The sequence below is a fragment of the Saccharopolyspora sp. NFXS83 genome, from assembly GCF_026241095.1.
Classification (GTDB): Bacteria; Actinomycetota; Actinomycetes; order Mycobacteriales; family Pseudonocardiaceae; genus Saccharopolyspora_C.
In genome coordinates this window covers 114,959-172,629 of sequence record NZ_JAPFGB010000010.1, presented here as the reverse complement: position 1 = coordinate 172,629, position 57,671 = coordinate 114,959, and the positions used below count along the sequence as shown (strand labels likewise).

General features: G+C 71.5%; 47 protein-coding genes (2 of these 47 running past the window's edge). 26 read left to right on the top strand and 21 right to left on the bottom strand.

The genetic code is table 11. The features are described from left to right. The 6 genes from dnaB to OOZ19_RS13890 form a co-directional block, all read right to left on the bottom strand. A protein-coding gene (gene dnaB, locus OOZ19_RS13915) for a replicative DNA helicase (protein WP_266090503.1) crosses the window boundary here: on the bottom strand, nt 1–1,593 show its 5' portion. Its footprint begins 801 nt before the window's first position; only the first 1,593 of its 2,394 coding nucleotides appear in the window; the start codon lies at nt 1,591–1,593; the stop codon falls past the left edge of the window. A gap of 657 nt (nt 1,594–2,250) precedes the next feature. Continuing rightward, on the bottom strand, nt 2,251–2,703 hold the full coding sequence (gene rplI / locus OOZ19_RS13910; RefSeq protein ID WP_184484102.1) for a 50S ribosomal protein L9: 453 nt from the start codon (nt 2,701–2,703) through the stop codon (nt 2,251–2,253). Between the two features lie 90 nt (nt 2,704–2,793). Then, nucleotides 2,794–3,033 (bottom strand): 30S ribosomal protein S18, encoded by a 240-nt coding sequence (gene rpsR, locus OOZ19_RS13905; RefSeq protein WP_184484100.1) that lies wholly within the window; start codon nt 3,031–3,033, stop codon nt 2,794–2,796. Nucleotides 3,034–3,080: 47 nt separating this feature from the next. After that, on the bottom strand, nt 3,081–3,578 hold the full coding sequence (locus tag OOZ19_RS13900) for a single-stranded DNA-binding protein (RefSeq protein ID WP_184484098.1): 498 nt from the start codon (nt 3,576–3,578) through the stop codon (nt 3,081–3,083). A 99-nt stretch (nt 3,579–3,677) separates the two neighbouring features. Next, the gene (gene rpsF, locus OOZ19_RS13895; protein WP_266090502.1) at nt 3,678–4,043 is read right to left on the bottom strand and encodes a 30S ribosomal protein S6; all 366 of its coding nucleotides are present in this window, start codon (nt 4,041–4,043) and stop codon (nt 3,678–3,680) included. A 233-nt stretch (nt 4,044–4,276) separates the two neighbouring features. Then, entirely contained in the window at nt 4,277–5,275 is a 999-nt protein-coding gene (locus tag OOZ19_RS13890) for a hypothetical protein (RefSeq protein ID WP_266090501.1), read from the bottom strand. Between the two features lie 229 nt (nt 5,276–5,504). On the opposite strand from OOZ19_RS13890, the gene OOZ19_RS13885 reads away from it, so the two are divergent. Together OOZ19_RS13885 and OOZ19_RS13880 are read left to right on the top strand one after the other, a co-directional pair. Next, nucleotides 5,505–6,275 (top strand): deoxyribonuclease IV, encoded by a 771-nt coding sequence (locus tag OOZ19_RS13885; RefSeq protein ID WP_266090500.1) that lies wholly within the window; start codon nt 5,505–5,507, stop codon nt 6,273–6,275. A gap of 96 nt (nt 6,276–6,371) precedes the next feature. Beyond that, nucleotides 6,372–7,769, top strand: a complete 1,398-nt coding sequence (locus OOZ19_RS13880; RefSeq protein WP_266090499.1) for a glycosyltransferase family 87 protein — start codon at nt 6,372–6,374, stop codon at nt 7,767–7,769. Here the strand turns inward: OOZ19_RS13880 and OOZ19_RS13875 are convergent. The 3 genes from OOZ19_RS13875 to OOZ19_RS13865 form a co-directional block, all read right to left on the bottom strand. Beyond that, nucleotides 7,737–9,407, bottom strand: coding sequence for a glycosyltransferase family 87 protein (locus tag OOZ19_RS13875; RefSeq protein ID WP_416309430.1), 1,671 nt, complete (start codon nt 9,405–9,407; stop codon nt 7,737–7,739). The two genes, OOZ19_RS13880 and OOZ19_RS13875, sit on opposite strands and share 33 nt — an antisense overlap. A gap of 79 nt (nt 9,408–9,486) precedes the next feature. Beyond that, nucleotides 9,487–13,026, bottom strand: a complete 3,540-nt coding sequence (locus OOZ19_RS13870; RefSeq protein ID WP_266090498.1) for a transglycosylase domain-containing protein — start codon at nt 13,024–13,026, stop codon at nt 9,487–9,489. Between the two features lie 102 nt (nt 13,027–13,128). Beyond that, nucleotides 13,129–13,533, bottom strand: coding sequence for a DUF5318 domain-containing protein (locus tag OOZ19_RS13865; RefSeq protein ID WP_266090497.1), 405 nt, complete (start codon nt 13,531–13,533; stop codon nt 13,129–13,131). Between the two features lie 727 nt (nt 13,534–14,260). Between OOZ19_RS13865 and OOZ19_RS13860 the strand changes: the two genes are divergently transcribed. Continuing rightward, complete coding sequence (locus tag OOZ19_RS13860; RefSeq protein WP_266090496.1) at nt 14,261–15,349, top strand: inositol-3-phosphate synthase; 1,089 nt, start codon at nt 14,261–14,263, stop codon at nt 15,347–15,349. Between the two features lie 223 nt (nt 15,350–15,572). Here OOZ19_RS13860 and OOZ19_RS13855 read toward each other — a convergent pair whose 3' ends face one another. Then, nucleotides 15,573–16,421, bottom strand: coding sequence for a GGDEF domain-containing protein (locus OOZ19_RS13855; protein WP_243790553.1), 849 nt, complete (start codon nt 16,419–16,421; stop codon nt 15,573–15,575). A gap of 334 nt (nt 16,422–16,755) precedes the next feature. Between OOZ19_RS13855 and OOZ19_RS13850 the strand changes: the two genes are divergently transcribed. Next, entirely contained in the window at nt 16,756–18,066 is a 1,311-nt protein-coding gene (locus OOZ19_RS13850) for a glycosyltransferase 87 family protein (RefSeq protein WP_266090495.1), read from the top strand. Between the two features lie 82 nt (nt 18,067–18,148). Here the strand turns inward: OOZ19_RS13850 and OOZ19_RS13845 are convergent, their stop codons facing one another. Both OOZ19_RS13845 and OOZ19_RS13840 read right to left on the bottom strand, forming a co-directional pair. After that, nucleotides 18,149–19,387 carry a hypothetical protein gene (locus tag OOZ19_RS13845; RefSeq protein WP_266090494.1) on the bottom strand — a complete coding sequence of 413 codons (1,239 nt, stop codon included), beginning with the start codon at nt 19,385–19,387 and terminating at the stop codon, nt 18,149–18,151. Nucleotides 19,388–19,712: 325 nt separating this feature from the next. Next, nucleotides 19,713–20,768: a hypothetical protein gene (locus tag OOZ19_RS13840; RefSeq protein ID WP_266090493.1), complete on the bottom strand. Its 1,056-nt coding sequence runs from the start codon at nt 20,766–20,768 to the stop codon at nt 19,713–19,715. A gap of 250 nt (nt 20,769–21,018) precedes the next feature. Between OOZ19_RS13840 and OOZ19_RS13835 the strand changes: the two genes are divergently transcribed. Then, nucleotides 21,019–22,254, top strand: coding sequence for an AI-2E family transporter (locus OOZ19_RS13835; protein WP_266090492.1), 1,236 nt, complete (start codon nt 21,019–21,021; stop codon nt 22,252–22,254). Between the two features lie 120 nt (nt 22,255–22,374). Here OOZ19_RS13835 and OOZ19_RS13830 read toward each other — a convergent pair whose 3' ends face one another. Beyond that, nucleotides 22,375–23,571: a GGDEF domain-containing protein gene (locus OOZ19_RS13830; RefSeq protein WP_266090491.1), complete on the bottom strand. Its 1,197-nt coding sequence runs from the start codon at nt 23,569–23,571 to the stop codon at nt 22,375–22,377. A gap of 280 nt (nt 23,572–23,851) precedes the next feature. On the opposite strand from OOZ19_RS13830, the gene macS reads away from it, so the two are divergent. The 7 genes from macS (at nt 23,852) to OOZ19_RS13795 (ending at nt 29,354) form a co-directional block, all read left to right on the top strand. Continuing rightward, nucleotides 23,852–25,186, top strand: a complete 1,335-nt coding sequence (gene macS, locus OOZ19_RS13825) for a MacS family sensor histidine kinase (protein WP_266090568.1) — start codon at nt 23,852–23,854, stop codon at nt 25,184–25,186. Then, entirely contained in the window at nt 25,183–25,857 is a 675-nt protein-coding gene (locus tag OOZ19_RS13820; protein ID WP_266090490.1) for a response regulator, read from the top strand. Before macS ends, OOZ19_RS13820 begins: the two co-directional genes overlap by 4 nt. A 282-nt stretch (nt 25,858–26,139) precedes the next feature. Further along, entirely contained in the window at nt 26,140–26,328 is a 189-nt protein-coding gene (locus OOZ19_RS13815) for a hypothetical protein (RefSeq protein ID WP_266090489.1), read from the top strand. 130 nt (nt 26,329–26,458) lie between these two features. After that, nucleotides 26,459–26,644 carry a hypothetical protein gene (locus tag OOZ19_RS13810; RefSeq protein WP_266090488.1) on the top strand — a complete coding sequence of 62 codons (186 nt, stop codon included), beginning with the start codon at nt 26,459–26,461 and terminating at the stop codon, nt 26,642–26,644. 76 nt (nt 26,645–26,720) lie between these two features. Next, nucleotides 26,721–26,888: a hypothetical protein gene (locus OOZ19_RS13805; protein ID WP_184484068.1), complete on the top strand. Its 168-nt coding sequence runs from the start codon at nt 26,721–26,723 to the stop codon at nt 26,886–26,888. A 76-nt stretch (nt 26,889–26,964) separates the two neighbouring features. Beyond that, nucleotides 26,965–28,467 (top strand): hypothetical protein, encoded by a 1,503-nt coding sequence (locus OOZ19_RS13800; RefSeq protein ID WP_266090487.1) that lies wholly within the window; start codon nt 26,965–26,967, stop codon nt 28,465–28,467. A gap of 116 nt (nt 28,468–28,583) precedes the next feature. Continuing rightward, nucleotides 28,584–29,354 (top strand): AfsR/SARP family transcriptional regulator, encoded by a 771-nt coding sequence (locus OOZ19_RS13795; protein WP_266090486.1) that lies wholly within the window; start codon nt 28,584–28,586, stop codon nt 29,352–29,354. 180 nt (nt 29,355–29,534) lie between these two features. On the opposite strand, the gene ptsP is transcribed toward OOZ19_RS13795, so the two are convergent. Further along, on the bottom strand, nt 29,535–31,172 hold the full coding sequence (gene ptsP / locus OOZ19_RS13790; RefSeq protein WP_266090485.1) for a phosphoenolpyruvate--protein phosphotransferase: 1,638 nt from the start codon (nt 31,170–31,172) through the stop codon (nt 29,535–29,537). A 211-nt stretch (nt 31,173–31,383) separates the two neighbouring features. Between ptsP and OOZ19_RS13785 the strand changes: the two genes are divergently transcribed. Continuing rightward, the gene (locus OOZ19_RS13785; protein ID WP_266090484.1) at nt 31,384–33,702 is read left to right on the top strand and encodes a DUF2339 domain-containing protein; all 2,319 of its coding nucleotides are present in this window, start codon (nt 31,384–31,386) and stop codon (nt 33,700–33,702) included. Between the two features lie 353 nt (nt 33,703–34,055). Here OOZ19_RS13785 and OOZ19_RS13780 read toward each other — a convergent pair whose 3' ends face one another. Beyond that, nucleotides 34,056–34,424, bottom strand: coding sequence for a glutaredoxin domain-containing protein (locus OOZ19_RS13780; protein ID WP_266090483.1), 369 nt, complete (start codon nt 34,422–34,424; stop codon nt 34,056–34,058). 210 nt (nt 34,425–34,634) lie between these two features. On the opposite strand from OOZ19_RS13780, the gene OOZ19_RS13775 reads away from it, so the two are divergent. Both OOZ19_RS13775 and OOZ19_RS13770 read left to right on the top strand, forming a co-directional pair. Continuing rightward, nucleotides 34,635–35,372, top strand: a complete 738-nt coding sequence (locus tag OOZ19_RS13775) for a TetR/AcrR family transcriptional regulator (RefSeq protein ID WP_266090482.1) — start codon at nt 34,635–34,637, stop codon at nt 35,370–35,372. Between the two features lie 158 nt (nt 35,373–35,530). Further along, on the top strand, nt 35,531–36,031 hold the full coding sequence (locus OOZ19_RS13770; RefSeq protein WP_266090481.1) for a hypothetical protein: 501 nt from the start codon (nt 35,531–35,533) through the stop codon (nt 36,029–36,031). A gap of 179 nt (nt 36,032–36,210) precedes the next feature. Here OOZ19_RS13770 and OOZ19_RS13765 read toward each other — a convergent pair whose 3' ends face one another. The 3 genes from OOZ19_RS13765 to leuS all read right to left on the bottom strand — a co-directional run bounded on the left by OOZ19_RS13765 (nt 36,211) and on the right by leuS (nt 42,050). Continuing rightward, complete coding sequence (locus OOZ19_RS13765; protein WP_266090480.1) at nt 36,211–36,681, bottom strand: CAP domain-containing protein; 471 nt, start codon at nt 36,679–36,681, stop codon at nt 36,211–36,213. 314 nt (nt 36,682–36,995) lie between these two features. Then, entirely contained in the window at nt 36,996–38,960 is a 1,965-nt protein-coding gene (locus tag OOZ19_RS13760) for an acyl-CoA dehydrogenase family protein (RefSeq protein WP_266090479.1), read from the bottom strand. A 156-nt stretch (nt 38,961–39,116) separates the two neighbouring features. Further along, nucleotides 39,117–42,050, bottom strand: a complete 2,934-nt coding sequence (leuS, locus tag OOZ19_RS13755; protein ID WP_266090478.1) for a leucine--tRNA ligase — start codon at nt 42,048–42,050, stop codon at nt 39,117–39,119. A 308-nt stretch (nt 42,051–42,358) separates the two neighbouring features. Here leuS and OOZ19_RS13750 point away from each other — a divergent pair, with 308 nt between their 5' ends. Continuing rightward, a complete protein-coding gene (locus OOZ19_RS13750; RefSeq protein ID WP_266090477.1) occupies nt 42,359–43,012 on the top strand; it encodes a hypothetical protein in 654 nt (217 codons plus the stop codon). 4 nt (nt 43,013–43,016) lie between these two features. Here the strand turns inward: OOZ19_RS13750 and OOZ19_RS13745 are convergent, their stop codons facing one another. After that, nucleotides 43,017–44,132 (bottom strand): esterase-like activity of phytase family protein, encoded by a 1,116-nt coding sequence (locus OOZ19_RS13745; protein ID WP_266090476.1) that lies wholly within the window; start codon nt 44,130–44,132, stop codon nt 43,017–43,019. A 70-nt stretch (nt 44,133–44,202) separates the two neighbouring features. On the opposite strand from OOZ19_RS13745, the gene OOZ19_RS13740 reads away from it, so the two are divergent. Continuing rightward, entirely contained in the window at nt 44,203–44,595 is a 393-nt protein-coding gene (locus tag OOZ19_RS13740) for an SdpI family protein (RefSeq protein WP_266090567.1), read from the top strand. A gap of 76 nt (nt 44,596–44,671) precedes the next feature. On the opposite strand, the gene OOZ19_RS13735 is transcribed toward OOZ19_RS13740, so the two are convergent. Continuing rightward, nucleotides 44,672–45,244: a YqgE/AlgH family protein gene (locus OOZ19_RS13735; RefSeq protein WP_266090475.1), complete on the bottom strand. Its 573-nt coding sequence runs from the start codon at nt 45,242–45,244 to the stop codon at nt 44,672–44,674. A 290-nt stretch (nt 45,245–45,534) separates the two neighbouring features. Further along, nucleotides 45,535–47,031, bottom strand: a complete 1,497-nt coding sequence (locus tag OOZ19_RS13730; protein ID WP_266090474.1) for a CCA tRNA nucleotidyltransferase — start codon at nt 47,029–47,031, stop codon at nt 45,535–45,537. Nucleotides 47,032–47,129: 98 nt separating this feature from the next. Here OOZ19_RS13730 and OOZ19_RS13725 point away from each other — a divergent pair, with 98 nt between their 5' ends. The 9 genes from OOZ19_RS13725 to OOZ19_RS13685 all read left to right on the top strand — a co-directional run. Then, entirely contained in the window at nt 47,130–47,693 is a 564-nt protein-coding gene (locus OOZ19_RS13725; protein ID WP_266090473.1) for an NUDIX hydrolase, read from the top strand. Beyond that, complete coding sequence (locus tag OOZ19_RS13720) at nt 47,690–49,975, top strand: DUF6049 family protein (RefSeq protein WP_266090472.1); 2,286 nt, start codon at nt 47,690–47,692, stop codon at nt 49,973–49,975. Before OOZ19_RS13725 ends, OOZ19_RS13720 begins: the two co-directional genes overlap by 4 nt. 153 nt (nt 49,976–50,128) lie before the next feature. Continuing rightward, on the top strand, nt 50,129–51,991 hold the full coding sequence (gene murJ / locus OOZ19_RS13715; protein WP_266090566.1) for a murein biosynthesis integral membrane protein MurJ: 1,863 nt from the start codon (nt 50,129–50,131) through the stop codon (nt 51,989–51,991). Between the two features lie 96 nt (nt 51,992–52,087). Continuing rightward, nucleotides 52,088–53,659 (top strand): protein kinase family protein, encoded by a 1,572-nt coding sequence (locus OOZ19_RS13710; RefSeq protein ID WP_266090471.1) that lies wholly within the window; start codon nt 52,088–52,090, stop codon nt 53,657–53,659. A gap of 104 nt (nt 53,660–53,763) precedes the next feature. Beyond that, on the top strand, nt 53,764–54,372 hold the full coding sequence (gene sigM, locus OOZ19_RS13705) for an RNA polymerase sigma factor SigM (RefSeq protein WP_266090470.1): 609 nt from the start codon (nt 53,764–53,766) through the stop codon (nt 54,370–54,372). Further along, complete coding sequence (locus OOZ19_RS13700) at nt 54,369–55,172, top strand: RsmA family anti-sigma factor (protein WP_266090469.1); 804 nt, start codon at nt 54,369–54,371, stop codon at nt 55,170–55,172. Before sigM ends, OOZ19_RS13700 begins: the two co-directional genes overlap by 4 nt. A gap of 118 nt (nt 55,173–55,290) precedes the next feature. Then, nucleotides 55,291–56,292 (top strand): thioredoxin-disulfide reductase, encoded by a 1,002-nt coding sequence (trxB, locus tag OOZ19_RS13695; protein WP_266090468.1) that lies wholly within the window; start codon nt 55,291–55,293, stop codon nt 56,290–56,292. A 46-nt stretch (nt 56,293–56,338) separates the two neighbouring features. Beyond that, on the top strand, nt 56,339–56,665 hold the full coding sequence (gene trxA, locus OOZ19_RS13690) for a thioredoxin (RefSeq protein ID WP_266090467.1): 327 nt from the start codon (nt 56,339–56,341) through the stop codon (nt 56,663–56,665). A gap of 273 nt (nt 56,666–56,938) precedes the next feature. Next, nucleotides 56,939–57,671, top strand: the 5' portion of a protein-coding gene (locus OOZ19_RS13685; RefSeq protein WP_266090466.1) for an N-acetylmuramoyl-L-alanine amidase. The gene runs 425 nt beyond the window's last position; only the first 733 of its 1,158 coding nucleotides appear in the window; the start codon lies at nt 56,939–56,941; its stop codon lies off the right edge, out of view.

Below are 57,671 nucleotides of genomic sequence, written 5' to 3'. Positions count from 1 at the left end.
CAGCTCGTGGTCCTGCCGGGCCCTCTTGTGCTCGGTGTTCTTCGCGGGCAGCCGGAACACCTCGTCGGCGCCGCTGTCGAAGACGAGCGCGACCCGGTCGAAATCGCCCTGCTCGGACTCGGCGATCCGGGCTCCGCAGGTGTAGCCGAGGCTGAGCACGAGTTCCCGGACCCGCACCGACAGCGGTTCGCTGATCTCCAGGCGCAGCGCGCCGTCGGCGCTGACCGAACCGGCCGCGTCGAGCAGCCCGGCGAGCAGCGCCCGGCGCTGCTCCTCGCTGGCGCGCAGGTAGACCAGCGGCAGGTCGTGGTCGTCCCACGCGCCGAACCGGCCGAGCGCGGCGGGGATGTCGACGCCGAAGGCGGGTTTCGCCGAGTCGTCGGGCGCGGGGGAGTCGTCCGGCTCGCCGGTCTCGCCCGGGAGCTGCCCCGCCGGGAACTCGACGACGGCGCCGACGGTGGTGACCTGCGCACCTTCCGATTCCGAGGCGTGGGCCAGTCCGGCGAGCTCCAGCAGCTCCTGGTCGCCGTGCAGCACCTCACCGGAGTCGTCGCCCGCCGCGAGCCACACGCCGAGCGCGTAGGGCGCCACCGGCAGCTCCTGCTGGGGCAGCCGGAACCCGCCGTGCGGGGGCAGTTCCGGGCGAGCGCCGTCGGCCGCGAGGTCCGCGGTGGTCCGCACGGCGCCGTCGGCCAGCCGCCACTGGTGCTCGGCGTCGGCGACGATCACACCGCCGTCGGAGAACTCGATCTCGTAGCACGGGCGGTCGGCGAGCACCTCCGTCGCGCGCAGCACCCGCACCGGGCGGCCCGCGGAACCGATGAGCTCGTCGCCGACCGCGACCTCGCCCATCGTGGTCCAGCCGCCGGGGGTGGGCAGCGGCGTGTCCAGCGCGAGCGCCTTGCCGACACCGGGACGCGCCGCGACGATGATCATCTGACCGGGGTGCAGGCCGTTGGTGACCTCGTCCAGGTCGGTGAAGCCGGTGGGGATGCCCTGGGACTCGCCGCCGCGCGAGGCGATGGCGTCGATCTCGTCCATCGTGGGCTGCAGCAGGTCTTCCAGCGCCGCGTAGTCCTCGCTGGTGCGCTTCTCCGTCACGTCGTAGATGGCGGACTGGGCGCGGTCGACGACCTCTTCGATCGCGGAGCCCTCGGCACCGTGGTAGCCGAGCTGCACGATGCGGGTGCCCGCTTCGACGAGGCGGCGCAGCACGGCCTTCTCGGCGACGATCTCCGCGTAGTAGCCGGCGTTGGCGGCGGTGGGCACGCTGGCGATCAGCGTGTGCATGTAGGGGGCGCCGCCGATGCGCTGCAACTCCTGGCGGCGCTCGAGTTCGGCGGAGACGGTGATCGCGTCGGCGGGCTCACCGCGGCCGTAGAGGTCCAGGACGCAGTCGTAGATGGCCTGGTGCGCCGGGCGGTAGAAGTCGTTCGGCGTGAGCACTTCGACGACGTCGGCGATGGCGTCCTTGCTGAGCATCATGCCGCCGAGCACGGACTGCTCCGCCGCCAGGTCCTGCGGGGGCTGGCGTTCGAAGCCGTGATCCCCGTTCGACGCGGGTTGAGCGCCTCGTTCGTCTGCCAACGCCACCGGTACCCGTCACCTCCGACACCGTCGCCCGCCACCGCTGCGGGCGGCCTTACTGGTCGCGCGATCCATGCCGACGCCTTCGACCGCGCTCGCCGACGGCGTGCGGCGGCGGGCCGTCGCGCCGCGCCACCTGATCACGAACCGTCACGCGCGGGCGCGTCGGCGAAGCTAGATCGCCCGCATGGACCAAGCAAACCGAGCTGTGGACAAGCATCGGGACAACCTGTGGATCCCTGGGGACAGGTTGGGGATACCTGGGGACAACTCGGTGGAACCGATGGGGACAACCTGGGGACAACCGACCAAGATCATCCGGAAAGTGCAGGTCAGCCCATGTGGACTACTTGTGGAAAAAACTGTTGAAAAACTCCCGGCGTGTCCCGGGGAAGTTGCCTATTCGGCGTGTCGAGTTCGATGGCACACGAACCATTTCCGTGACCGTCAAGCCGACGATCAGGTGATCACCGTGGTCACGGCCGAAGCAGCCGGACACCCGCGAACCACGCGGTGGAGCGGACTCGCGGGTCGATCGCCCCGCTGCCCGCACCGCGCGGAACGCTGACCCGGCCCGCCCGGAAACCGAGGCGAACGGGTCAGCGACCGGAACCGGAAGTCCGGGCCAGCGCCCGGACTTCCGTCCACCGAATGCGTGCCAGGTCAGCTCGCGGCCGACACCTGGACGTTCACCGACGCCTTGACGTCGGGGTGCAGCCGGACTTCGACGCCGTGCTTGCCGAGGTCCTTGATGTGCCCGCGCAGGTCCACCGAACGCTTGTCCAGGTTCGGGCCACCGGCCTTGCGCACCGCGGCCACGACGTCGGCGGCGGTGATCGAGCCGAACAGCTTGCCCTGCTTGGAGACCTTCGCGGTCAGCGTGACCGCGCCGAGCTCCTGCAGCTGGGCCTTCAGCTCCTGCGCGTGCTCCAGGTTGCGAACCCGGCGCGCCTCCTGGGTGCGACGGATCGTCTCGACCTGCTTCTGCGCGCCCTTGGTGGCGACGATCGCCAGGCCGCGCGGCAGCAGCAGGTTGCGTGCGTAGCCGTCCTTGACCTCGACGATGTCACCCGACTCGCCCAGGCCGGTCACGTCAGCAGTCAGAATGATCTTCACGACGTGTCTCCTTCTAGCGTCTCTCACGAGGCCGCGGGCATCCGGATCCGCGCAGCACGTGGCGGCGCGGAGCGGATGAGCGGTCTCGAATCAGCGGGCGGTCGAGGTGTAGGGCAGCAGCGCCATCTCGCGGGCGTTCTTCACCGCGATGGCGACGTCGCGCTGGTGCTGGCTGCAGTTGCCGGTCACCCGACGGGCACGGATCTTGCCGCGGTCGGAGATGTACTTCCGCAGCAGCGTCGTGTCCTTGTAGTCGATGCTCTGCGCCGCGCGGTCCTTGCAGAACACGCAGACCTTTTTCTTCGGCTTGCGCACAGGCGCCTTGGCCATGGTCTTCCTCCTGAAAAGCTAATACGAGTCGAGTGAGCGCGCGGGCGTCAGAACGGCGGTTCGTCGCTGAATCCGCCACCGGAAGAACCGGCGGGCGGAGCCGAACCCCACGGGTCGTCGGCGGGCGGCGCGGACGCACCGCCACCACCGCCACCGAAACCACCGCCGCCGCCACCGCTGCGGCTGACCTTGTTCACCTTGGCGGTCGCGTACTTCAGGGCTGGCCCGATCTCGTCGACCTCGAGCTCGACGACGGTGCGCTTCTCGCCTTCCTTCGTGTCGAAGGAACGCTGGCGCAACCGGCCCTGCGCCACGACCCGCATGCCGCGGGTCAGCGTCTCGGCCACGTTCTCCGCGGCCTGACGCCAGATGTTGCAGCGCAGGAACAGCGCCTCGCCGTCCTTCCACTCGCCGGACTGGCGGTCGAAGGTGCGCGGGGTCGAGGCGATCGTGAAGTTCGCCACGGCCGCGCCGGAGGGCGTGAAGCGCAGTTCCGGGTCGGCGGTGAGGTTGCCGACCACCGTGATTACCGTTTCACCGGCCATCGCCTGGACTCCGTCCTTGACATGCGAGGTCTCTTGAAATGCGGGTCACCTGAGTGCGGATCGCCTGCCTGCGAACCGGAAGATTCCGGTCGCGGTCGCTCAGGCCGAGGCCTCGGAGCGGTTGGCGTGCTTGGTCGCCTTCGCCGCCGCACGGGCGACGCGGGCCGCCTTGCGCGGTTCGGCGACGCGCCGCTGCACCTTGGTGCGCAGCACCGTCTCGTTCAAGTTCAGCTGGCGGTCCAGCTCCTTGACCGAGGCCGGCTCGCTGTTGAGGTCGACCACGACGTAGATGCCCTCGGCCTGCTTCTCGATCTCGAAGGCGAGGCGACGACGGCCCCACACATCGAGCTTCTCGACGCTGCCACCGTCGTTGCGGATGACCTTGAGGAAGTTTTCCAGGGACTGAGGCACAGTGCGCTCGTCCAGGCTCGGGTCGAGGATGACCATGAGCTCGTAATGACGCATGAAGACCACTCACCTCCTGTGGACTCACGGCCACGGACTTTCCGTGGCAGGAGGGTCGTTCACGAACTCGACAAGGCTAGCAACCTGGTCCGACGACCTGGCGAGCCGGGTGCCGAACCTCCGCCGGAACGAGCGGAATCGATGAATTCGACATTTCCGCTCACGGGGATCGGAAATGCCGAATTCGATCTGCACGACTCATCGCGCGACCACGCGCGGATCGCCGCGCGGCATCAAGCGCGGCGCAGCACCCAGGTGCGCACGAGCGCGGCGGTCACGCCCGCCAGCGAGATCGCGGCGATCAGCACCGGCAGCGCCACCCGGTTGCCCTGCCCCATCGGCAGCGCCTCCGCCTTGCCCGCGGCGCGGACCTCTTCCTGCGCGGCATGCTCGGCCCGCTCGCGCTCCCGCGCCGCGGCCTGCTCGCGCAGGTCACCGACGTACGGCGTGAATCCGGGCACGGCGCCGAACTGGGCCTGCGCCCACGGCGGCAGCGCACCGGGCATGCCGGGAGCGCCGGAGGCGTAGCTCGGCGGCACGACGACGACCGGGGCGCCCGTCCCGTAGCCGGGGACGCTCGGCACGGCCGATCCCGGCGCGGTCGGCTGCACGCCCGGCGCGGTGGGCTGACCGCTGGACGGCGGCGCGGGCGGTTCGGTGGGCTCGGGCTCCGGGGACGGGGACGGGGGCGGCGGCGCGGGCTGCTCCTGCCCGGTGACCTTCGCGCCGAAGCAGCCGAGCGCGGCGAGGTTGCGGACGTGCTTGCTCACCTCGGCGCCGCGGCCCTGCAACGACGACAGGCCGTCGATCTGCGGGGTGAACGCCTGGGCCAGGTTCTTGCCGCTGAACTTCTGGGTCTCCTCGGTGACCGTGCCCAGCGAGATCGCGCCGGTCCCGGCGAACTCCTCCTTCGCCTGGTCGGCGACGTCGAAGCCGAACGGGAACACCAGCAGCGTCGCCTGGTGCACCTTGTCGTCCAGCGTGGCCGGGGAGGCCAGGATGCTCTGGCCGAACTCGGTGCTGTCGGTCGTCCCGCCGCACTTCTCGACGACGACCGAACCGGCGGCACCCGCGGTACCGGCGCCGAGCAGGCTGCTCGCGGTGACCAGAGCGCCGACGGTGCCCGCGGCGAGCACCCGGCCGAGGCCGGACCGGCTCGCGCGGCTCCTGCGGATCAACGGGTTGGCCTGGGACGACGGACCCCGATCAGGACGCATGCCTTCGTCACTCATGGTTCCTCCCCGCCTCACAACCCCGTGACACCCGTTCACTCTTCTAAGGAAAATAACGTGTGAACCATGGCAATGGTGACGGCCTGCACATGAAAACTTCGCAGAATCCGCATCTTGAGAAACCTGATCGATCGAGAAACCCGATCAGCTCACCGAGCGAAAAGCCCGTGCCGCCGCGCCCCGCACCCGCCGGACGAGGAGGCCCCGCCCCGGCGGTTAAGCTGCGGGAATGCGCATTGGGGCTCACGTTCGGGACGACGATCCGATCACCGCCGCCGCGGAGCGGGGCGCGGAGATCGTGCAGTTCTTCCTGTCCGACCCGCAGGGCTGGAAAGCCCCGAAACCGCACCCGCAGGCCGCCGAGCTGCGCGACAGCGACCTCGCGGTGTTCATCCACTCGCCGTACGTGATCAACGTGGCCTCGCTGAACAACCGGATCCGCATCCCCTCCCGCAAGGCCGTGGCGCAGCAGGCGAAGGCCGCGGCCGAGGTCGGCGCGCAGGGGCTGGTCGTGCACGGCGGGCACGTCACCAAGGACGACGACCCCGCCGAGGGCATCGCGAACTGGCGCAAGCTGTTCGAGCGCCAGGCCGAGGAGGGCGGCTTCGCGGTGCCGGTGCTGATCGAGAACACCGCGGGCGGCGCCAACGCGATGGCCCGCCGCTTCGACGTGCTCTCCCGGCTGTGGGACGCGGTCGGCGAGTTCGGCGCGGGGTTCTGCCTGGACACCTGCCACGCGCACGCCGCGGGGGAGGACCTGCCGGGCATCGCCGAGCGGGTGCGGTCGATCACCGGCCGCATCGACCTGGTGCACCTCAACGATTCGCGCGACGCGTTCGGTTCGTCCCGGGACCGGCACGCCAACATCGGCGCCGGTGAGATCGATCCGGACGTGCTGGTGGCCGTGTGCGACACGGCGGACGCGCCGGTCGTGGTGGAGACGCCCGGGGACGGCCAGGCCGACGACATCGGTTACCTCCGCGACAAGGTGCGCGGCTGATCCGCACCGGCCGCTAGGGTCGGCGGGGACGACGCGAGGCGCGGCCCCACTCGGCGCGGACGCATCGCGGACCGGACCCGGCGGGGAAGGACACCGATGCGCGAGCAGCTCCCGGCCGAACCGGCGGCCGGCGGTCCCTGGCGCGCCGGGCGGCGCCTCACCTTCGCGGCGCTGGCACTGTTATGCCTGATCACCGCGCTGACGTTGGCGGCGGGCTATGCGAACAAGGCCCGCTGCACCGGCCCCGAGTTCAACGAGTGGGGCCGTTCCGAACCGGCGTACCAGGAGCGGGCCTACACCGAGGTCTGCTACTCCGACATCCAGAACCTGTGGATCGGCCGGGACATCGACCGGCACGTCTTCCCGTACGTGCACGGCGGGATCGACGAGGACGGCTCGCTCTACGGCGGCGTCGTCGAGTACCCGGTGCTGTCCGGGCTGCTCATCTGGCTGGGCGCGGTGTTCGTGGACACCGACGCCGGGTTTCTCGCCGCGTCCGCGCTGATCATGGCTCCGTTCGGGCTGGCGGTGGCGTGGTGGCTGGGCCGGTTGAGCGGGTGGCGGGCGTTGCTGTGGGCGTTGAGCCCGCCGTTGGTGCTCTACGCGTTCCACAACTGGGACCTGCCGGTGGTGGCGTGCGCGGTCGCGGCGGTGCTCGTGGTGCACCGCGGCGGGGCGTGCCTGCGGCGCCGGGCGGTGTGGGGTGCGGTGCTGCTCGGTGCCGGGTTCGCGTTCAAGATCTACCCGGGCCTGTTCGTGCTGCCGTTGGCGCTGTTCGTGCTCACCGGTGGCCGGGACGGGGCGGCGCTGCCCGCGGGCAAGCGGGTCGACGTGCGGGGTGCGCTCGCCGTCGTGGCGGCCTCGGCGGGGACGGCGGTGCTGGCGAACCTGCCGTTCGCGCTCGCCGGGTTCCGCGGCTGGTGGGCCTCGTTCGAGTTCCAGTCCGACCGCGACGTCGACCTGAGCACGAACTCCATCTGGTACTGGGGGGCGCGCGGTTTCTCCGACGTCGACGGGTTCCAGGAGGCGATGAGCGTCATCTCCCCGGTGGCGATGCTGCTGTCGTTCGCCGCCGCGTGCCTGGCCGGGCGGTGGGTGCAGCGGCGGACCGGGACCTACCCGTGGATCCAGGTGTCGGCGGCGATGCTGTGCGGATTCCTGCTGCTGCACAAGGTGCACTCGCCGCAGTACACGTTGTGGCTGCTGCCGTTCTTCGTGCTGCTGCGGGTGCGCTGGGGTTGGATCGCCGCGTACCTGCTGGCCGATCTGGCGATGGGCATCAGCATCTTCCGGTGGCTGGGCGAGGCGGACGGGATCAGCGACGGGTTCACCGCGCAGGCCCTGATGATCGGGGTCTGGGGCCGGGCGGCGCTGCTGGTCGGCTTGTTCCCCGCGTTCCTGGGCTCGACGTCCACCGTCGACGAGGACGAGCGCTCCGCCGGCGTCACCGCCGAGCGCGGTTCAGCCGACGCGTCCCGCGCGCTGAGCACGTGAGCGGGCCGGTCCGCCGACGGTGCGCGCCCAGGCGCCGAGGCGCTGCGCCGTGCCTCGCGGCCACGGCAGCGTGACCCGGTCCGGCGCCGCGTCGAGGAAGCCGCCCGACGGGTCGTCCACCGCCGCCCGGCCGCGCGAGCCCGCGGGTTCCAGCGCGCGGCGCACCCGGTCGGTGGCCGGGTTCAGGATCTCGTGCACCACGAGCGCGCACAGCACGATCACCACGAGGTCGCGGATCAGCACGGCGCCGAGGAACCAGCCTTCGGGCAGGCCCTTGTTGCCGGTGCCCAGGTAGTAGTACATCCGCGGCGCCCACACCGCGGCGTCGACGATCATCCAGCTCAGCACCCAGCGCCAGCGCGCCACGGCCAGCACCGCCAGCGGCACCAGCCACAACGAGTACTGCGGGCTCCACACCTTGTTGGTGAGCAGGAACGCGGCCACGACCAGGAAGCACAGCTGCGCCAGCCGGGGCCGCACCGGCGCGGCCAGCGCCAGCCAGCCGATCACGGCGCAAGCCAGCGCGAACAGCGCGAGCGACACCGCGTTGAGCACCACCGGTGCCTGCCCGGCGGCGAGCGGCCCGTCGAACCCGGCCCAGCCGGTGAAGTAGGCCAGCGCGTTGTAGAGCGAGTCGGGGTCGGCGGCGCGCGAGGCGTTGAGCCGGTAGAACTCGCCCCAGCCCACGGGGTAGAGCAGCAGGATCGGCAGGTTCACGACGAGCCACGCGGCGACCGCGCCGGCGACCGCGCGCCCGCCGGCGCGCAACCGCCCGGACCGCAGGCAGAGGATCAGCAGCGGGCCGAGGAACAGCAGCGGGTACAGCTTCGCCGCGCCGCCGAGGCCGATCAGCACCCCGGCCAGCCAGGGTCGTCGTCGGGACCACGCCAGCAGGCCGCTGACGGCGAACGCGGCGGCGAGCGCGTCGAAGTTGGTGAAGGCGTGCACGAACACGAGCGGACTGAGCGCCACCAGCGCCGCGTCCCACACCCGGCGGCCGGCCAGTCCCATGACCGCCCACACGGTGACCAGCCAGGCTCCGGTGAGCCAGAAGGCGGTGACGTTGAAGTACAGGACGGTGATCATCGCCGAGGGCAGCAGGCCCATCCCGGCCAGCGTCGCCCAGCCATCGGTGATCTTCGCGTTGAGCCACTGGAAGATGCCGGTGACCACCGGGTATTCCATGTACTGCTGCTGTTGCGGCGCCGTTCCGGGGCTCTGCGTCCACGGCGTCTTGTACGGGAACACCCCGTCCGGGGCCAGATCGCCCATGCCGAAGCGGGGGATGATGTCGGAATAGCACATCGCCGTGTACTGGCGGTTCGCCCGCCAGTCCAGCTGGGTGCCCTGCGAGGTGTCGTAGGTCTGCAGGCACGGTGCCTTGAACAGCCACGCCGCGGCGAGGGTGATCATCGCCAGCAGCAGCAGCACGCGCAGCGGGGTCCAGAACCACTGCCTGCCGACTTGGGCGTGCCGTCCGAGCGCGCCTCCGAGGGGGCGGGACAACGCCGCAGCGAGGGGCTCGGTCCAGGTCGGTGCGACCCGCTCGGCCGCGTCCAGCGAGTCGCCGTCCACTGCCGCGCTCACCTTGTCGGGCTCCTCGGGCTCGGTGACGGTGTGCTCGGGCTTGGTGGACACGCCCGGATGCTACGACGTTCGAGTGGTTCGCCCACGCCCGCACCGGGTGGCTTCGCGCGCCACCCGGTGCGGGCCGGGATCATTCTCCGTCGCGTCCGCGGGTCGGGCCGACGCCGTTCGCGCCGCCCGGACCGTCGTTGCCGGGACCGTCCTCGTCGTTGCCGCTGCCGGGCGGGCAACCGAGCCAACCGCAGTCGCCGGACGGGTCGGACCCTTCCGACTCGCTTTCCGAGGTCTCGCTCTCGCTGCTGGTCGGCGGCAACGAGGGCGGCTCCGACGGCGCCGAGGTCGGCGGCGGGGGCGGCGGCGCGCTCGTCGTGGTCGGCGTCGGCGGCAGCTTCTGCTCGAACTGGCCGATCGGATCCGGCTTCGGGAACTTCTCCACCGGAAGGTTCTGGTGGTAGCTGTTCATGAATTCCTGCCAGATGTCACCGGGCAGGCCACTGCCGTAGATGATCTTGCCGCTGGCTTCCTCGACCGGCACCGGCTTGCCGTCCACGTCGGCGAGCATGCCGACCGCCGCGGACAGCTGCGGCGTGGTGCCGATCATCCACGCGTTCTGGTTCTTCTCCGTGTCGAAGTACTGGTGCGTACCGGTCTTCGACGCGACCGGCCGGTCCTTGTCCAACGGCAGCTTGGAGTGCTCGGCCACCCCGAGCATCGACTCGATGACGTTCGCCGCGAGGTTCTTGCTCTCGGAGGCGCTGTCGGCGAACGCGGGCTTCGAAGGTTCCGGCGCGAACTCCTCGGTCTTGACCGCGTTCTGGATCTTCTGCACGAACTGCGGGTGCACCTGCTTGCCCTCGTTCGCGAACGTGCCGTAAGCGGCGGCCATGTCGATGGTCCGCACCGGGTAGGCGCCGAGCGCGATACCGGCGTCGACGCCGCCGCTCTCGTTCTGCAGGGTCGGTTCGCCGTTGTACTCGGCCGGGATGCCGGCCTGGATCGCGGCGTCGCGCACCGACGGGGTCCCGAACTTCTCCGCCATGCGCACGAAGACGGTGTTCACCGACTTGTTCATGGCCTCGCGGACACCGCAGTACTTCGGGTTGTCGCACACCGAACCGGGCGCGTTGCCGAACGTGGTGCCCAGGATCTCCTGGTGGTCGCTGCCGTCGTAGTACTCGCCGATGCCGTAGTCCTTCTCCAGGCCGGCCATCACCACGAACGGCTTGAACGACGAACCCGGCGGCTGCGGCGAGTCGGCGTAGTCGAAGTACACCTCATTGCCGCCGCCGTAGTAGGCGCGGACACCGCCGGTCTTCGGATCGACCGCGACCAGCGAGGTGCGCAGGTTCGTCGGCTGACCGTTGAGCACCTTGTTGACCGCGTCCTCGGCGCTCTTCTGCGCGGCCGGATCGATGGTCGTGGTGATCGTGTAGCCGCCGAGGGTCAGCGCCTGCTCGTCGTAGCCCTCCCGCTCCAGCTCGGCGAGGACCTGCTTGCGGATGTGCAGCTGGGAGGCGTTGCCGTCGGGCTTGCTCTTCCACGCGTCGCGCTCGCGGGTCTCGGGCAGAGCCATGCCGGCGCGGACGTCCTGGGTGACGAACTTGTTCTTCAACATCTGGTCGGCGACGTAGGTCCAGCGCCACTGGCCTTGCTCCGGGTCGACCCTCGGGTCGTTGTCGGTGGGGCGCTGCACCATGCCGGCGAGCACCGCGGCCTCGCTCGGGTTCAGGTCCTTCGGCAGCTTGCCGAAGTACGCCTCCGCCGCGGCGTGGATGCCGTTGGCGCCGCGACCGTAGTAGGCGGTGTTCATGTACGCCTTGAGGATGTCGTCCTTCGACTGCTGGTTGGTCACCTTGTAGGCGACGACGACTTCCTTGACCTTACGAGTGATCGAGTACTCGTCCGCGTCGAGCGCCAGCTTCACGTACTGCTGGGTCAGCGTGGAACCACCACCGGCGCCACCGGCGATCTGGTTGTAGACCGCGACCAGGATGCCTCGGATGGAGAAGCCGGGGTTGGTGTAGAAGGTCGCGTCCTCGGCCGCGACGGTCGCGTCGCGCATCGGCTTCGAGACCTCGGCGTCGAGGTCCCGGATCATCGTCATCGAACCGCCCTCGGGCTCCACCCGGGTGAGCTCCTGGCCGTTCGCGTAGTTGATCGTGATCGTCTGCTCGGTCTTGCTGGCGATCTCCTCCGGGTTCGGCACCGGCCACATGGCGTAGCCGTAGGCGAAGGTGCCGATGCCGAGCAGCAGCATCGCCGCGGCGGCGACGTAGCAGCTGCGGCGGACGCGACGCCAGATCACCTTGCGCTTGGCCTTGCGGGCGCTCAACTCGTCGTCCGGGTCGAGCAGCTCGTCGTCGGGGCCGTACCCGTCATCACCATGCCCGCCGTCCCCGTACCGGCCGTCGTCGTACCGGCCGTCGTCGTAGCCGTCGTCGTAGTCGTCGTACCGGCCACTCTCGGAGTACGGGTCGGACGAGTAGTAGTCATAGGAGCTCTGCGTGGCCTCGTGGGTCAGCAGCTGCGGTTCGCGCGGGGTGTCTCCGCCGGAGGCACCGCTGCCCGCGCCCATGCCCGCGGCACCGGCTCCCGCAGCACCCGCGGCACCGCCTGCGGCACCCGCGGCTCCACCCGCGGCACCGCCACCGGCGGCAGCGGCGGCTCCGCCGAGCGCTGCGGCACCGGCCACCCCGCCGACGACGCCACCGGCCGCGGCGGCTCCGCGACCACGGCCGCGGCCCTGGTCCTTGCCGTCGCCGGGGGTCTGCGGGATGTTCTCCGTGGGCCGCTCGCCGGGAGGCACCGCGGCCTGCGAGGGCCTGCCGGGCGGCTGCGGGACCTGCCGAGTGCTCTGCTGGCCGGGCGGCGGCGGAGGCACCTGCCGGGTCGACTGCTGGCCGGGGCGCGGCGGCTCGAACTGCTGGGTGCTCTGCTGATCCGGCGACGCGGGCTGCTGAGCAGCACCCGACTGCTGGGCGGAACCGGGCTGTCCCTGCTGCCCGGCACCGGCCTGGCGCTGCGTGCGCTGGTCGGGTGCGGGCGGCGGCTGCTTCGTGAACGAGGTGGGCAGGTCGAGCTTGCGACCGCTCTCACCGGAGTCCGCGGCGGCGCGCTTGCCGGTGGGCGCGTCGTCCTCGTCGTCGAACGACGGGGTCCAGGCGCCGGTCTGCTCGCTCGGAGCCTCGGCGTCCTTGCCGGGTCCGCGCGGCGGCGCGCTCTCGCCGGGCCACTGCGGCTGCTCGCCGCCCTGGCGCGGCCGTCCGGGCGGAGGCTGCTGACGCGTGCCCTCGCCCGGCCGCTGCTGGGCGCCGCCCTGACCTTGGCCGGGTGGCGGACCCGCGGGCCGCTGCCCGGCGCCGCGCCCTGGCTGGTTCTGCGGCGGCGGGTTCTGCGGCGCACCGGGCGGCGGACCCTGCGGGCGCTGCTGCTGCCCACCGGGTCGCTGGCCGCCGGGCTGCTGGCCGCCTGGCGGTGCGGGGTTCGGGTTCTGCGGTCCGGGCGGCCGAGCGCCCGGCGGCGTGCCGCCCGAAGGCGGCGGCCCCTGCGAGCGCGGAGCCTGCTGCCGGGACGTGGGGGGCGTGGCCCGGTCGTCGGGGGAACCGGGGTTGCGACCTTCGGGCTGCCGGGAGTGGCGGCCACGAGCTGGGTCGTCACGCTCGTCGTTCACGAGTTGGCCTCCAGGACAGGCGTCGTACGACGCCAGGTGATGCATTCACGTCGGGGTAACCCCGCATCCTGCGGGGCGGTGCTTCTTGCGGTCACGGCCGGTTCACTCGGCCGCAGTCTTGCGCCGGGGGCGGCGATTGTTCAAGTCGCCGTTTCCGAGGACGTATGACTGCACCAGGTGGTTCCAACTGCATGTGCGGCAAACTTCGACGACATGCACGGTGAACTCCGTGAACAGGCCTGCCAGCCGTTCCAGCTCGTCAGGACCGCGGGCGGAGCCCGACGCGTGCTTGAGCTCGTCGCCGAAGATCCACGAGACCAGCGTGAGGGGTTCCTTGCGGCAGACCGGGCAGGGGACCTCGCTGGGCTGACCGTGGTACTTCGCCGCCCGCAGCAGGTACGGATTGGCATCGCAGACCTCTGTCACCCCGACTCGACCAGCGTGGACCTGCGCTAGCAGCGACCTGCGCTGCAACGCGTAATCCACCACTTGCCGTTGGGTCCGCACGAGGAACAGGGTACGTGTCCGATGCCGGTGCTCCATGCGCCGTTAGGGGCAGGGCCTGCTTCCATCGCGTGACCTGGGATGTCGTCAGCAGCGAGGTTGGTCTCGACCTGGGATTACCAGGGGAGGGCCGAAGATATACTCCTTTCTCGGGCAAGTACGGCTGGGACGGCTCGAGCGCGGGAGGTGCGGGTGCGCGAACTCGCCATGCCCGAGATCCCGCAGCACGCCCGGCCGACCGGGCCCGAACTGCGACGACGCCCTCCGGGCGACCGCGACCGCCGGGTGTCGCGCTGCAGGATGTTCTACCGGACATCGGCTCCGCACCCGCACGCCGGGTTGATCTTGAAACTCGGCAGCGGCGCAGGTTTCGGGACCAATCGGACCGGTCCCGCGCCGCGCGGAGCCCGCCGCTCCGCGCACCGCCCGGCGAACGTGACCGACGGCACGGGACGGATCGGACGATTCCGGCCGATCCCGACGAACAGCCCCCGATTTCCGGGAACAGCGCGCGACGACCGGCGGTTGTCGCAGGGGAGACCGGTGCGCGCGCCGGTCACCGAAGGGCGGCGGGAGCCCGCGGTGACCACGCGACACCGGTCAACGGCTTGCCGAGGGGAGAACGTCGACGTCGTCGCTCTCCCCTCACGACCCGCGCGCACCTCGGCGGCCCCCAGGCGCGGATGAGCGAGAAGAAGGACAACACATGATCAACAAGGAGGACCCTGCCATGAGCACAGACCGTCGCGAGGGCGCGGTTCGAGTGGCGATCGCCGGCGTGGGCAACTGCGCCGCATCCCTGGTGCAGGGCGTCCAGTACTACGCCGACGCCGACCCGGACGCCCGCGTGCCCGGCCTCATGCACGTCCAGTTCGGCAAGTACCACGTGCGCGACGTCCAGTTCGTGGCCGCGTTCGACGTGGACGCGAAGAAGGTCGGCAGGGACCTCTCCGAAGCCATCGTCGCCAGCGAGAACAACACCATCAAGATCGCCGACGTGCCGCCGCTGGGCGTGCCCGTGCAGCGCGGCCACACCCACGACGGGCTCGGCCGGTTCTACCGCGAGACGATCACCGAGTCCGACGAGTCGCCGGTCGACGTGGCGCAGGCGCTGCGCGACGCCGAGGTCGACGTGCTGGTGTCGTACCTGCCGGTGGGTTCCGACGACGCGGGCAAGTTCTACGCGCAGGCCGCGCTCGACGCCGGAGTCGCGTTCGTCAACGCGCTGCCCGTGTTCATCGCCTCCGACCCGGAATGGGCCGCGAAGTTCACCGAGGCCGGCGTGCCGATCGTCGGCGACGACATCAAGTCCCAGGTCGGCGCCACCATCACGCACCGGGTGCTCGCGAAGCTGTTCGAAGACCGCGGCGTGCACGTGGACCGCACGATGCAGCTCAACGTCGGCGGCAACATGGACTTCCTGAACATGAAGGAACTGGAGCGGCTGGAGTCGAAGAAGAAGTCCAAGACCCAGTCGGTCACCTCGCAGGTCCAGCGCGACCTCGACAAGCGCAACGTGCACATCGGGCCGTCGGACTACGTGCCGTGGCTCGACGACCGCAAGTGGGCCTACATCCGGCTGGAGGGGCGCGCGTTCGGCGACGTGCCGCTGAACCTGGAGTACAAGCTGGAGGTGTGGGACTCGCCGAACTCGGCGGGGATCATCATCGACGCGCTGCGGGCGGCGAAGATCGCGAAGGACCGGGGGATCGGTGGCCCCATCCTGTCCGCTTCGTCGTACTTCATGAAGTCGCCGCCCGAGCAGTACTCCGACTCCGAAGCCTACGAAGCGGTGGAGTCTTTTATTCGCGGGGAGTGAGTTCCAGCGGTCGTTCTGCCCGGGTGTCCGGGTAGCGGAACCTCAGTGAGCCTCTCGCTGCGGGGTCTTTTTCCCAAGTGGCGCCGCCACGAGGGAAAAGCTGTCCTCGCGAGAGGCTCACTGAGAACCCGCCGGCGAGGGCTTTTCGACGTGGGCTATGCGCTGACGCGCATACAGGCACGGCCTTCGGCCGCAAGGCAGGCTTCGCTTCGCTTGCCCGGGGTCAGTGCTGGAGTTGTTGTTCTGCTCTGGAGAGGACCGCGTGGGCCGTGGCGTTGCCGTTGGTGGTCACCCAGGAGACGCGGAGGTTGGGGCGGATCCGGGTGGAGCCGATGCGCATCGGCCAGCTCGCCATCCGGCGGGCCTGCTGGGCGATGGCTTCGCCGTTGCCGTGCGGGTGGTCGGCCACGAGCGCGAACTCGTCGCCGCCGTAGCGGGCGACGGTGTGCTCGTCGGACATGCCTTGGCGGAGCCGTCCCGCGAGGGTGCCGAGCAGTTCGTCGCCGCGGGCGAACCCGTGCTCGGTGTTGAACACCGCGAGCCGGTGCACGTCGAGCAGGACCAGCGTGGTGAGCATGCCGCGAGTGCGAGCCCGCACCAGGGACTGCTCCAGGCGGTCCAGCAGCAGCGCGCGGCCGGGCAGCCCGGTGAGCGGGTCGAGCAGGCCGCGGCTGTGGCCGACGTCGGTCTGCACGGCCTGCAGCAGGATCAGGACGCGGCGCTTCCCCTGCGCGCGCACGGCGTGGTAGTCGGCCCAGAGCCGGGTCGGGTGCCCACCGCGCTCGACGACCATCGGGGTGGACAGCGGTGAGCCCGCGCGCAGCACTTGCCCGGCCAGCTCGGACCAGTCCGGCATCGCCGCACCGGTGTCGTCGCGCACCTTCCAGCCGCTGGGACGCGCGCCGGTGAGCAGATCGGACTTCGTCAATTGCATGAGGTCCGCGGCGACGTCGTTGGTGGCGAGCACCTGGCCGCGCTCGTCCGTGAGCAGCACGCCCACGGTAAGCCCGGTGATCAGCTCGTCCCAGATCGGCGGCAGCTGGGACGGTGCGGTCACGTCGAGGACACTCATTCGGCCCCTCCTCCCCACCAAACGGAGCAGTCCACTGGACTCTCCTCTGCGGAGAGGTCTGAATTCAAGAGCATCACTACCACCCGTAATGGTGGTATTTACCGAGCGCGAATAACGCTGCGTCAGCAACTACCCGGGTCAACCACGAAGGACCACCCGATGCGGGAAACGAGCCGTCCAGAAGACGGATGATCTTCGATTGCGGACCGCCCTCCGGGCCGTTCCGGTTCCGCCGGGCTCCGGTGCGATCACGGGCTGCCTCTACGCTGGTGCGGGCCGCTCGAGATCGGCGGCACCCCCGCATCGATGACCAGGACGGTGAACCCCCGTGGCCGTGAGCGGACCGGACGACGCGACGCGACGACCCTTCGGCGACCTGATACGAGAGCTGTCCCACGAGCACCGCAGGCTGCTGATCGCGATCGGCGTCGCCGAACTGCTCGCGGTGCTCATGGTCTCCACGATCAGCCCGCACGACCACATCGACGGCGAGGTCTACCGGCTGGGAGCCCGCGCCTGGCTGCAGGGCGGGGACATGTACGGCCCGCTGCCCGCGACGGAGTCCGGGCTGAAGCTGCCGTTCATCTACCCGCCGTTCGCCGCGATCCTGTTCAGCCCGCTCGGGCTGGTCCCGAAGATCCCGGCCGTCGTGATCATCATGCTGCTCTCGCACATCGCGCTGCTGGTCACCTTGTACCTGGTGTTCAACGCGTCGACCTTCCTGCACGGGCAGCGGGACCGCGTCGTGCTGTGGACCGCGGTGGTGCTGCCGCTGGCGACGCTGTCCGAGCCGGTCATGGAGACGCTCACCTACGCGCAGATCAACCTGGTGCTGATGGCGCTGGTCGCGGTGGACTGCCTGTGGCGCACCGAACCCGGCCGCAAGCTCCCGTACCCGCGCGGACTGCTGATCGGCATCGCGGCCGGGATCAAGCTCACCCCGGCGGCGTTCCTGCTGTTCTTCCTGCTGCGCAAGGACTTCAAGCCGATCGCGACGGCGATCGCGGGCTTCCTCGGCACGGTGCTGATCGGGCTGGTGCTGGCGTTCGAGGGCACCCGGAAGTACTGGCTGCACGAGGTGATGGCCACCGGGAACGTGTCGTTCGGCCCCACCTTCACCGGCAACGCCTCGGTGTACGCGGGCAACCAGTCGGTGCGGTCGGTGCTGACCAAGCTCGGCGTCGGGCACGTGTCGATGGTGTTCGTGGTGGTGGCGCTGCTGGTGCTGGCGCTGGCGGTCGCGGCCATGGTGCACGCGCTGCGGCAGCGGGACCTGCCGATGGCGATGACCCTCAACGGGTTGCTGTCGCTGATGATCTCGCCGATCTCCTGGTCGCACCACTGGGTGTGGGCGATTCCCGGTCTGGTGCTGCTGGCGGGGGCCGCGGTGCGCCGCCAGGACTGGGGACTGCTGATGATGTCCGGGCTGGCCGCGTCGTTCTTCACCCTCGGGCCGATGTGGAAGGTGCCGCAGGGCAAGGGCCGGGAACTGCGCTGGAACGTGCTGGAACACCTGGTGGGCAACGCCTACGTGTACTTCGGGCTGGCGCTGCTGGCGTACTACGCCTACGGCCTGTGGCGCTCGCACCGCCTCGCGAGCCGCTCGTCCGAACCGGACGAACCGCAGGTCTCCGCTCCCGCCTGATCGGCGCGGAGAACCCCGCACGGCACGCGAAACGGCCGCCGGACCTGGTGTGGTCCGGCGGCCGTTTCGGTGTGCGGGTGCGTCAGATGCGCTGGAACTCGACGGTGTCGTCGAAGTTGCGCTGCGCGCTGATGCCCGGGATCGGGACGGTGTGCCCCTGGGCCGCGCTGATCGAGGGCAGCCCGCCGAGGAGCGGCAGCTCCACGCCTGCCGGTTCGGCGGCCCGCGGCTCGGGCGGCAGCGGGTGGCTGAGGATCCGCCGGCCTTCGGGCGTGGCGGCGTCGAGCTCGTCGAGGACCTCCACCCGCACCGGCACGTCCTCCGGCGTGGTGCTGAACCGGGGGATCGCGGCGAGGAACGACACCGTGGGCCGGTCGTCGGCGCGCGGCCCCACTTCGCCGAGCGCCTCGGTCAGCCGCCCGAAGGTCGGGCCGCTGAGCTGACCGCCGCCGAACGCGGAGAGCTCGCCGAGGACGGGCAGCGGCGCGTGCAGGCCGGGCTCGGCACCGTCGCGCGGAGCGGGCCCGTCGAGCACGAGCGGATCGGCCAGCGCGGGCGGCACTTCGGGGAAGTCCTGGTGCTCACCGGGCACCTGCAGCGCCACGGTCTCCGCGCGTGCGGCGGGGACGTGCGGAGCGTCGGCGAGGGCGACGGCGAGCAGCGACGGCGGCACCTGGTACAGGCGGGTGACCGGGCCCGAAAGTTCACCGGACGTGAGGTCGACGTCAGCGGAGTCGAGCAGGCCGGTGCCGGCCATGGCGGGTTCGGCCGCGTCGAACGGCGCCCGTCCCGCTTCGCCGTTCCCGAGGGCGCCGTGCCACAGGGCGACGATGCCGTCCTCGGGGTCGACCGTGGCCGGGTCCGCCAGCGGGGTGATCAGTTCGCCCGTCACCTCGGGCACCTGCGCCTCGGCGGGGTGTCCGTGGCCGTTGCGGATGATGCCGCCGATCGGACCGGCCCAGCTCAGCGAGCGGTGGAACCCCTCGGACGGGGTGCGCATCGTGTGCCGCGACGTCCCGGTGTTGCCGAACCGCAGGCTGTGCCGCCCGTCGCTCGGCGCGGGACGCGCGGTGGCGGGGTCGCCGACCCAGCCCGCGAGCTGCATGTCCGGGTGCCGCGGGGTGTGCCGGTCCAGGTCGCGCAGGACCGGGATCTCCTGGGTCATGTCGTGCTCGACGGCGGGCAGCAGGTCCCGCACCGGGTCGATCTTCCCGGTCAGGACCAGCGCCCGGTAGCGCCCGGCGTCCGCGTCGCGGTGCGCCGGGAACGCCTGTCCCAGGTGCGGCCGAGTGGTGCCGTCGGCGTCGAACGCGGGCAACACGGAATCTCCCCGTCCCGGATCTGCTGGCGACTGATCGTATCGGGTGCCCAGGCTGCCGTGGTTCCCGTTTCCGGAAGGCCGGGACGGGCCGGCGCCTTCGGCTGCCGCCATGGTCGTTCCCACGGCCAGCACACCACCGGTGACCAGCGCGGCACGAACGCCTCGCTTCGCCCAAGTCTGCATGCGGTCTCCTTCGGATATTTCCCCGTGCGAGCGGGGAAAGCAATGGTTCGAGGCGCGCCGTCATCGGATGTCGACCATGGGTCGCGGCGGCTCGGGGGCAACGTGCGGTCGTCTGCGGCGCACGCGCGCCGCACGCCGCGGATCAGTCGGGGGTGGCGCCGGGCGAAGCGGCGAAGGCGCTGCCGGGCGCGGCGATCGCGGTCCGGTCGAGCGAGCGGAGTGCCGCGAGGTGCGCGGACGCGTCCGCCATCGGCCAGGTCAGCCCGACTCCGCCGGGACCGCCGGAGCCGTCGCCCGCGTGCCCGGTGGCTCCGCCCGCGGGCAGCGGCGGGGTGGCCGCTTTGCCCGGCGTCCACGGCCGGTCCTGGCGCGGCGCGGCGGGCGCGGCGGTGACGGGGCCGTCGGTGTCGTCCGCGGTGAACGCGGCGGTCGTCGCGGCTGCGGGCGCCGGGTGGGAGATCATCTGCGCGGCCGGTCCGCCCTGCGGAGCCGGCGGGATCTCGGCGACGGGAGCGGTCTCGACGGGCACCTGGGGTGCGGTCGCAGGCGGCTCCGGGGCCGGTCGATTCCACAGTGGACTCGTCAGCTGGTGGAGTCCGTGCGCCACCGGGCGGGTCAGGCCGCCCAGCGGCGGGCCGGGGCGTTCGCCGCCCGGTTCCGCGACGAGCGCGCCGCGCACCGGTTCCAGCAGCGAACCGGCGCCGTGCACCACGGTCGTCACGGGTTCCGCCTCGGCCACCCGGCCGACGAGGTGCTGCGGCGCGAGGGAGTCGAGCGAGAACCGGCCGGGATCGGCGGACTCCGGGCTCCCGCCGTCCACTTCGGACTGAGTGGGCCCGGCTTCGGCCGCTCCTCCGTCGTCGGCGGAGCCGTCCGGAACTTCCTCGCCCCCCGCGGAATCCGGCGCGGCGGCGCGGGTCAGCGGTTCGACGATGTGGTGCACGACGGTGCCGACCGGGCGCTGGATCGGCGACGAGCCGGACGGCTCCGGCCGGTCCTCGGCGGTCCGCTCACCCGCGGAGTCGTCCGGAGCGGCGAGCACCGGTCCGGGCAGGTCGAGCACCGCGGGGTCCGCCCCGGCGTGCCCGGCGAACCAGCCCGCGGACGTCCCCGCCGCGGCGGCTCCCGCCACGACCAGAGTTCGGGCGAGCAGCCGCCAACCGCGACCACCGCCTGTTCTCCGGAGGCTGTCCGACATCTGCTGGCCCGGTTCCACTTTCCGTCGCGGATGCATTCGACGTGGCGATCGGCCGTTCGAACGGGAATGTTGAGCCGTTCGGCGGCTTGATCGACGTCCACTGCCGACGGGCACTCTGTCAGCAGCCGCGCCGCAGAGGTAGTGATCTCGCCGAACACTCCCGGATCGAGTGACAGGCGGCCGTCTCCTCGACGGCACGAGATCAGCCCGACCTCACCTGAGCGCGCTCCGACGCGGTTACGGTGGCCTGGTGAGCAACTCGAAGATCACCGCGCCGGACGACGCCGCCACCCACGTACCGCTGGTCTTGCGAGTCACCGCCGCCGTGTGCTGGCGACTGCTGGTGGTGCTCGGCATGTTGTACGTGCTCAGCGAGGCGGTCGGCAGGCTCAACGTGGTGGTCATCCCGGTGGCCATCGCACTGCTGCTGGCGGCGCTGCTGGCGCCCGCGGTGTCCTGGCTCGCGCGGCTGCGGGTGCCGAGGGCGATCTCGACCGCCGTGGTGCTCGTCGGCGGGCTGGCGCTGGTGGGCGGCGTGCTCACCTTCGTGATCAACGCGTTCGTCAACGGTTTCCCCGAGCTGCAGCGGCAGATCCTGCGCAGCCTCGGGCAGATCCGGGGCTGGCTGCTGTCGGGACCGCTGCACCTGCGCGAGGAGCAGATCGACCAGTACCTGGGGCAGGCCGCGGACTGGCTGCAGGAGAACCAGGCCGCGCTGACCAGCGGGGCGCTGTCGACCGCGTCCACCTTCGGCAACTTCCTCACCGGCCTCGTGCTGGCGCTGTTCACCTTGATCTTCTTCTTGCACGACGGCCGCCGGGTGTGGCTGTTCATGCTCGGGCTGGTGCCGTCCCACGTGCGGGACCGGGTCGACGTCGCCGGGGTGCGCGGGTTCGCCTCGCTGGTCGGCTACGTGCGGGCGACCACGCTGGTGGCGGTCGCCGACGCGGTGGGCATCGGGATCGGCCTGGCGATCATCGGAGTTCCGCTGGCGCTGCCGCTGGCGGCGCTGGTGTTCCTCGGCGGGTTCGTGCCGATCGTCGGCGCTGTGGCCTCCGGTTCGGTCGCGGTGCTGATCGCGCTGGTCACCAACGGGCCGGTGGACGCGCTGCTGGTCGTGCTCGTGGTGCTGCTGGTGCAGCAGATCGAGGGCAACGTGCTGCAGCCGCTGCTGCTGGGCCGCGCGGTGCAGGTGCACGCGCTGGCGGTGGTGCTGGCGATCAGCGCGGGCGTGGTGCTCGCGGGCATCGTCGGCGCGCTGCTGGCGGTGCCGCTGGTCGCGGTGCTGAACTCGGCGATCCGCTCGCTGGCCGCGGGGGAGGGATCGCAGACCCCGGTCGATCCGACCGATCCGCACGAGGCGGAACCACCGGCCCGCGACTCCGCCGAGGACACCGGATCCGGGGAGCCGGCGAAGTCGGGCGCGGACTCCGGCGAGGACTCCGGCCGGACCGATTCGGGTTCCGGATCGACCGCGATCGAATAGCCCCCACATTCGAAACGAGTCCGGGTCGATAAGGCGGACGCCTTCTCGGCCCGGACTCGAACTGTTTCAACGGCCGTGCATTCCGCTCGTGAGAATGTTCGTTCGCCGAGAATCTCGAACTCACGCGAACATGACCGCATTGCGCCCGGAGGCTTTCGCGGCCAGCAGCGCGGCATCCGCCGCCACCAGCAGGTCGGGCAATTCGTAGCCGAATCGCGTCGTGGTGGCCACTCCGATGCTCACCGTCAGGCCGCCGAGTTCACGCGGCGCGCCCAAGGTGTCGTGGGTCGGCACGGACAACGCCGCGGTGGACAGCCGCACCCGCTCCGCCACTGCGTGCGCCACCTCCAGGCAGGCGTTCGGGAGCAGCACGACGAACTCCTCGCCGCCGAACCTGCCGACCAGGTCCTCCTTGCGCACGCTGTCGCGCAGCATCACCCCGATCGCGGCCAGCACCGCGTCGCCCGCCAGGTGGCCCACCTCGTCGTTGACGCGCTTGAAGTGGTCGAGGTCCAGCAGCAGCACCGCCGCGCCGCGCTGGCGCGAGCGAGCCCGCCGCAGCTCCACGCGGGCGACCCGGTCCCAGTGCAGCGCGTTCGCGAGCCCCGTCTTGCCGTCGCGCTGCGCCGATCGCCGCCAGTGCGGCAGCTGGCCCGCCAGGTCGAGCAGCGCCAGCATCGGCCCGCCCAGCACGGCGACGGTCGGCTCCCGCAGCATCGCCATGCCCAGCACCCCGCCGAAGCTGGCGGCCACGGCGCCCAGCAGCACGTCGATCGGCTCCCCGAACACGTCCCCGCGCGCGGCGGTGGGCTCGCGCAACCGCAGCCCGGCGGCGACCACCAGCGCCCGCACCAGCAGCAGCGCCACGCCGCCGAGCAGCACCAGGAGCGGATTCCACGCGGGGTCGTGCCAGCCGACGATGCTTCGGCCGACGAACACCGCCAGCGTCGTCGCCGCCGTCACGAACAACCAGCGGTGCGGATCGGGCCGGGCCTCCAGCACGCCGTGCAGCGCGGGCCCCAGCAGCAGGAGGAACAGCAGGTTCGGCGGCAGGGCGAGGCCGCCCGCCGCCAGGTAGGCGATGTGCACCGTCCACGGGTCGCGCCGGATTCCGCTGCGCAGGTGGATGGACACGGAGGTGGCGACGATGACCGCGGCCGCGGTGCCGCCGAGCATCGCGAACCGGAACCACTCCTCGAGCGTGGGCGGCGAATTCAGCGACAGCACCAGGACGACCAGCCCGAAGGCCACGGCTTGGGTGAGCAGCACGTAGACGAGTGCTGGTGCCCGGAGCCGCCACAAGGGCCACGGCGCCATGATTCCTCACGTCTCTTCCTCGCCTGGACGGGCGAGCGGGCCATGATCCGGTGGCATTCCGAATGCGTGCGAATGGCGGTGTCGTACCTCAGCCAACTACCGGATCGGGTTACTTCTCCTGAGCCTGGCATAGCCCGATCTTGCTCGGAAACCCGGCTCTTGGCTCCATTTGGGTAATCCCTGTCGGTGACGACAAACACTGAGCGTGTTGATCGGTGATCGCGCCACGGAACTCGATCGATACGGCAGGATGGTCGATCGGGAAGGAGCAACCGTGGCCATGCCGAAGTCCACCTCGCCACCACAACGCCCCCGCGTCGCCGATGGACGCTCACCGTTGTGGCGCGCGCACAACTTCTTCCGCTCCGTCGGGCTCGTTTACGCGATCGTGTGGTTCGGGATGCAGGTCCCGCACTACGCGCGACCGGCGCTGGCGGCCCTCGAACTCGTGATCATGATCGGCTGGACCGTGTTCACCGTGTGGCGGTTCCGGCACCGGGAGGGCCGGACGAACGCGCTGGTGCTCGTCGACCAGGTGCTGATCTCCGCGCTGTTCCTCGGCAACGAGCTGATCATGACCGAGGAGCAGATGAACGCGCTCATCCCCTCGGTGACCACCATGTGGCAGCCGTCGATGGTGACGCTGGCGGCGGTGCAGTGGGGCTGGCTCGGCGGTGGCGTGTCCGGCGCGGTCTCGGCACTGATCAACTTCCTGATCCGGGACAGCGTCGAACCGCTGATGTTCCAGGACGCCGTGCTCTTGATCGGCTGCGGCCTGCTGTTCGGCCTGGCCGCCGACACCGCCCGCAGCTCCACCGAGCGGCTCAGCCAGGCGTTGCGCACCGAGGCGGCGACCGCCGAGCGGGAACGCCTCGCCCGCTCCATCCACGACAGCGTGCTGCAAGTGCTGGCGCGGGTGCGCAACCGCGGCGTCGAGATGGGCGGCGAGGCCGCCGAGCTCGCCCGGCTCGCCGGGGAGCAGGAGATCGCGCTGCGCTCGCTGGTGGCGGCCGGGCCGCCGGACCACGATCCGGGCGGCGAGATCGACCTGGTCGCCCGCCTCCAGGTGCTGCGCACCGGCAAGGTCCAGGTGTCGGTCCCGGCCACCGAGGTCCGGTTGCCGGAGCAGATCGGATCCGACGTGCTCTCGATCGTGCGGGAGGCGTTGGAGAACGCGGACCGGCACGCGGGACCGGATGCCCGCGCCTGGGTCTTGCTCGAAGAGCTGCCGAACGAGATCGTGATCAGTGTCCGGGACGATGGACCGGGCATCGCCGAAGGCAGGCTGGACGAGGCGGCGGCGGAGGGACGCATGGGCGTGGCCCAATCCATCCGCGGCCGGGTCGACCACCTCGGCGGCACGATCGCCCTGGACACCACTCCGGGCGAGGGCACCGAGTGGGAGATCCGGTTACCGCGCCCGAACACGCCGCCCGGCCGGGCGGCGGGCGGGCGGACGAGAACGGCGGCGAAGCGGATGTTCACCCGGCGGACGGCACCGGCCGCCCACCCGGACATCGCGGACCCGCAGCCCGAGCCACCGCCGGGATCCGAACGGACGGACCCGGAGGACCAGCGAGCCGACCCGGCACCGCGCGGAGGAGGAGAAGGATGACCGAGCCGCACGTGTCGGTGATGGTGGTCGACGACCACCCGATGTGGCGCGACGGGGTGTCGCGGGATCTCGCCGAACGCGGCTTCGAGATCCGCGCCACCAGCGGGGACGCGGTGTCCGCGCTGCGCATCGCGCGGACCGTGCGGCCCGACGTGGTGCTGATGGACCTCAACCTCGGCGACACCTCCGGGGTGGACGCCTCCCGGCAGATCACCCAGGAGATCCCCGGCACGCGGGTGCTGGTGCTGTCGGCCAGCGGCGAGCACAGCGACGTGCTGGAGGCGGTGAAGGCCGGCGCCTCCGGCTACCTGGTCAAGTCCGCTTCGGTGGACGAGCTGGTGGACGCCGTGCGCCGCACCGCCGCCGGGGACGCCGTGTTCACCGCGGGCCTCGCCGGGCTGGTGCTGGGCGAGTACCGGCGGATGGCGATCTCGCCGGGCGCGGAGTCGCAGGCGCCGCAGCTCACCGACCGGGAGACCGAGGTGCTGCGCCAAGTCGCGAAGGGCCTCACCGCGCGGCAGATCGCGAACAAGCTGGTCATCTCGCACCGGACGGTGGAGAACCACGTGCAGTCCACGCTGCGCAAGCTCCAGTTGCACAACCGCGTCGAGCTGGCGCGCTACGCCATCGAGCACGGCCTGGACGCCGACGGCGAGGCCTCCCAGGACTGACCGGCGGTCCTTCCGCAAGATCCCGCCCGATTCACCCGACCCGGCGACCACGACGGTCGCCGGGTCTGTTGTCTTCCGGCCACTCCTCACGATTTTCGCTGCACAGCGGCACATTTCACCGCAGGTGATCGAGCACTCCCTGCCGGTCGCCCACCAGAGTGCCGACCGCGCACCGTGACGGACGGGTGACGGGCCGGTGACGCCGGGTCTGGCGTACTTCGCGGCAGCGGCGAACAACGTCGCCGTTCAACAAAGTTCGTCAACTCGATGAGGAGTACGACCGTGAGCGTTTTCGAGATCTCCGAGCTGGAAGTGTCCGCCGAGCTGCTGCCGAAGCGCGAGGCCCTGGGCGGCTTCAACTTCAACGAGTACTTCGCCGTGGTGGCCGCGGAGAACAACGCCACCGCCGTGGGCATCGGCGGCGACGCCGAGGCCAACGCCCACCAGGACATCGACCTCGGCCAGGGCTGACCTGGTTCGTGACCACCGAGTCCGTGGTCCGGGCCGTGAGGTGACCTCGGGGCCCCTGCCCCGAGGCACCTTTCCCGCGGCGCCGACGCCGCGACCTGTTCTCATCATCTCTACTTCGTAGGAGCGCATCGTGAAGTTCGAGATCTCCGAACTGCAAGTCTCCGCCGAGCTGCTGCCGAAGCGCGAAGCGCTGGGCGGCCTCAACTTCAACGAGTACTTCGCCGTGGTGGCGGCGCAGAACACCGCCACCGCCGTCGCCCTCGGCGGCGACGCCGAGGCCAACGCCGACCAGCACATCGACCTCAGCCAGGACTGACCTTTCCTGACCGAGTTCCCGGCCGTGCGCCGTTGAAAACCAGCGGCGCACGGCCGGACACCACTGAGGAGGATCAATGGACCGCTTGGAGCTGGCCGCGCAACCGGCCGAGCTGCTGCCCGCCCGCGAGGCGCTCGGCGGCCTCGTCAACGTCAACGTCAACGTGCCGGTGAACATCGCCGTCGCGACCGCCGTCGGTGGTGACGCCCTCGCGCTCGCCAACCAGTACGGATACGGAAAGTAAAAGCGGATATCGGACGTGCCGGCCGGCCGGGGACGGAAGCTCTTCCGTCTCCGGCCGGTTTTCCTGGAGGGGAACCATGTCAGAAGCGCCCCAGGTCGGGCAGGCAGCACCCACCGAACCCGACCTTCCCACCGAGCCCGCTCTGCCCGTCGTGCCCGCGCAAGGCGCCGCACCCGACCGGCCGGACGCGGCCCGCACCAGCGGGGAGACCGCAGCACCGGCCGCCACCGCCGCGCCCGGAGATCCCGCTCCGCTCGCCGAGGCGGACGAGCGCTCCGTGCCGCAGCTCGCGGACGGCGTCGAGCTGTGCGGCCGGTACGAAGGCGCCGGGTACACCGATCCGCGCTTCCTCATCGGCCGCGCCGACGGGCAGATGATCCTGGTGTCCGAGCTGCTCTACCTGGTCGCCTCGCAGATCGACGGACACCGAGACCTGCGCGAGATCGCCGAACGGGTCACCGCGGCCTGCGGCTCGCAGATCTCCGCGGCCGGGGTGGGTTTCCTGATCGGCGACAAGCTGCACAAGCTGGGCGTGGCCGCGCTGGACGAACCGGTGGCGGAGGCGCCGCGGGCGGACCCGCTGATCTCGCTGGCGATGCGCGGCGTCCTGCTGCCCGCGGTCGTGGTGCGCGCGCTGGCCGCGGTGCTGGCCCCGCTGTTCCAGCCGGTCATCGTGGTCAGCGTGCTGTGCGCGATGGTCGTGGCGGACGTGGCGCTGGTGGCCTCCGGTTCGCTGGATCCGGCGTTCCAAGCGTCCGTGGGCGACCCGGCGCACCTGCTGATGCTGATCCTGCTGATCGTCACGTCCACCTTGTTCCACGAGAGCGGGCACGCCGCCGGGTGCCACTACGGCGGTGGGCGGCCCGGTGCGATCGGCTTCGGCATCCTGCTGATCTTCCCGGCGTTCTACACCAACGTCACCGACGCCTACCGGCTCGACCGGGCCGGCCGGTTGCGCACCGACCTGGGCGGGTTGTACTTCAACGCGATCTACATCCTCGTCATGGCCGGTTTGTTCTGGGCGACGGGCTTCGCACCGCTGGCGGTGTTCATCGTGCTCAGCCACATGCAGATGCTCCAGCAGCTGCTGCCGCTGATCCGGCTGGACGGCTACTACATCCTCGGTGACCTGGTGGGAGTGCCGAACCTGTTCGCGCACGTGCGGCCGTTCCTGCGCAAGCTGCTCGGCAGGCAGCAGCCCGGGGAGCAGGTCGGCGCGGGGCTGCGCCCCCAGGTCCGGTTGCTGGTCACCTGCTGGGTGGCGGTCGTGGTGCCGGTGCTGTTCCTGTCCTTGCTGACGCTGTTCGTGCGGGTGCCCCGGTACCTGGGCACGGCGCTGGAGCGCGGGCACGAGTTCTGGCTCTGGGGTCTCGCCGGATTCCAGCAGGGCCACGTGCTCATCGGGCTGGTGGCAGTCCTGTCGTTGTTCGTGCTGCTGCTGCCGTGGATGGGCGGTATCGCGTTCGTCATCCGCATCGGGAGCAAGATCGGCAAGTGGTACCGCCGCAAACACCCCCGCCACGTGCCGCGCCACCGCGCCCCGGTCACCCGCAACCGCTTCGGCCTTCGCACCTCGTGACCTGCGGATCTGTCACGGTGCGTAGGCCTGTAACGGCACACCGCCATGCCTGCGACGCCACCGGTGACAGGCTGCGCCTCGGGTGCGGCCGGTCTTTGCCGGACGAAGGGGGAACCATGAGCGAGGGACCTGCGCGCCCGATCCCGCTCCCACGGCCGCACGCCGTGGAGCGGTTGCAGCTGGCACTGCTCGGTGGGTGGTCGCTGCACTGCGACGGCGCCGGGGTGCCCGTCTCCAGCAACGGGCAGCGGCTGCTGGCGCTGCTGGCACTGCGCGGGCGGACGCAGCGGGACCTCGTCGCCGGGACGCTGTGGCCGGCCAACGACGACCAGAGCGCGCTGGCGAACCTGCGGACCACGCTGTGGCGGGTGCGCAGGCGGGTGGGGGGAGCCATCGTCGGCAACGGCGCGGAGATCGAGCTGGGGAGCCAGGTCTCGGTGGACGTGCACGAGCTGACGTCCACGGGGGAGCGGTTGCTGCGGGAGGACCCGGTGGAGCCGATCGCGGACTGGGCCGCGATCGGGCACACCCTGGCCAAGCAGGACCCGCTGCTGCCCGGCTGGTACGAGGACTGGGTGCTGGCCGAGCGGGAACGGCTCCAGCAGCTCCAGGTGCACGCGCTGGAGATCGCAGCGGAGCGGCTGGTGCAGTCCAGCCAGCTGGCGACGGCGCTGGAGGTCGCGCAGGCGGCGACCGTCGTCGAACCGTTCCGCGAGACCGCGCACTGCGCGGTGGTGGAGGTGCTGCTCAAGCAGTCGAACCCGGCGCAGGCGCTGCGCCACTACCGGCGCTACGAGCAGCTGCTGGACCGGGAGCTGGGCATCGAACCGTCGCGGCGCCTGCGGGAGCTGGTGCGGCCGATGCTCGGTGACCACGTCCGGGCCTGACGCGGATGCCTCGCGGCATCCGTGGACGACGGGCTCCGCTGGGGATGGAGCTCGCCGTCCGCCTCGTCCCGGTACTGCCCCACCGGGACGCGGCCGGTCACCGGGGGTGAGGTGCCGGGCACCTCACCCCCGGTCGCGCGGGAGGTCCGCTCCGGCGGTCACCGCTGGAGCGGCTCGCCCTCACTGGAGGGTGGCGAAGGCGGACTCCCGGGCTCGCGCCGCGTTGGGGGCGTTCTTGGCCTCTTCCGCCGCCTTCTGGTAGTCGACGAGCGTGTGCGCCGCCAGCGCCGAGCCGACGGCGGGAACGGCGGCGGCGGCCATCGACAGGCTGCTGACGCCGAGGCCGGCGAGCACTCCCGCCAGCAGCGGGTCCGACGCCGCCTCGCCGCAGACGCCGACCGGCTTGCCGAGGCGGTGCCCGGCCTGCCCGATCAGTGCCACCAGCCGCAGCAGCGCGGGCTGCCACGGGTCGTTGAGCCCGGCCAGCGCGCCCGACATGCGGTCGGCGGCGAACACGTACTGCGCGAGGTCGTTGGTGCCGACGCTGACGAAGTCGACGGCGTCGAGCAGCTCGTCAGCGGTCAGCGCCGCCGCCGGGACCTCGATCATCGCGCCCGCCCGGCCCAGCCCGGCGGCGCGGACCCGGTCGGCGAACCACGCCGCCTCGTCCGCGGTGGCGACCATCGGGGCCATCACCGACACCTTCGCGCCGGAGTCCTGCTCGGCGCCGGCGATGGCCTCCAGCTGCCGGTCGAGCACGCCGGGGCGTTCGAAGCACACCCGCAGCCCGCGCACCCCGAGCGCCGGGTTCGGTTCGGTGCCCATGTCCAGGAACGACAGCGGTTTGTCGGCGCCCGCGTCGAGGGTGCGCACGACGACGGGGCGACCGGCGAACGGGGCTAGCACCTCGGTGTAAGCGGTGCGCTGGGTGCGCACGTCCGGTTCCTCGTCGGCGCCGAGGTAGCAGAACTCGGTGCGGAACAGGCCGACGCCCTGCGCCCCGGCGTCCACGGCCAGCCGCGCGTCCGAAGCGGAACCGACGTTGGCGAGGATGGACACGGCGTGCCCGTCGGCGGTGCCGCCGGTGCCGTTCCAGTCGATCTGCGCATCGCGTTCCGCGGCCTGGGTGCGCACGGGCTCGCCGGAGGTCTCGACGCTGCCGGTGTCGCCGTCGACGAGGACGCCGACGACGGGTGCTGCGGCGAGGATGCCGCGGGCGGCGACGACGGCGGGGATGCCGAGCGCGCGCGCCAGGATCGCGGTGTGGCTGGTCGGCCCGCCTTCTTCGGTGACCAGCGCGAGCACCAGCCGCGGGTCGAGGTCGGCGGTGTCGGCGGGCGCGAGGTCGCGGGCGATCAGCACGCTCGGCCGGTCCAGGTCGGGGACGCCGGGCGGGGTGGCGCCGAGCAGCTCGGCGATGACCCGGTCCCGCACGTCGTGGATGTCGCGGACGCGTTCGGCCAGGTAGCCGCCCGCGTTGCGCAGCGCGTCGGCGAATCCGTTCGCGGCCTCGTGGACCGCGCGCGGCGCGGGCAGCGCGTTGTTGGTGACGAGTTGCTCGGCTTGGGACAGCAGCGCTGGATCCAGCGCCATGGCGGCCGTGGTCTCCAGGACGGCCTTGGCCTCACCGCCGACGGCGCCCGCCCGCTCGAACAGCCGGTTCGCGACGGCTTCGGCGGCCGGGCGGATGCGGCGCGCCTCCGCTGCGGCGTCGGCGGGCGCGGGGGCGGCGGCCGGTTCGGGTAGGGGTTCGGCGACCCTGGCGACCGGGCCGGATGCTCGGCCGGAACTCACTCCGACACCAGTGAACAGCGACATGGTCTAGACCATACCCTTCTCTTGCGGCCTCTCCTCGATCGTAGGCACCGCTCATCCGATCGGCCTGGAAACACACCGCCTGAACGGGCACGCCAGGTGAAATCGCGATCCGTTACGTACCCGTACGGACCAGCGATTCCACTAACCGATGAGTAACCGATGAGTAGCCATACGGATCCCGCCGGACCCCTTGGGCCGACAGAGTGTGCTCATGGCAACACAGCGCACAGCACGCACGATCGCAGGCCCCACTTCCGACCTCGACAAGCTCGCCGATCCGATCGACCGGATCGCCGTGATGTTCGCCGAGCTGGGGACCGAACTCGGTGTGCTCGGGGAGCAGCTTCGCGGGCCGAACGCGGAGCGCGCAACAACCAATGGGGAAAGCACGACGAACACCGAAGGTGAAACCGTGATCACTGGGGAACGCAGCATCCAGCGCGGCGGCCACGCCGCCGCACCACCCGACCGACCAGAACCACCCGGCCCGGCGCCGGGGAGCAGACGGGCGCGACCGGCCGTCCCGGACCGGATCCCGTTCCCGGAGGCGACGATCCGCACCGGATCCGCACCGGTCCCCGGAGAGCCCGTCGACACCAGTTTCGCAGAACCGACGCAGACCCCGGCCGCGCAAGCGGCCGGGGCTGCCCCGCATTCGGGGGCCGTTCCCGCCCAGCAGGACCGCGCGCACCAGGACGGCGGCGCACCGCAAGGCGCGCACGACCGTCCCGGCACCGCGCCGCACCCGCGCCGCGCCGGCTCGGAGCGACCGGCCGCGAACCTCGCCTCGGAGCACGAATTCGCGCGATACGCGGCGAGTTCGCCCGCGAGCGCCCGCGGGCAGCAGCCCGACGGCTTCCTGACCTGGCTGAACCGGCCCGTCGGCGGTGGCGAGCAGGCACCGCCGCCCGGCTGCGCGATGCCGCCCGCGCCGCCGCTGCTCCCGCCGAAGCCCCCGATGCTGGACCGGCTCGCGAACTGGACGTCCCGGCAAGGAACCCGCGTGCTCGCCTGGTCCGGCGCCGCGATCACCCTGCTCGGGGTCGTGCTGCTGATGGTGATGGCGGTGCAGAACGGGTGGATCGGCCCGCTCGGCCGGGTCGCCGGTGGCGCCGCGCTCGGCGCGGTCCTGCTCGGCAGCGCGTTCTGGGTCCGGCACCGCTCGGCCGTCGCCGGTGCCTTCGCGCTGGCCGCCACCGGGATCGCCGTGCTGTACCTGGACGTGCTCGCGGCGACCGCGCTCTACGACTTCCTGCCCGCCCCGGCCGGTCTCGCCACCGCGCTGGTGCTGGGCGTGCTCGGGCTCTGGCTCGCCGACCGCTGGCGGTCGCAGGCGCTGGCGGTCGGCGTGGTGCTCGGCTGCGCGCTGTGCGCGCCGCTGCTGTTCGGCCCGGTGCTGCGCGAGCCCCCCGCCACCGCGCTGCTGACCGCGTTCCTGGTCGTGCTGAAGATCGCCGCGACGCCGGTGCAGGTGCGCCGGGCCTGGCGCGGGCTCACCGCGGCCTCCGCCGTCCCGGCGATCCTCGCCGCCCTCGTGGGCGACGGCCACGCCCTCGTCGCGGGAACGCCGTGGCCCGCGGCGTGCGCCGCGCTCGCGGTCACCGCCGCCGGTCTCGCGCTCGCCGTGCTCACCGCGCGCCGCCGTCCCCGCGATCCGCTCGCGATCGCGCTGCTCATCACCGCCGCGACCCCGACGCTGCTGGCCGCGCCGATGCTGGGGCGCCTCCCCGCCCTGGGAGTCCTCGCGTTCGTCGCCGCGCTGCACTTCGCCGTCTGGTGCGCGGGCCGCGCAGGCAGGCTGCCCGGCCCGCTCGGGATCATCGCCGGGGGCGTCGGCGCCGCCACCGCCTTCCAGGCGACGCTGCTGGTGGCCGGTGGTTCGGGCCGTTCGCTGAGCCTGCTCGCGGAAGCGCTGCTGCTGGCGCTGCTCGCACACCGGTTGCGCGGCAAGGGACTGCTGCTGGGCTCCGCGCTGTTCGGCGCGGCCGGAGTGCTGATCGCGCTGGTGTCGGAGGTGCCGCCGACGCTGTTCCTGGCGTTCGCCGCCGAGCCGTACCTGTCGGGCGGGACCGCGGCGATGATCTCCGGGCTGGCGGCGTTCCTGCTGATCGGGGCGAGCACCACCGCCACCACCTGGTCCGCGATCCGGCTGGGCGTGCTGGCGCGCACCCCGCGGGCGGTGCTGCCCGCCGCGGTCGGCCTGCTCTACGGCGGGGGAGGGGCGGTGCTGACGCTGAGCCTGCTGGTCGCGCCGGGCGACACCGGTTTCCTGGCGGGCCACGCCCTGATCACCGTGTCGTGGATGGTGCTGGCGTTCCTGTCGCTGCTGCGCGGCATCCACTCGGTGCCGGCGCGCGTCGCCGGGTTCGTGCTGGTGGGAGTGGCGCTGGCGAAGCTGCTGGTGTTCGACCTCGGGGCGCTGTCCGGGCTGGTCCGGGTGCTGGTGTTCCTCGCGGCCGGGCTCATCCTGCTGGCCGGGGGAACCCGCTACGCGCGGTTGATCGCCGAGCGCGACGCGCGCGAGGCGTGAGGCCCGCTCGCCGACAGGTCGATGCGTCGACCTGTCGGCGAACGAACATGTCGCCATGTCGACAAATCGACTGGATCGCGCCGCGAACAGGCCGAGCTCCGCACCGGCGGCCGAGCATTCGGTGCAGCACGCACCGCCGAACACCAGCCGCCCCACCCTTTCGGGCGTAGTTCTTGACCAAGAGGCATCCACCGGGCACGCACACACGTCAGACTGGGTGAGTTGCTGCTCGCCGGTATCGCGCCACCGGCGATCGCAACCCCAGGCGCCGGCCGTGACGCCCCCCGTGCGGCCGGCCCTGGTCTACTTCACCGACGCGCACCCCGCCGAGCCCAGCGGCGGAACCGCCGGGATCAGCGCTCGTTCTGGCGCAGGCCCAAGGCGTTGAGCGCTCCGGACACGAGTCCGGGCTTGCTCTCCGGGAGCAGTTCGGGCGCGTGCTCGCGCACCGCGTCCAGCACCTGCGAGGCCGAGGGGTTGACCGCGGACCAGTCGCCCAGCACGACGGTCGGCACCGTCTCGTTGCCGTCGGCGATCGCGCGCACCGCGGCGGCGGCGCCCTGCTCCTGCCAGATGTCGATCTCCCGGAACTCCAAGTCCTGTCGCCGCAGCCCCGCGCGCAACGAGGTGCAGAACGGGCAGCCCGGCCTGGTGTAGACGATCAGCTCCGCGCCGGTCCCGCCCTCGTCGGTCCGCTCACCGTCCGGTTGCACCGCGCTCATCGACCGCACCTTCCTGTTCCGGGTGATCACCGCGGGTACACCGATGATCCACTGCCCCTCGCTCGCGCAACACCGCGGCGGACCGGGTTATTCCGGTGCAGCGGGAACGAGCCACTCCGGCGATCCGGCCGCTACGAACCGTTACGGTGCGTGCGACGTCGTCAATCCGCGCCACCCGTGCGGCGGCAGACTTGATGGAGCACACCCACGATGAGCCAGGGCACTCGGCGCGAACGCATCCGCGCGGCGACCGAAATGGAGATCCGCGAGCACGCTCGCGCGCTCCTCGTCACCAAGGGACGCGACGCCGTGACCCTGCGGGCGATCGCCCGCGAGCTCGGCATCACCGCTCCCGCGCTGTACCGCTACTACGACTCGCGGGAGGACCTGCTCCGCCAGCTGGGCGACGACATCTGCACCGACCTCGTCACCGAGCTCACCGAACGGGTGCGGGGCGTGGACGCCGTCGACTTCCGCGGCAAGCTGAACACGGTGTGCCACGGCTTCCGCCGCTGGGCGCTGGCGCACCCGAAGGAGTTCGCGCTGGTCTTCGCCACCCGCGCCGACGAGACCTCCGAGCCGGAGGGCGGGGCCGCGCACCCGGAAGGCTTCGAGGACCGGTTCGCGAGCGTGTTCATGCGCATCATCGGCCCGCTGATGGTGGAGGCCACGAACCTGGTGAACCACGAGGCCGCGCCCGCCGGCCTGCGCGGCGAACTCACGTCGAACCAGCAGGCGCTGGCGCACGCCTTCTCCGACGAAGGCATCGAGATGCCCGCGGAGGCCCTGGACACCACCGCGGTGTTCGTCCTGCTCCGCTGGTGGGTGCGGTTGTACGGGCACGTGGCGCTGGAGGTGTTCGGGCGCTTCCCGTTCACCCTGATCAACTCGGACCTGCTCTACGAGTCGCTGCTCGACGAACTGGCCAAGGAGATCGGCATCGCCTGAGCCCGGGTCGCCCGGCGGAAGCGCCGCGAGGGACGTCCGAAGCGGGGTGAGGTTGCCTCGGGGTCCGGGATCTCACTTCTTCCCGGCGGCGGACATCCCCCGGCGCCGGAGCGCGTCCTAGTGGTCACAAACAGCTACACCGACCGCTAGGAGCAACCATGGCCATCTCGTCGAAGTTCCGCCGCGCCGCCACCGCGACCGCGCTCAGCGCCCTGGTCGGCGGCGGTGCGCTGCTCACCGCCGGCGCGGCCACCGCGGCGCCCGCCGAGCCGTCCCGGTGCGTGCCGACCGATCTGAACGTCTCGGTGACCGAGGGCCACGCGCCGAACGACGGCCGGCTGTTCGCGATCACCTTCGAGGCGAAGCCGGGGGTGTCCTGCACGGTCGAGGGCGCGCCGTCCGGCCTGACCTTCTTCAACGGCGAGACGGTGCAGGGCATCGAGGTGATCTCCCCGGAGCCGGGGTCCGCACAGCCCTACACGATCGACGAGCAGCACCCCGGCGTCGCCTACGTGGCGGCGCCCGCGGAGTCGTCCGCCCCGGCCCCGGTCTCCTCGATCACGTTCGACCTGCCGTCCCGCGGCGGCATCAGCGCGGCGTGGCCGAGCGCGATCGACGGCCCGGTGCGCGTCGGGAACATCGGCCCGCAGGTGAGTTGAGCCAGGGGAGCGGGGGAGCGTGCGGCCAGGGCCCGCGAGAGGGAGCAGCGGATCCCTGGCCGCACGTGTGACACCCCTTTATTTTCCCGGCCCGACCGGGTCTTGCTTGATTCGGCGTGATTCGGCCGCATTCTTCGGGGCGATGCGGATTCCACGCCGGATCAGGTCTTTTCGGAGGTTCAGCGGCCGAAGTCCTGGGTCCAGTACCAGCCGTCGGTCTGCACTCCGACTCCGATGCTCTTGAGGGAGCAGTCCAGGATGTTGCGCTTGTGCCCGTCGGATTTCATCCAGGCGTCCATGACCTGTTCGGCGCTGGTCTGCCCGGCGGCGATGTTCTCCGCGCCGGGTGACGGGTGACCGGCGTTCTTGATCCGCTGGTCGAAGGTCGCGCCCTCGGGCGTGGTGTGCGAGAAGTAGTCGCGGGCGGACATGTCATCGCTGTGCCCGTTCGCGGCGGTGGTCAGCCGCTCGTCCTCGGTGAGCGGTTCGCAGCCGGCTCCCGCCCGAGCCTCGTTCACCAGCTCGACGACGCGCTGCTGCTGCCCGGTGTCGGCGGCGAAGGCCTGCGCCGGAATCGCGGCACCGGCTCCGAGCGCTACCGCTGCGAGCCCCGACGCGATTACGGAACGTTGCAAATTGGTCCATGCCATGGGGTCGCAAACTACCCAAGCCGAGTGAGATAGTTCCGTTATATGTGCCCCGAGACACAGATCAAGACACTATCCGTGCTCAAATCTCTGTCGATCTTTTAACCCACACGGACGAACGAACATTGCGCGAATCCGCCACGACCGGGTCTCGAATCAACGGAGCATCGGCAGCGGCCTCACCCGATTGAGAACGATCGAATTCCTCGTTCGACCGAGCGGATCGATCGGCATCGTCGTTCACCGACGAGATCGGGGAGAAGAAATGGCCCGTTCGACCGAATGAACCAGGTCGAACGGGCCATCGCGGAAAAGGATCAGGCGAGCGTCGTGTCGTGCGCGCGCTGGGCGTCCTGCCGGGTCGCCTCCGCCCCGGTCGCGATCGGAGCCGTGAGCCACTGGCGAGGCAGGCCGAACGCCTCCACCAGCTCCACCGCGTGCGGCCGGAGCCCCTGGCACAGGCCGTTCACCGCCTCCGTCACCGCCTTCGCGCGACGCGGCGTGATCCGCTCGTGCTCCAGGAACCAGCCCCGGTCCTCCTCGATCGTGGCGAGCACGTGCAGATCGCAGACCCGGTCCAGCAGCTGCGCGGTCGGGCCGTCAGAGCAGCGCTCGATGCCCGCGACGAACGCCTCCAGCACCACCCGGTCGACGTGCACCCGGGCCGCCCGCAGCACGTGGTCCTGGGCGTTGTTGAACACCTCGAACGGATCCGCGTCCTTGCCGGTGGCCCGCCGCAGCCTGCGGGCGACGCCGTCGAGGACGTGGCGCTCGCGGTCGTCGAACAGCTTGAGCTGCCAGCCGCGGTCGAACACCGCCTCCTCGTCGTCCCGCTGCGCGGCGTCGACCAAGCGCTGCACCAGCGACTTCGCGGCGGTGCGCTCGATGACCGCGCCGACGAACTGATCGGCGACGAACCGCGCCACCTCGAGGGTGCCGAGCTCGCCGAACTGGTCCTTGTAGTCGGTCAGCAGCCCCTTCGCGACCAGCTGCAGCAGGACCGTGTTGTCACCCTCGAAGGTGGTGAACACGTCGGTGTCGGCCTTCAGCTGCGGCAGCTGGTTCTCCGCCAGGTAGCCGGCACCGCCGCACGCCTCGCGGGCGGCCTGGATGGTGCTCGTCGCGTGCCAGGTGGTCAGCGCCTTGAGCCCGGCGGCCCGCGACTCCAGCTCCCGCTGCGCGCGTTCGTCTCCGGAGCCCGACACCTCGTGCAGCGTCTGCACCAGCTGTTCCTGCGCGAAGTGCAGCGCGTAGGACTTCGCCAGCGCTGGCAGCAGCTTGCGCTGGTGGCCGAGGTAGTCGAGGACGACGGTCTCCTCGGCGGTGCCCGGGCGGTCGAACTGCCTGCGCGCCGTGCCGTAGCGCAGCGCGATCTCCAAGGCGAGCTTCGCGGCGCTGCCCGCGGTGCCCGCCACCGAGATCCGGCCGCGGATGAGGGTGCCGAGCATGGTGAAGAACCGCTTGCCGGTGCTCCCGATCGGGCTGCTGTAGGTGCCGTCCGCGGCCACGTCGCCGTAGCGGTTGAGCAGCGCCTCGCGCGGGACCCGCACCTGGTCGAAGGTGATGCGCCCGTTGTCGACGCCGTTGAGCCCGGCCTTCCGGCCGCAGTCGGACAGGTGCACTCCGGGCAGGGCGGCGCCGGCCCCGTCCCGGATCGGCACCATCAGCGCGTGCACGCCGTGGCGCTCGCCGCCGGTGATGAGCTGGGCGAACACCACCGCCATCCGGCCGTCGCGGGCGGCGTTGCCGATGTACTCCTTGCGCGCCGACTCGTGCGGGGTGTGCACCACGAACTCCTCGGTCGCCGGGTCGTACTCGGCGGTGGTGCGCAGGTGCTGCACGTCGGAACCGTGCCCGGTCTCGGTCATCGCGAAGCAGCCAGGCAGCTCCAGGCTCATGATCGACGGCAGGTAGCGCTCGTGGTGGCGTTCGGTGCCCAGCGCCTGCACCGCGCCGCCGAACAGGCCCCACTGCACACCGGCCTTGACCATCAGCGACAGGTTCCCGGCCAGCATCTCCAGCGAGACGACGGAGCCGCCGACGTCGCCCTGGCCGCCCTGCGCGGCGGGGAAGCCGATCTCGGGGATCCCGCTGTCGACCAGCAGGTGCAGCTGTTCGAGCGTGTGCGCGCGGTGCGACTCGGTGTCCAGGTGGTCGCCGGGGGGCAGCTCGGTGCCGTCGAGCGCCTCGCGCACCTTGGCGCGGACCCCGGCCCAGCGCCCGTCGAGCAGGGTCGCCAGTTCGGTCGCGTCGAACCGGACCGGTGTCTTCGGGATGTCCATGCCAGCCTCCACAGGTCTGGTGCCGTCTCGATCAAGCTTAACTACTCGCCAGTAGGTTAGCCATGTGACGTCTCTCGCCACCTTTGAGGATCAACGCGAAACGGCCCGCCCACCCGGGAAACCAGGTGAGCGGGCCGTGCGCATCGGTCCGGAAGGTCAGGCGACGACGTTGACCAGGCGGCCGGGAACGACGATGACCTTGCGCGGCTCCGCGCCTTCCAACGCGGCCACCACCTTCTCGTCGGCCAGCGCCGCCGTGCGCACCTCGTCCTGGGACGCCGACGCGGGCACCACGACCCGCGACCGGACCTTGCCGTTGATCTGGATCGGGTACTCGACCGTGTCCTCGACCAGGTACTCCTGCGCCGCCACCGGGAACGGGCCGTGGGCCAAGCCGCCCTCGTTGCCCAGCCGCGACCACAGCTCCTCGGCCAGGTGCGGAGTCAGCGGGGCCACCATCAGCACCAGCGGCTCCACCACCTGGCGCGGCGTGCCCGCCGCGCCGGAGTACGTCTTGGTGACGCGGTTGTTCAGCTCGATCAGCTTCGCCACCGCGGTGTTGAAGCGCAGCGCGTCGAAGTCCTCGCGCACCCCCTCGATCGTCTTGTGCAGGGCGCGCAGCACCTCCTCGTCGGGCTGCTCGTCGGTGACGCGCAGCTCACCGGTGCTCTCGTCGACGACGTTGCGCCACAGCCGCTGCAGGAACCGGTGCGAGCCGACGACGTCCTTGGTCGCCCACGGCCGCGAAGTGTCCAGCGGGCCCATCGCCATCTCGTAGAGCCGCAGCGTGTCCGCGCCGTAGGCGTCGGCCATCTCGTCCGGGGAGACGGAGTTCTTCAGGCTCTTGCCCATCTTCCCGTACTCGCGGCGCACCTCCTCGGCACCGAAGAAGAACTTGCCGTCGCGCTCCTCGACCTCGTCCGCGGGCACGTACACGCCGCGGGAGTCGGTGTAGGCGAACGCCTGGATGTAGCCCTGGTTGTAGAGCCGCCGGTACGGCTCCTCCGAGCTCAGGAAGCCCAGGTCGAACAGCACCTTGTGCCAGAAGCGGGAGTACAGCAGGTGCAGCACCGCGTGCTCCACGCCGCCGACGTACAGGTCCAGCCCGCCCGGATCGTTCGCGCCGTGCGTCTGCGGCCGGGGCCCCATCCAGTAGCGCTCGTTGGCGGGGTCGACGAACTCGGAGTCGTTCACCGGGTCGATGTAGCGCAGCTGGTACCAGCAGGAGCCGGCCCACTGCGGCATGACGTTGGTGTCGCGGCGGTAGTCCTTGAGCCCGTCGCCCAGGTCCAGCTCCACCTCGGCCCACTCGGTGGCCTTCGCCAGCGGCGGTTCGGGACGGCTGTCGGCGTCCTCCGGGCCGAAGGTGCGCGGCGAGTAGTCCTCGACCTCCGGCAGCACCACGGGCAGCGAGCTCTCCGGAACGCCCAGCGGCTCGCCGTCCTCGCCGTAGACGATGGGGAAGGGCTCGCCCCAGTAGCGCTGCCGGGCGAACAGCCAGTCGCGCAGCTTGTACTGGACCGTGCCGGTGCCGTGGCCGCGCTCGGCGAGCCAGTCGATGACGGTGCTCTTGGCCTCGTCCAAGCCCAGGTCGTTGAGGTCCAGCCCGGCTTCCGGGTTCGCGGAGTTGATCCGCGGGCCGTCGCCGGTGAACGCGCCGTCGACGTGGTCGTCGGCGGGCTGCACGGTGCGCACCACCGGCAGCTCGAAGGCCTGCGCGAAGTCCCAGTCGCGGGTGTCCTCGCCGGGCACCGCCATGATCGCGCCGGTGCCGTAGCCCATCAGCACGTAGTCGGCGACGAAGACCGGGATCCGGCTGCCGTTGACCGGGTTGGTGGCCCAGGCGCCGGTGAACACGCCGGTCTTGTCCTTGTTCTCCTGGCGGTCCATGTCGGACTTCATCGACGCGGTGCGCCGGTAGTCCGCGACCGCCTGCACCGGGGTCGGCGCGCCACCGGTCCACCCGTCCCGGGTGCCCTCGGGCCACTCGGCGGCGGTCAGCTCGTCCACCAGCGGGTGCTCCGGAGCCAGCACCAGGTAGGTCACGCCGAACAGCGTGTCCGGCCGGGTGGTGAACACCTCGACGCGCTCGGCGGACCCGTCCAGCTCGAACGTGACGTTCGCGCCCTGCGAGCGGCCGATCCAGTTCCGCTGCATGCTCTTGACCTTGTCCGGCCAGTCCAGCCGGTCCAGGTCGTCGACCAGGCGGTCGGAGTACGCGGTGATCCGCATCATCCACTGCTTCAGGTTCCGGCGGAACACCGGGAAGTTGCCGCGTTCGGTCAGGCCGTCGGCGGTGACCTCCTCGTTCGCCACGACCGTGCCCAGGCCGGGCGCCCAGTTCACCGGCGCCTCCGACAGGTACGCCAGCCGGTAGGAGTCGACCAGCTCGCGCTGCTCGGTGCGGCTCAGCTCGCTCCACGGCCTGCCGTCCGGGGTGGCGCGCTCACCGTCGGCGAACTGCTCCTCCAGCTCGGAGATGGGCCGCGCCCGGCCCTTGCCGCCGTCGGCCTCGGTGTCGTACCAGGCGTGGAAGACCTGCAGGAAGATCCACTGCGTCCACTTGTAGAACTCGATGTCGGTGGTCGCGATCCGCCGGCGCTCGTCGTGGCCCAGGCCCAGCCTGCGGATCTGGCGCAGGTAGCGCTCGATGTTCTGCTCGGTCGTGGTGCGCGGGTGCGTGCCGGTCTGCACCGCGTACTGCTCCGCGGGCAGGCCGAACGCGTCGAAGCCCATCGTGTGCAGCACGTTGCGGCCCAACATCCGGTGGAAGCGGGCGTAGACGTCGGTGCCGATGAAGCCCAGCGGGTGCCCGACGTGCAGCCCCGAACCGGACGGGTACGGGAACATGTCCTGGATGAACAGCTTGTTGGCCGCGTCCAGGTCGGAACCGGTGCTCAGCGGACCGGCCGGGTTCGGCGCGTGGAAGGTGCCGAGCTCTTCCCACCGCTGCTGCCAGCGCTGCTCGACCTGCGCCGCCGTCTCCGCGGTGTAGCGGAACCGGGGCGTCTCCTCACTCCCGTTCGCCGAGCTCCCCGTCGACGGATCTCCCGTCGGCTCGCTCGTCACGCCTGCTGCCTGGCCGCTCATCACCTGCGTTTCCTTCCCTGCTCACCGCGCGGATCGCACACCCCCAGTGTGCCGCCCACCTCCAACCGGTTTTCCGCGGCCCGCCCCTGACCGAGGCCGGGCCGCCGGGCCGGTCGGGAACACCGCGGCCGGACGCGGATTGACAGCGCGGGCGCGGAACTCCCTAACCTGATCATCACCAGCGGGATGCAGACGCAAAACGCCCCAGGTGGCATGCGAACTGATCGCAGAGGCGAACCTGGGGCTTACGCGGCCACCTTAGCACGACTCCGGCGCATCCCGATCACTCCACGATTCGGGGGACTCCGATGTCCGGCGACCAGCCCGCCTGGATCCACAGCACGCTGTCCGCGGCTCGCTTCCAGCGGTACCTGACCGCCGCGAACGGCGAGCACGCCGACGCCCTCCGGCTCTACCAGTGGAACCTGGACGTCTCGGCAGCCTTCTACGCGCCGCTGCACTGGCTGGAGATCGGCCTGCGCAACGGGGTGCACGAGCGGCTGCGGGCGCACTTCGGCAGCGGGCAGTGGTGGGAATCCGTGCAGCTGACCGACTACGGCAGGCGAGCGGTCATGAAGGAGCACGCCAAGCTGAAGCGGCAGAAGCAGGCCGGTTGCACCGCCGACGACGTGGTGGCGAAGTTGTCGCTGGGCTTCTGGGTGTCGCTGACGAGCAAGGGGCGCGGTTACGACCGGACGCTCTGGGTGCCCGCCCTGCACGGCGCGTTCCCGCGGTTCCGCGGCCCGCGGCGGGACCTGCACGAGCGGCTGTCCGGCCTGCTGGAGCTGCGCAACCGCATCATGCACCACGAGCCGATCTTCCACTTGGATCTGCAGGCGCAGCGGGCGGAGATCTACCGGGTGCTCGACCACCTGTCGCCGACGCTGCCCGAACAGGCCCGGCGCTACGACCGCGTCCCGGAGCTCTGGGACGAGCGCCCGCGCGACCTCTCCCCGCGGTGACCGCTCACCGCAGCGCCAGCACGATGAGCTGGGTCGTCTGGGTGGGGGAGAAGTTGTTGTCGCTGACCAGGGCGAGGGTGCGCTCACCGGTGGGCAGCCGCGGGCCCCACGCGAGGCCTTCGACGTTGTCGACGGTGCCGAGGCCGAACGACGACAGGTCCGCGAGCAGCCGCTTGTGCACCGGGCGCACCGGTGCGTCGCGCAGCGACGGCACGTCCTGGACGTCGTCCGAGCCGCGCAGGTCCGCCTCGTAGATCCGGACGGAGTTGCCGACGCCTTCGACGTAGGCCCGTTCCAGCACGAGGTAGCGGTCGTCGCCCGCGGCCAGCAGGGATGCGATCCCGTTGTCGCCGGGCTCGCCGTCGGACTCGGCGAACACCGGATCGACCGGGTAGGCGTGCTGCGAGAGCACCCGCCCGCCGCGGTCCTGCACGGTGATCCGGCTGAGCGCGCCGTGCTCGGTCGTCGGCGGGTCGCCGTCCTGCAGCAGCGCGGACTCGACCGCGTCGACCACCAGCGAACCGCCCGCGGCGAACGCGAGGGACTCCAGCGACTCGTTGCGCCGCGGTCCCGAGTCCGGGCGGTGGGCCAGGTTGGGCGCAAGCGGCAGCTCGGCCCGGAACGAGCCGTCCGGGGCGGCCGAGCGGATCGACGGGTCGATCAGCAGCGGATCCCGTTCGCCTTCGCTGGTCCACCACACGTCGTGCGACCACGGGTCGAAGCGGATCTCCTCCGGGTCGACGGTGGTGCCGTCACCGGCGGAGATCGGCGGGTAGGTGGCGCCGTCGGGCCGCCGGAACGGGTGGGTCCCGGTGAGGGTCCACGCCCCGAGGCCGTCGGGCCGGACCTCGACGTCGGCGGTGTAGAAGCGCGCCGGGTCCTGCTCCGAGCGGTCGTCGCTGAGGAACACCCACCGCCCGGTGCGCGGGTCGTGGTCCACGCCGGAGAGGCCGCCGACGGCGGTGCCCTGGAACGTTGTCGCCCACGGCAGGGTCCGCTCGCCCAGCAGGCGAACCCCGTCCGGGGGAGCGGGCTTCGCGGGCGCGGCGCACGCCACCGGCGCCGCGGTCATCGCGAGCACCGCGGCGGCCAGCGCGACGGGGAACCTGTTCGAGCTCATGTGATCCAGCGAACCTCAGCCAGGTAGCGAACAGATGTCGGAAAAGCAGCGGCCGTACCCTGTCCAGGTGATGGCTGTGCAGGTGATCTTGTGCGCGCTGCTCGTTGTGCTCGGAGCGGCGCTGGTGTTCATCGGGTGGCGCGGACTGCGAAGCCAGCTGCCGCCGAACCGCTACGTGGGAGTCCGCACGCCCGCGACGCTGCGCAGCGAGGAGGCGTTCGAACTCGGCAACCGGGTCGCCGCGCCCGCGATGCTGGCCGGTGGCGCCGTGGCGATCCTCGCTGGCGTCTCCGAGCCGCTGCTGAACACCGTGACCAGCGCGGTCGTCGTCGCGGTGCTCGGCATCGCCGGCGCGTTCGCGCTGATGGTCGTCGGCGGCGTCCTGGGCAACAAGGCGGCTGAGGCCGTTCCCGCCCCGGCGACCGCCGGTTGCGGCGGCTGCCCCGGCGGCTGCTGCGGCTGACCCTCCACCGACACGAACGCCCGCGACTCCCGGTCGCGGGCGTTTCTGCTGTTCCGGGAGCTCGTCGTCCGGGCCGTCAGTTCAGCTTCACGTCGCCGGGGTGGGTGGCGAGGAAGGCCAGCGGGGTGCTCTGGCGGCGCAGCACGCGCCCCCACAGGTCCGCGCCGGGCGCGGCGATCACGTCGTCGGGGAGGGCGAGCACGATGATCCAGTCGCCGCGTTCGATCTCCCCGGCGAGCTGCTTGGCGTCCCACCCGGCGTAGCCGGCGAAGAACCGCAGCCCGCGCGCCCTCGGCACCAGGTCGTCGGGATCGCCGTCGAGGTCGACGAGCCCGACCGGGCCGCGCACCCCGACCATGCCGCTGATCTGCTTGACGTCCTCCCCGGCGCGCAGCGCGGCCAGGCAGATCGCCGTCCGCTGCTCCACGGGCCCGCCGACGTACAGCGACGGCGGCTCGCTGGCGTGCGGCGCCCACTGCGGCAGCACGTCGCTGACGGCCACCTCGCTGGGCCGGTTCAGGATGACGCCGAGAGTGCCCTCGCCCCGGTGGTGGATGATGTAGACCACCGTCCGGCGGAAGTTCATGTCGAGCAGCTGCGGAGCAGCCACCAGCAGGGTCCCCGGCTCCACCTCCGCGTCTGATTCCACCTCCGCATGATCGCAGAGCGGAGCCCCGCCTGGCGTGACCGTGCCGCGAACGCGGCGGATTTCCGCCCGGTGCAGCCGCGCGCTCGTGCCCAACCGCTCAAATCAGTGATTGGTGCGCACTCAATTGTCCATCTGAGTATTAATAGAATCTCTTGAGCGGCGAAAACGCAGCAGCGCATCCTCGGACACCACCGCTGCGCCACCGGGCGCGGCCGGGCTCCGCGATCCGGCGGAGTCGCGAACGCCACTCGGTGCCAACCGCGCGCGGCCGTCGCCGCGCGGCCCGCGGATCAGGCCTCGCCGGGGACCTCGATGCCCTGTTCGGCAGCCCAGCGGTACAGCTCCGCGACGGCCTCCTCGCGCTCCATCGGGCCGCGATCCAACCGGGCGTCCTTCAAGTGCTTCCACGCCCGGCCCACCTGCGGACCCGGCGGCACCCCGAGCAGCCGCATGATCTCGTTGCCGTCCAGGTCCGGTCGCACCCGCGCCAGATCCTCGTCCGCCGCGATCCGCGCGATCCGCTCCTCGAGGTCGTCGTAGGAGCGCTGCAGCGCGTTGGCCTTGCGCTTGTTCCGGGTCGTGCAGTCGGCCCGCACCAGCTTGTGCAGCCGGGGCAGCAGCGGCCCCGCGTCGGTCACGTAGCGGCGCACCGCCGAATCGGTCCACTGGCCTTCGCCGTAACCGTGGAACCGCAGGTGCAGGTACACCAGGTCGCAGACCTGGCTGACGATCTCCTTCGAGTAGCGCAGCGCCCGCAGCCGCTTGCGGGCCATCTTGGCGCCGACGACCTCGTGGTGGTGGAAGCTCACCCCGCCGCCCGGCTCGAACCGCCGCGTGCCGGGCTTGCCGATGTCGTGCAGCAGCGCGGCCAGCCGCAGCACCAGGTCCGGTTCGCCGTCCGGGTCCGCCGCCCGCTCCAGGTCGATGGCCTGCTCCAGCACGACCAGCGAGTGCTCGTAGACGTCCTTGTGCTGGTGGTGCTCGTCGATCTCCAGCCGCATCGCCGAGACCTCGGGCAGCACGTGCTCGGCCAGCCCGGTCTCCACCAGCAGCTCCACGCCCTTGCGGGGGAACTCGCCGCACAGCAGCTTCGAGAGCTCGGCCTGCACCCGCTCCGGAGTGATCCGGGCCAGCTCGTCGGCCATCTCCCGCATCGCGGCGAGCACGCGGTCGGCCGGTTCGAACCCGAGCTGGGCCGCGAACCGGGCGGCCCGCAGCATCCGCAGCGGATCGTCGGCGAACGACTCCTGCGGCGTCGCGGGCGTGTCCAACCGGCCGAGGGCCACGTCCTCCATGCCGCCGTGCAGGTCGACGAACTCGCGCTCGCCCAGTTCGATGGCCATCGCGTTCACCGTGAAGTCGCGGCGCAGCACATCGCCCTCGATGGTGTCGCCGAACGCCACCTCCGGGTTGCGGGTCACGCCGTCGTAGCTGTCGGCGCGGAACGTGGTGATCTCCACGGTCGTACCGCGCTTGTAGGCGCCGAGGGTGCCGAAGTCGATCCCGGTGTCCCAGATCGTCTCCGCCCACCCGTCGAGCAGCTCCCGCACCTGCTGCGGGCGGGCCGCGGTGGTGAAGTCGAGGTCGGTGCCGAGCCTGCCCAGCAGCGCGTCCCGGACGCTGCCGCCGACCAGGTACAGCCGGTGGCCCGCCGCGGCGAACCGCTCGGCGAGCTCCTCGGCCACCGGGGCGACCTTCACGAGCTCGACTACCGCGTTGCGCTGCGCCTCGCGTTCGCGGGCGCGCAGGTCGGCGTCGTCGGGGGCGTCACGGGTCGAAGGGGCCACGGGAGGAGGATATCGGCTGCTCAGCCGAGGATCTCCGGGCCTCGGTCCGCAGCGGTTCGACCGCCGGTACCCGCGCTGATCGCATTACCATCGGCCGCATGCCTCCGTCGCCCGGCCGCTCCGGCGGCGCCCAGCCGGGGCGCCGGAACCGGCGCCGACGCCGGCGGCTGCGGACCGTGGACGAGACCTCGGCCGGGGGGCTGGTGGTCGCCGAAGCCGAACGGCTCGCTGCGATCATCGGTAGGTCCGACCGCAGAGGGCGATTGCTGTGGTCGTTGCCGAAGGGCCACATCGAGCCTGGTGAGACGCCGGAACAGACCGCGGTGCGCGAGGTCGCGGAAGAGACGGGGATCATCGGACGGGTGACGGTGGCGATCGGCACGATCGACTACTGGTTCGTCGCCGGTAACCGGCGCGTGCACAAGACGGTGCACCATTTCCTGCTGGACGCGGTCGGCGGAGAACTTTCCGACGAGGACGTGGAGGTCACCGAGGTGGCTTGGGTGCCGCTAGGTGAACTGGACGAAGTGCTGGCCTACGCCGACGAGCGGCGTCTGGTGCGGCACGCGCTGACGCTGCTCGGCGATGCGCAGCCGGGCACGGGCGAGGCGGAGACGGGGAGCCGGAAACCTCCCCGGAACACGGGAACGGAGCCGGGGTGAGGTGTCTGCTAGCCGCTGTGGTCGCGGTCCTGCTGGTCAGCGGGATTCCGATCACCGCGGCCCGCACGGCGAGCGCGCAGGGCGATTCGAGCACGACCCGGCTCGAAGTGACCAAGGTCACCCCATCGGTGATCTCCGGTGCGCCGGGTGAAGTGACGATCAGCGGCCGGATCACGAACACGACCGGCGACACGATCAACGGCATCGAGGCCCGCGTGCAGCGCGGCTACCCGACGCAGTCCGTCCCGGCCGCGCAGGACGCGCTGCGCGGCAACGCCGCCACGGTCAACGAGACCAGCTTCCGGCCCATGATCGACACCCTCGCGCCGGGGAAGCAGGCCCCGTTCGAGCTGCGGGTGCCGGTCAACGGCCCGGACTCGCTGGAGATCACCGAGCCCGGCGTGTTCCCGCTGCTGGTCAACGTCAACGGCCAGCCCGGGGACGGTGGCCGCGCTCGCATCGGCGAGTCGCACTTCCTGCTGCCGGTGCTGGCGCCGCCCGGCGCCCCGCCCGCGAAACCCGCGCAGCCCGCGCCCGTCGCGATGCTGCTGCCGGTCGTCGACTACCCGCGGATGCAGCAGGAGGGCACGCCCGGCCAGCGCGCCGTGCTCGCCGACGACGCGCTCGCGGGCTCGCTCACCCCCGGCGGGCGGCTCTACGACCTCGTGCAGTCCGTCGTGGACAACGCGGGCGCCGGATCACCGCTGGGCAACGGCCTGTGCTTCGCCATCGACCCGGACCTGCTGGCCACCGTGCAGGCCATGAGCCGCGGCTACCAGGTGCGCCAGGCCGACGGCGGGATGCGCGACGGCACCGGCTCGGCCTCGGCCCAGCTGTGGCTGAACAAGCTGCGCGAAGCCACCGAAGGCCGCTGCGTGCTGGCGCTGCCCTACGCCGACTCGGACGTGGCCGCGCTGGACCACGCCGACCTCCCCGACCTGATCAAGGGCTCGCTGGACGGCGCGGGCGTGGTGCAGCAGGTGCTGGGCGTCGAACCGCGCCGCAGCGTGCTGTGGCCCATCGAAGGCGCGCTGGACGAGTCCACCGCCCGCAAGCTCGCCGGCTTCGGCATCGACACGATGCTGATGGAGCCGTCCGCGATGTCCACCGATTCGCTGGCCCCGGCCCGGCTCTACGAGGACGGGCCGGTGGCGGTGCCCGTCGACCCGCTGCTGTCCGAGGCGCTGGACCCGAGGCACGGTTCCGCGCTGGAGACCACGGCGATGTCGCCCGACGGCAACGGCGCCGCCACCGTGCAGAACGCGCTCGGCGCGCTCGCGTTCCGCGCCACCGCCGGAGCGCAGGGCGGCGCGACCTCGGTGCTCGCGCCCCCGCGGCGGTGGAACCTCAGCGGCGAGGACCTGCGCGCGCTGCTCGACGGGATGCGCGGCCTGGCCGACGCCGGCTACGTGCGGCCCGCCGGGCTGCCGGAGACCACCGGGCAGGCCGAGCAGAGCGATTCCGCGCTGCCGGTGTCCCGGCTGGACTACCCGCAGGAGAACGCGGCGGAGGAGATCCCGCGGCCGGTCCTCGACCAGCTCGCGGAGCAGAACTACAAGGTCGGCGACCTCTACCGCTCCAGCCAGAAGGACCCGGCCGCGGACCTCGACCCGGCCGCGCTCACCACGCCGCTGCGCAACGGGCTGCTGCGCGGTGCGTCCAGCGCTTGGCGCGACAACCCGGTCGCCGCGCGGCACTGGGTGCGGGTCGCCACCGACACCCTCAACGGCGTGCTCGCCCGCGTCCGGCTCGACGAGTTCGCGGGCAAGATCACGCTCACGGCGTCGAACGCGCCGATCCCGATGACCGTCACCAACGACCTGCCGGTGACCGTGTCGGTGCGGTTGCGCATCCCCGCGACCGCCGGGATCGAGACCCGCGACCTCGGCGTCATCCGGGTGCCCGCGCAGGGGCGCAGGCACTTCCGGCTGGAGACCGAGGTGCACCGCGCCGGGCAGTTCACCGTCGACATGGACGTGGTCACCGAAGCGGGCACCGAGCTGGGCCCGGCCAAGCGGATCCAGCTGCAGTCCTACACCTACGACCCGTTCACCGTCGGGTTCACCGCCATCGCCAGCGCGCTGCTGGTGATCCTCTCCGCGCGTCGCATCCTGCGCAGGTTGCGAGCGCGCCGGAGCAGGCTGGCCGCGGCGAACGGCGGCCAGGCGGGCGAGTCCGCGGCGACCTCCGCTCCCGCGCCTTCGGCGAGCGAAACGACCAACCCCCGGATGTTCCCCGTCTCTCCCGGCAGCACCACCGAAAGTGACCGCGGCCCGAGCTGACATCCTGGTCCGGCCACACGCGGGAGTGACGTCCCGCGCCGGGCCGCAGGCGGTGAGTGAAGGGCACAGGCAGTGAACCGAGACAGCGACGCGCAAGCACGGCGGGCGGGACCGGCAGGTCCCGGCGCGGCAGGTCCCGGCGCGGGCGGCCCGATGCCCCCGGCCGACGACCGGACGCAGCAGATCCCGCGCGTCGAACCGGGCGGACCGCCGCGCTCGCAACCGGCGCCGCGCGCCGCCCAGCCGGGGCCCTCCGAACGCGGCACCGTGCCGCACCGCGCCGCTCCGCCGCCCGGCTGGCACGCGGCCGAGACGCAGCCCATCCCGACCGTGCTGCCCGAACCCGGCCTCGACCAGGCCGCCGAGCAGGCCGCCGAGCAGACCCGCGTGCTGCGCCCCACCGGCGGCTCCTCCGGCGGCGGCAAGTCCCTGCTGCGCGCCAGCGGCTCGATGGCAATCGCCACCCTCATCAGCCGCATCACCGGCTTCGGCTGGAAGATCCTGCTCGCGCTGATCATCGGCTTCGGCGTGGAGAACGACTCCTTCACCGTCGCCAACACGCTGCCGAACAGCATCTTCGAGCTGCTGCTCGGCGGGGTGCTGACCAGCGTCGTCGTCCCCGTGCTGGTCCGGGCCGCCAAGTCCGACGCCGACGGCGGCGAGGCCTACGTGCAGCGGCTGCTGACCATCTCCACGGTGCTGCTGATCGTCGGCACCGCGGTCTCGGTCGTCGCCGCGCCCGCCCTCACCTGGCTGTTCATCTCCGACGGGGACTCGTCGAACCCCGCGCTGGTCACCGCGTTCAGCTACCTGCTGATCCCGCAGATCTTCTTCTACGGCATCAGCGCGCTGGTCGGTGCGATCCTCCAGTCGAAGCAGATCTTCAGCCCGCCGGCCTGGGCGCCGGTGGTGAACAACCTCGTCGTGCTCGCCACACTCGGCGTCTACGCCTCGCTGCCCGGCCGGATCTCCGTCGACCCGGTGCGCATGGACGACGCGCACCTGCTCACCCTCGGGATCGGGGTGACGCTCGGCGTCACCGTGCAGTCGCTGATCCAGATCCCGGCGTTGCGCCGGACCGGGTTCAAGTTCCGCTGGCGCTGGGAATGGGACTCGCGGCTGTCCGAGTTCGGCGGCCTGACCCTGTGGATGGTCGGCTACGTCGCCGTCAGCCAGGTCGGGCTGATCGCGCTCACCAAGGTCGCCACGGCCGCCGACGAGGGCTCCTACTCGATCTACACGTACTCGTGGATGCTGCTGCAGCTGCCGTACGGCGTGATCGGGTTCTCGGTGATGACCGCCATCCTGCCGCGGATGAGCTCGGCCGCCGCCGACCACGACTACCCGCGGGTGGTCCAGGACCTGTCGCTGGGGAACCGGCTCTCCACGGTCGCGTTGATGCCGATCAGCGCCGTGATGACGGTGCTGGGCGTGCCGCTGGCGCTGGCGCTGTTCAGCCTGAAGGGTTCCGCCACGGACGCGAGCAGCGTCGGGCTCGCCATCGCCGTCTCGTCGTTCGGCGTGCTGCCGTACGCGATCACGATGATGCAGATGCGGACGTTCAACGCTCTCAAGGACGCCCGCACCCCGACCCTGATCATGGTCGTGATGACCGCGGTCAAGGTCGTCATGGCGCTGCTCACGCCGTTGGTGCTGGGGCCGCAGGACGTCGTCTACGGCTTGGCCTTCGTGAACTCCTTCAGCTTCGTCGTCGGCTGGCTCGTCGGCGAGGCGTGGTTGCGACGACGCCTCGGGCCGCTGGGCAGCGTGAAGTTCTTGGCGACGCTGGGCAAGACGCTGCTCGCGTCGGTGCTGGGCGGGCTCGCCGCCTGGGGCGCCACGACGGGTGTGGACGCGTTGATCCCCGGCCCCGCCGGTGCCGGAACGGGCTGGCTGCAGCTGCTGGCGGGCACGATCGTGGGCTTCGCGATCATCTTCGGATTGATGGCGTTGCTCCGGGTGCGCGAACTGGAGCCTGCGATCGGGCGGCTCACCGCTCTGCTGCGTCGTCGTTGACATTGGCGTCACGTACCCTCGGGGCGGAAGTCTTCTCCCGTGGGGAGGGGGTGTTCAGTGCCCCCCGGCTGGAGCGGGAGGAGCGGGAGAGGGAAGGTGAGCAGCAAACCGACCAGGCAAGCGATGCCGGAACGTGACGCGGGCGATTCGACGGCGGACGACGCCGAACAGCTGACCCCCGGCGCGGTACTCGACCACGGCCGATACCGCCTGCTGGAGAAGGTCGGCACCGATCCCCGGTGCGACGCGCAGCTGTGGCGGGCCAAGGACGGTGTGCTCGGACGCGATGTCGCGCTGACCATCCTGACCGGGGACCGCTCCCAATCGGATGCGGCGACGAGCGCGCGGCGCACGCTGGAACGCGCGATGCACGCCAGCACCTTCAACCACGTCGGCGTCGCGCGGGTGCTCGACGTCGTGACACCCGCACCAGGTGACCCGCAGGGCGTGCTCGGCGTCGTCATCGCCGAATGGACGCACGGCACCGACCTGATCGAGCTGATCGGGGACGGGCCGCTGCAACCGGGCACCGCGGCGCGTCTGCTGCAACCGCTGGCCGCCGCGGTCGAAGCCGCGCACCACGCCGGGCTGGTGCTCGGTGCGGACCACCCGCAGCGGATCCGGGTCACGCCGGAAGGCGAGATCCGGATGGCCTTCCCGGGGCCGCTGTCCACCGCGAGTTCCAGTGACGACGTGCGCGGGCTCGGCGCCGCGCTGTACCTGTTGCTGACCGGGCGCTGGGCGTTGGACTCCGCCCCCGAAGGACTGGCGACCGCGCCGACCGGTCCGGACGGCACCATCGTCGCGCCGCGCACGCTGCGCCCGACGGTGCCTCTGGAGCTGTCCACGGTCGCCCTGCGCGCCCTCGGCAGCCCCGACACGCACGGCACCACCGGCGGCGTCCGCACCGGTGCCGCAGTGCTGCGGGTGCTGGAGCAGCACGCCACGTTCGAGGCCTCGTCCTCGGCCGTGCAGTCCGGCCCCGCGGGCGGCGCGCCCCAGACCAACGAGGTTTGGAGCACCCAGGACCCCAAACCGGACAAGGTCAAGCGCAAGAAGCTGGCGATCAGCGTCGGCGCGCTGGCGGTGGCCACGCTGCTCGTCGTCGGCTGGATCGTCGCCAACCTCATCGGCATGTTCGCGGGCAACCCGGAGGCCGATGGCCCGTCCGTGACCTTGGGCGACGACAACGCGCAGCAGCCGGCACCGACACCGGACCAGGCCATCCCGGTCCAGGTCACCGGCGGGACCCCGTTCGTCAAGGAGCAGACCCCGGACAGCCCCGGCAAGCTCGGCAACCTGTTCGACGGCGACCCGTCGACGTCCTGGGCGACCGACTCCTACAACGACCAGTTCGGCAACGGGTTCAAGTCGGGCACCGGCACGGTGCTCAGCCTCTCGGCGCCGACGACGGTCCGCGAAGTGGTCATCGACTCGCCCAGCGCGGGCACCGTGGTGGAGATCCGGGCGGCCGACGGCACCAGCCCGAACTTCGACTCCAGCCCGCTGCTCGGGCAGCAGACGCTGGCCGCGGGCAAGACGACGATCCCGATCAACGCAGCGCAGCCCACCCAGAACGTGATCGTGTGGCTGACGCAGATCTCGCCGTCCGGCGGCAAGTTCCAGACCCGGATCAACGAGATCAGCATCTCCGGCACGGCTGCCTGAGCAGCACGCCTCCCGGCCCGCGCGAGACCGAACCCGGTCCTGGTCCCGCGCGGGCCGCGGCGCGGTGATCGTGGGCGACCTCACGATCAGTAGAGTGCTCAGACGTGTCTGCCCCCGTCAGATCGGACGCCGACCTCATAGCGGCGCACACCAGCGGTGACCCACACGCGTTCGCCGAGTTGTTCCGCCGGCACCGCGATCGGTTGTGGGCGGTCGCGCTGCGCACCATGCGCGATCACGAGGACGCCTCCGACGCGCTGCAGGACGCGATGATCTCCGCGTTCCGAAACGCAGCATCGTTCCGAGCGGAATCCCAGGTCACCACCTGGTTGCACCGCATCGTGGTGAACGCCTGCCTGGATCGCATCCGCCGACGCCAGGCGAGACCGACGGTGCCCTTGCCCGATACCGGGCCGGCCGAGCCGGCCGTTCCGCGCGACGCGATCGAGGAGCAGGACACCCGGATGGCCGTGCAGGACGCGCTGGCCGCCCTCCCGGAGGAGCAGCGCGCGCCCATCGTGCTGGTCGACGTGGAGGGCTATTCGGTGTCCGACACCGCCGCCGTCCTCGGCGTCGCCGAAGGCACCGTGAAGAGCCGCTGCGCCCGCGGCCGGGTGAAGCTGGCGAAACTTCTGGGACACCTGCGGAACCCGAGTGCGGATGCGAACGTCCCAGATGACGCCAACGCCAAGCGTCGACGGGAGGGACGATGAGCGGCGAACAACGGCGCCCCGAAACGCCGCAAGGCCCACCGTGGTCGCTGGATCTGGTGGCCGATCTGCACGCGGGAGTGCTCGATCAGGAGACGGTCGACGAGCTGCTGCCGCGCATCCAGGCCGACCCGGAGGCGAGCGAGCTGCTCGCCGCGCTGGAAGCCACCAGCGCCGAGCTGGCGAACCTGCCGGCACCGGCCGTGCCCGACGACGTCGCGGCCAAGCTGGACGACGCGCTCGCGGCGGAACTGCGCTCCTGGTCCATGGTTCCCGAGGCCGCGACCTCGGACTCCGCGGACGCCGGGGCCACCGGCCAGGACGCCGAAGCCGAGCCCGCCCCGGTGCTCGACCTCGCCGCCGCTCGCCACCGCAGGCGCAAGCGGGCGGGCTGGACGGCGGGCCTGATCACCGCGGCCGCCGCGGTGACGGGGATCGTGGTGCTCGGCACCGGCGGACCCCAGCAGGGGGAGACCGACAACTCCGCCGCGCCGTCCCAGGACGGCCCGCCGCCACTGGCGCTGCGCGGAGACGCGTTCCCGGCGGATCGGCTCGGCGAAGCGCTCGGATCCGAGCAGTACGGCGCGCTCGCCGACCCCGCACAGCTGCTCGGATGCCTGCAAGCCAACGGCGTGAACAGCGGAAACCCGCTCGGTGCCCGCGAAGTCACGATCGACGGCGAGCCGGCCAGGGCGCTGGTGCTGCAAGGCGGCGGGATCGGCCGGTTCCGCATCCTCGTCGTCGGCCAGGACTGCGGCCCGGACCGCCCCGCGACGATCTCCGACAGCACCCTGGGAGGCTGAGCGGGTCAGGCTCGTCACGCGCGGCGGAGCCGGGAACACACGCGCCTAGGATCGCGTTGACCCGAGTACGCTCGCGCGTTCAGCGCGGCGGGCGGCACGCGACAACGGAAGGGGCGCGGTGACCGACGACGTCCGCAACCTCATCATCGTGGGCTCCGGCCCCGCCGGATACACCGCTGCGGTGTACGCCGCACGGGCCGAACTCCAGCCTTTGGTCTTCGAGGGAACGCAGTTCGGTGGTGCGTTGATGACGACCACCGATGTGGAGAACTACCCCGGTTTCCGGGACGGCATCATGGGTCCCGATCTCATGGAGCAGATGCGGGAGCAGGCGAAGCGGTTCGGGGGTGAGCTGCGCGCCGAGGACGTCGAGCACATCGACCTCGAAGGCGACGTGAAGAAGGTCACCGCCAACGGCGTCGAGTACCGCGCCAAGGCGATCGTCCTGGCGATGGGCGCGGCGGCCCGCTACCTGGGCATCCCCGGCGAGGAGAAGCTGCTCGGCCACGGTGTTTCGGCCTGCGCGACCTGCGACGGGTTCTTCTTCCGCGAGCAGCACATCGCCGTGATCGGCGGTGGCGACTCCGCGATGGAGGAGGCCACGTTCCTCACCAAGTTCGCGGACTCGGTGACGATCATCCACCGTCGCGACGAGTTCCGCGCCTCCAAGATCATGTTGGAGCGGGCCAAGGCCAACGAGAAGATCCGCTGGCGCACCAACGCCGCGGTCACCGAGGTGCTCGGCGATACCGCCGTCACCGGCCTGAAGCTGCGCGACACCGTGACCGGTGAGGACTCGAAGCTCGACGTCACCGGCATGTTCGTCGCCATCGGCCACGACCCGCGCAGCGAACTCGTGCGCGACCAGGTCGAGGTCGACGACGAGGGCTACGTCGCCGTCCAGCAGCCCACGACGCACACCGGCATCCCCGGCGTGTTCGCCGCGGGCGACCTCGTCGACCACACCTACCGGCAGGCCATCACCGCCGCCGGGTCCGGCTGCTCGGCCGCGATGGACGCCGAGCGGTGGCTCGCCGAGCACGAGGTGAGCGAGTCCGCGCACGTCGCGGCCGAACACGTCGGCGGTGGCTACGCGCCCGAGACCGCCGCGGCGCGCTGAAGCGACGCCGAACCAACCTGGATCCACACTTCTCGAGGGAGATGACATGGCCGGCAACACCGTGACCGTCAACGCCGATTCGTTCAAGGCCGACGTGCTGAGCAGCGACAAGCCCGTGCTCGTCGACTTCTGGGCAACCTGGTGCGGCCCGTGCAAGATGGTCGCCCCGGTGCTGGAGGAGATCGCCTCCGAGCACGAGGACAAGATCACCGTCGCCAAGCTGGACATCGACCAGAACCCGTCGATCGCCCGCGACTACCAGGTGATGAGCGTGCCGACGCTGCTGCTGTTCTCCAACGGCGAGCCGGTCAAGCAGATCGTCGGCGCAAAGCCGAAGGCCGCGCTGCTGTCCGACCTGGAGGACTACCTGTGATGCGGCGCTGACCGCAACGCACCGAGCCGGAACCCCGCAGATCTCCGCCACCGCGCGGAGATGTGCGGGGTTTCCTCGTTCTCGGCGAAGCGTGGGAGGTCACCCCCTGCGCGGCGCCCTGCGAGCGGCCCGCAGCGCCGCTGCATTGCAGGCAAGGCACAATGAGCCGGTGGGTTCCCGTCCGAACCCATCCACCCAGAAGTGGACATCGGGGGAGTACGACCGTCCTACGCGCCGGATCCATCACCGGCGCCTGAATCGAGCGAGGAGTGCATGCAGCTGCTCCACCGCGGTGACGTCGGTCCGGCCGTTGCCGAGATCAGGAACACCCTTGCTGCGCTGGGTCTCCTACCGGCCCCCCCAAACGGAACCGCCACCGGCCCCGCGAACTTCGACGCGGCGGTGGAACAAGCGGTGCGCGTCTTCCAGCAGCGACGTGGCCTGATCACCGACGGCGTCGTCGGCCCCGCCACCTACCGCGCTCTCATCGACGCGCGCTGGCGCTTGGGCGACCGGTCCCTCGCCTACCTGGTGTCCAAGCCCATCAGCGGCGATGACGTGTTCGCGCTGCAGGAGCGGTTGCTGGAACTCGGCTTCGACGCGGGCAGGCCCGACGGCATCTTCGGCTGGCAGACCGAGCAGGCGCTGCGCAGCTTCCAGCGCGACTACGGGCTCGGCAACGACGGCATCTGCGGCCCGAACACGCTGCGCGCGCTCAAACAGCTCGCCCCGAAGGTCCGCGGCGGTCGCCCCGTCTACCTGCGGGAGCAGGAGAAGGTCCGTCGATCCGGTCCGCTGCTGCGCGGCAAGCGCATCGTGCTGGACCCCGGCCACGGCGGCACCGACCGCGGCGTGACCGTGGGCGGCGTCAACGAAGCCGACCTCGCCTGGGACCTGGTCCGCAGGCTCGAAGGCCGCATGGTCGCCACCGGCATGGAAGCGCTGATCACGCGCGGACCGCACTCCTGCCCGCCGGAGGCCGACCGCGCCGGGTTCGCCAACGAAG

Bases quoted from the DNA above. Each gene is read 5' to 3' on its own strand.
- OOZ19_RS13830 (WP_266090491.1), bottom strand. From the start codon at position 23,571: ATGGCGCCGTGGCCCTTGTGGCGGCTCCGGGCACCAGCACTCGTCTAC.
- OOZ19_RS13805 (WP_184484068.1), top strand. From the start codon at position 26,721: ATGGACCGCTTGGAGCTGGCCGCGCAACCGGCCGAGCTGCTGCCCGCC.
- ptsP (WP_266090485.1), bottom strand. From the start codon at position 31,172: ATGTCGCTGTTCACTGGTGTCGGAGTGAGTTCCGGCCGAGCATCCGGC.
- trxA (WP_266090467.1), top strand. From the start codon at position 56,339: ATGGCCGGCAACACCGTGACCGTCAACGCCGATTCGTTCAAGGCCGAC.
- leuS (WP_266090478.1), bottom strand. From the start codon at position 42,050: ATGAGCGGCCAGGCAGCAGGCGTGACGAGCGAGCCGACGGGAGATCCG.
- OOZ19_RS13840 (WP_266090493.1), bottom strand. From the start codon at position 20,768: ATGTCGGACAGCCTCCGGAGAACAGGCGGTGGTCGCGGTTGGCGGCTG.
- OOZ19_RS13750 (WP_266090477.1), top strand. From the start codon at position 42,359: ATGTCCGGCGACCAGCCCGCCTGGATCCACAGCACGCTGTCCGCGGCT.
- rpsF (WP_266090502.1), bottom strand. From the start codon at position 4,043: ATGCGTCATTACGAGCTCATGGTCATCCTCGACCCGAGCCTGGACGAG.
- OOZ19_RS13785 (WP_266090484.1), top strand. From the start codon at position 31,384: ATGGCAACACAGCGCACAGCACGCACGATCGCAGGCCCCACTTCCGAC.
- OOZ19_RS13725 (WP_266090473.1), top strand. From the start codon at position 47,130: ATGCCTCCGTCGCCCGGCCGCTCCGGCGGCGCCCAGCCGGGGCGCCGG.
- OOZ19_RS13880 (WP_266090499.1), top strand. From the start codon at position 6,372: ATGCGCGAGCAGCTCCCGGCCGAACCGGCGGCCGGCGGTCCCTGGCGC.
- OOZ19_RS13765 (WP_266090480.1), bottom strand. From the start codon at position 36,681: ATGGCATGGACCAATTTGCAACGTTCCGTAATCGCGTCGGGGCTCGCA.
- OOZ19_RS13760 (WP_266090479.1), bottom strand. From the start codon at position 38,960: ATGGACATCCCGAAGACACCGGTCCGGTTCGACGCGACCGAACTGGCG.
- OOZ19_RS13885 (WP_266090500.1), top strand. From the start codon at position 5,505: ATGCGCATTGGGGCTCACGTTCGGGACGACGATCCGATCACCGCCGCC.
- OOZ19_RS13820 (WP_266090490.1), top strand. From the start codon at position 25,183: ATGACCGAGCCGCACGTGTCGGTGATGGTGGTCGACGACCACCCGATG.
- OOZ19_RS13900 (WP_184484098.1), bottom strand. From the start codon at position 3,578: ATGGCCGGTGAAACGGTAATCACGGTGGTCGGCAACCTCACCGCCGAC.
- OOZ19_RS13860 (WP_266090496.1), top strand. From the start codon at position 14,261: ATGAGCACAGACCGTCGCGAGGGCGCGGTTCGAGTGGCGATCGCCGGC.
- rpsR (WP_184484100.1), bottom strand. From the start codon at position 3,033: ATGGCCAAGGCGCCTGTGCGCAAGCCGAAGAAAAAGGTCTGCGTGTTC.
- OOZ19_RS13890 (WP_266090501.1), bottom strand. From the start codon at position 5,275: ATGAGTGACGAAGGCATGCGTCCTGATCGGGGTCCGTCGTCCCAGGCC.
- OOZ19_RS13775 (WP_266090482.1), top strand. From the start codon at position 34,635: ATGAGCCAGGGCACTCGGCGCGAACGCATCCGCGCGGCGACCGAAATG.
- OOZ19_RS13780 (WP_266090483.1), bottom strand. From the start codon at position 34,424: ATGAGCGCGGTGCAACCGGACGGTGAGCGGACCGACGAGGGCGGGACC.
- murJ (WP_266090566.1), top strand. From the start codon at position 50,129: ATGCCCCCGGCCGACGACCGGACGCAGCAGATCCCGCGCGTCGAACCG.
- OOZ19_RS13855 (WP_243790553.1), bottom strand. From the start codon at position 16,421: ATGAGTGTCCTCGACGTGACCGCACCGTCCCAGCTGCCGCCGATCTGG.
- macS (WP_266090568.1), top strand. From the start codon at position 23,852: ATGCCGAAGTCCACCTCGCCACCACAACGCCCCCGCGTCGCCGATGGA.
- OOZ19_RS13770 (WP_266090481.1), top strand. From the start codon at position 35,531: ATGGCCATCTCGTCGAAGTTCCGCCGCGCCGCCACCGCGACCGCGCTC.
- OOZ19_RS13800 (WP_266090487.1), top strand. From the start codon at position 26,965: ATGTCAGAAGCGCCCCAGGTCGGGCAGGCAGCACCCACCGAACCCGAC.
- OOZ19_RS13795 (WP_266090486.1), top strand. From the start codon at position 28,584: ATGAGCGAGGGACCTGCGCGCCCGATCCCGCTCCCACGGCCGCACGCC.
- OOZ19_RS13700 (WP_266090469.1), top strand. From the start codon at position 54,369: ATGAGCGGCGAACAACGGCGCCCCGAAACGCCGCAAGGCCCACCGTGG.
- OOZ19_RS13740 (WP_266090567.1), top strand. From the start codon at position 44,203: ATGGCTGTGCAGGTGATCTTGTGCGCGCTGCTCGTTGTGCTCGGAGCG.
- OOZ19_RS13745 (WP_266090476.1), bottom strand. From the start codon at position 44,132: ATGAGCTCGAACAGGTTCCCCGTCGCGCTGGCCGCCGCGGTGCTCGCG.